The 53,272-nt window shown below is 73.0% G+C and carries 56 protein-coding genes and 1 other RNA gene (2 of these 57 cut by a window edge); 30 read left to right on the top strand and 27 right to left on the bottom strand.

Going from position 1 to position 53,272, the window contains the following annotated elements:
* The 3 genes from trpS to ABIC30_RS24070 form a co-directional block, all read right to left on the bottom strand.
* On the bottom strand, positions 1-243 hold the beginning of the coding sequence (gene trpS / locus ABIC30_RS24060; protein ID WP_020090717.1) for a tryptophan--tRNA ligase. The gene continues 822 nt to the left of window position 1, outside the view; only the first 243 of its 1,065 coding nucleotides appear in the window; it begins with the start codon at positions 241-243; its stop codon lies beyond the left edge, outside the window.
* Between the two features lie 93 nt (positions 244-336).
* Complete coding sequence (locus ABIC30_RS24065; RefSeq protein ID WP_234082000.1) at positions 337-1,098, bottom strand: endonuclease III domain-containing protein; 762 nt, start codon at positions 1,096-1,098, stop codon at positions 337-339.
* A gap of 161 nt (positions 1,099-1,259) precedes the next feature.
* The gene (locus tag ABIC30_RS24070; protein WP_234082001.1) at positions 1,260-2,027 is read right to left on the bottom strand and encodes a GyrI-like domain-containing protein; all 768 of its coding nucleotides are present in this window, start codon (positions 2,025-2,027) and stop codon (positions 1,260-1,262) included.
* Between the two features lie 195 nt (positions 2,028-2,222).
* On the opposite strand from ABIC30_RS24070, the gene dapF reads away from it, so the two are divergent.
* Together dapF and mtaB are read left to right on the top strand one after the other, a co-directional pair.
* Positions 2,223-3,110, top strand: a complete 888-nt coding sequence (gene dapF / locus ABIC30_RS24075) for a diaminopimelate epimerase (protein ID WP_234082002.1) — start codon at positions 2,223-2,225, stop codon at positions 3,108-3,110.
* The gene (mtaB, locus tag ABIC30_RS24080) at positions 3,110-4,336 is read left to right on the top strand and encodes a tRNA (N(6)-L-threonylcarbamoyladenosine(37)-C(2))-methylthiotransferase MtaB (RefSeq protein WP_354456144.1); all 1,227 of its coding nucleotides are present in this window, start codon (positions 3,110-3,112) and stop codon (positions 4,334-4,336) included. Before dapF ends, mtaB begins: the two co-directional genes overlap by 1 nt.
* Positions 4,337-4,518: 182 nt before the next feature.
* On the opposite strand, the gene ABIC30_RS24085 is transcribed toward mtaB, so the two are convergent.
* A complete protein-coding gene (locus tag ABIC30_RS24085; RefSeq protein ID WP_234082006.1) occupies positions 4,519-5,193 on the bottom strand; it encodes an RluA family pseudouridine synthase in 675 nt (224 codons plus the stop codon).
* Positions 5,194-5,250: 57 nt separating this feature from the next.
* Here ABIC30_RS24085 and ftsY point away from each other — a divergent pair, with 57 nt between their 5' ends.
* Both ftsY and ABIC30_RS24095 read left to right on the top strand, forming a co-directional pair.
* Positions 5,251-6,651: a signal recognition particle-docking protein FtsY gene (gene ftsY / locus ABIC30_RS24090; protein WP_234082007.1), complete on the top strand. Its 1,401-nt coding sequence runs from the start codon at positions 5,251-5,253 to the stop codon at positions 6,649-6,651.
* Positions 6,652-6,782: 131 nt separating this feature from the next.
* Positions 6,783-7,397: a septation protein A gene (locus ABIC30_RS24095; RefSeq protein WP_091679240.1), complete on the top strand. Its 615-nt coding sequence runs from the start codon at positions 6,783-6,785 to the stop codon at positions 7,395-7,397.
* Positions 7,398-7,400: 3 nt separating this feature from the next.
* Here the strand turns inward: ABIC30_RS24095 and ABIC30_RS24100 are convergent, their stop codons facing one another.
* From ABIC30_RS24100 to ABIC30_RS24110, 3 genes are read right to left on the bottom strand one after another with little or no spacing between them, the layout of a single operon-like run.
* Positions 7,401-8,015 carry a DsbE family thiol:disulfide interchange protein gene (locus ABIC30_RS24100; RefSeq protein WP_020090709.1) on the bottom strand — a complete coding sequence of 205 codons (615 nt, stop codon included), beginning with the start codon at positions 8,013-8,015 and terminating at the stop codon, positions 7,401-7,403.
* Positions 8,012-8,155: a heme exporter protein CcmD gene (gene ccmD, locus ABIC30_RS24105; protein ID WP_020090708.1), complete on the bottom strand. Its 144-nt coding sequence runs from the start codon at positions 8,153-8,155 to the stop codon at positions 8,012-8,014. The genes ABIC30_RS24100 and ccmD overlap by 4 nt, the downstream gene beginning before the upstream one ends.
* Before the next feature lie 10 nt (positions 8,156-8,165).
* The gene (locus ABIC30_RS24110; RefSeq protein ID WP_100250638.1) at positions 8,166-8,963 is read right to left on the bottom strand and encodes a heme ABC transporter permease; all 798 of its coding nucleotides are present in this window, start codon (positions 8,961-8,963) and stop codon (positions 8,166-8,168) included.
* A 405-nt stretch (positions 8,964-9,368) separates the two neighbouring features.
* On the opposite strand from ABIC30_RS24110, the gene ABIC30_RS24115 reads away from it, so the two are divergent.
* On the top strand, positions 9,369-10,043 hold the full coding sequence (locus tag ABIC30_RS24115) for a hypothetical protein (protein ID WP_056531636.1): 675 nt from the start codon (positions 9,369-9,371) through the stop codon (positions 10,041-10,043).
* A 32-nt stretch (positions 10,044-10,075) separates the two neighbouring features.
* Complete coding sequence (locus tag ABIC30_RS24120) at positions 10,076-10,387, top strand: hypothetical protein (protein WP_056531638.1); 312 nt, start codon at positions 10,076-10,078, stop codon at positions 10,385-10,387.
* 9 nt (positions 10,388-10,396) lie between these two features.
* Here ABIC30_RS24120 and ABIC30_RS24125 read toward each other — a convergent pair whose 3' ends face one another.
* Together ABIC30_RS24125 and ABIC30_RS24130 are read right to left on the bottom strand one after the other, a co-directional pair.
* The gene (locus ABIC30_RS24125) at positions 10,397-11,155 is read right to left on the bottom strand and encodes a tRNA1(Val) (adenine(37)-N6)-methyltransferase (RefSeq protein ID WP_091679235.1); all 759 of its coding nucleotides are present in this window, start codon (positions 11,153-11,155) and stop codon (positions 10,397-10,399) included.
* Positions 11,152-11,376 (bottom strand): putative signal transducing protein, encoded by a 225-nt coding sequence (locus ABIC30_RS24130; RefSeq protein WP_026604550.1) that lies wholly within the window; start codon positions 11,374-11,376, stop codon positions 11,152-11,154. The genes ABIC30_RS24125 and ABIC30_RS24130 overlap by 4 nt, the downstream gene beginning before the upstream one ends.
* 168 nt (positions 11,377-11,544) lie before the next feature.
* Here ABIC30_RS24130 and ABIC30_RS24135 point away from each other — a divergent pair, with 168 nt between their 5' ends.
* Positions 11,545-12,564, top strand: a complete 1,020-nt coding sequence (locus ABIC30_RS24135) for a polyprenyl synthetase family protein (protein ID WP_354456145.1) — start codon at positions 11,545-11,547, stop codon at positions 12,562-12,564.
* A gap of 68 nt (positions 12,565-12,632) precedes the next feature.
* Here ABIC30_RS24135 and ABIC30_RS24140 read toward each other — a convergent pair whose 3' ends face one another.
* On the bottom strand, positions 12,633-13,061 hold the full coding sequence (locus ABIC30_RS24140; RefSeq protein ID WP_020090701.1) for a MarR family winged helix-turn-helix transcriptional regulator: 429 nt from the start codon (positions 13,059-13,061) through the stop codon (positions 12,633-12,635).
* A gap of 136 nt (positions 13,062-13,197) precedes the next feature.
* Here ABIC30_RS24140 and ABIC30_RS24145 point away from each other — a divergent pair, with 136 nt between their 5' ends.
* Positions 13,198-15,015, top strand: coding sequence for a chloride channel protein (locus ABIC30_RS24145; RefSeq protein WP_354456146.1), 1,818 nt, complete (start codon positions 13,198-13,200; stop codon positions 15,013-15,015).
* Positions 15,012-15,491, top strand: coding sequence for a hypothetical protein (locus ABIC30_RS24150; protein WP_103986123.1), 480 nt, complete (start codon positions 15,012-15,014; stop codon positions 15,489-15,491). The genes ABIC30_RS24145 and ABIC30_RS24150 overlap by 4 nt, the downstream gene beginning before the upstream one ends.
* Before the next feature lie 19 nt (positions 15,492-15,510).
* On the opposite strand, the gene ABIC30_RS24155 is transcribed toward ABIC30_RS24150, so the two are convergent.
* Together ABIC30_RS24155 and ABIC30_RS24160 are read right to left on the bottom strand one after the other, a co-directional pair.
* Entirely contained in the window at positions 15,511-16,383 is an 873-nt protein-coding gene (locus ABIC30_RS24155; RefSeq protein ID WP_103986122.1) for a 4-(cytidine 5'-diphospho)-2-C-methyl-D-erythritol kinase, read from the bottom strand.
* Between the two features lie 66 nt (positions 16,384-16,449).
* Positions 16,450-16,731 carry a hypothetical protein gene (locus ABIC30_RS24160; RefSeq protein WP_354456147.1) on the bottom strand — a complete coding sequence of 94 codons (282 nt, stop codon included), beginning with the start codon at positions 16,729-16,731 and terminating at the stop codon, positions 16,450-16,452.
* On the opposite strand from ABIC30_RS24160, the gene ABIC30_RS24165 reads away from it, so the two are divergent.
* Together ABIC30_RS24165 and ABIC30_RS24170 are read left to right on the top strand one after the other, a co-directional pair.
* Complete coding sequence (locus ABIC30_RS24165) at positions 16,730-17,872, top strand: aminotransferase class V-fold PLP-dependent enzyme (protein ID WP_103986120.1); 1,143 nt, start codon at positions 16,730-16,732, stop codon at positions 17,870-17,872. The two genes, ABIC30_RS24160 and ABIC30_RS24165, sit on opposite strands and share 2 nt — an antisense overlap.
* 207 nt (positions 17,873-18,079) lie before the next feature.
* Positions 18,080-19,342, top strand: coding sequence for an MATE family efflux transporter (locus ABIC30_RS24170; protein WP_354456148.1), 1,263 nt, complete (start codon positions 18,080-18,082; stop codon positions 19,340-19,342).
* A gap of 12 nt (positions 19,343-19,354) precedes the next feature.
* On the opposite strand, the gene ABIC30_RS24175 is transcribed toward ABIC30_RS24170, so the two are convergent.
* Both ABIC30_RS24175 and ABIC30_RS24180 read right to left on the bottom strand, forming a co-directional pair.
* Positions 19,355-20,353, bottom strand: a complete 999-nt coding sequence (locus ABIC30_RS24175; RefSeq protein WP_354456149.1) for a lipid II:glycine glycyltransferase FemX — start codon at positions 20,351-20,353, stop codon at positions 19,355-19,357.
* A 359-nt stretch (positions 20,354-20,712) separates the two neighbouring features.
* The gene (locus ABIC30_RS24180; protein WP_234082014.1) at positions 20,713-21,972 is read right to left on the bottom strand and encodes a glycosyltransferase family 4 protein; all 1,260 of its coding nucleotides are present in this window, start codon (positions 21,970-21,972) and stop codon (positions 20,713-20,715) included.
* Between the two features lie 106 nt (positions 21,973-22,078).
* Here ABIC30_RS24180 and ABIC30_RS24185 point away from each other — a divergent pair, with 106 nt between their 5' ends.
* Both ABIC30_RS24185 and ABIC30_RS24190 read left to right on the top strand, forming a co-directional pair.
* Complete coding sequence (locus tag ABIC30_RS24185; RefSeq protein WP_026604548.1) at positions 22,079-23,263, top strand: DUF1972 domain-containing protein; 1,185 nt, start codon at positions 22,079-22,081, stop codon at positions 23,261-23,263.
* Positions 23,257-24,501 (top strand): glycoside hydrolase family 5 protein, encoded by a 1,245-nt coding sequence (locus ABIC30_RS24190; protein ID WP_234082017.1) that lies wholly within the window; start codon positions 23,257-23,259, stop codon positions 24,499-24,501. The genes ABIC30_RS24185 and ABIC30_RS24190 overlap by 7 nt, the downstream gene beginning before the upstream one ends.
* Before the next feature lie 35 nt (positions 24,502-24,536).
* Here ABIC30_RS24190 and ABIC30_RS24195 read toward each other — a convergent pair whose 3' ends face one another.
* Positions 24,537-25,835, bottom strand: coding sequence for a VpsF family polysaccharide biosynthesis protein (locus tag ABIC30_RS24195; protein ID WP_056531666.1), 1,299 nt, complete (start codon positions 25,833-25,835; stop codon positions 24,537-24,539).
* Positions 25,832-27,937: a GumC family protein gene (locus tag ABIC30_RS24200; RefSeq protein WP_354456150.1), complete on the bottom strand. Its 2,106-nt coding sequence runs from the start codon at positions 27,935-27,937 to the stop codon at positions 25,832-25,834. The genes ABIC30_RS24195 and ABIC30_RS24200 overlap by 4 nt, the downstream gene beginning before the upstream one ends.
* Positions 27,938-28,371: 434 nt before the next feature.
* On the opposite strand from ABIC30_RS24200, the gene ABIC30_RS24205 reads away from it, so the two are divergent.
* The 7 genes from ABIC30_RS24205 (at position 28,372) to ABIC30_RS24235 (ending at position 33,214) form a co-directional block, all read left to right on the top strand.
* Complete coding sequence (locus tag ABIC30_RS24205) at positions 28,372-28,626, top strand: hypothetical protein (RefSeq protein ID WP_354456151.1); 255 nt, start codon at positions 28,372-28,374, stop codon at positions 28,624-28,626.
* A gap of 69 nt (positions 28,627-28,695) precedes the next feature.
* Positions 28,696-28,852: non-coding RNA, 6S RNA (ssrS, locus tag ABIC30_RS24210), on the top strand.
* Positions 28,842-29,459: a 5-formyltetrahydrofolate cyclo-ligase gene (locus tag ABIC30_RS24215; protein ID WP_354456152.1), complete on the top strand. Its 618-nt coding sequence runs from the start codon at positions 28,842-28,844 to the stop codon at positions 29,457-29,459. Before ssrS ends, ABIC30_RS24215 begins: the two co-directional genes overlap by 11 nt.
* 3 nt (positions 29,460-29,462) lie before the next feature.
* The gene (locus tag ABIC30_RS24220) at positions 29,463-30,281 is read left to right on the top strand and encodes a TIGR00282 family metallophosphoesterase (RefSeq protein ID WP_103986113.1); all 819 of its coding nucleotides are present in this window, start codon (positions 29,463-29,465) and stop codon (positions 30,279-30,281) included.
* Between the two features lie 207 nt (positions 30,282-30,488).
* Entirely contained in the window at positions 30,489-31,475 is a 987-nt protein-coding gene (locus ABIC30_RS24225; RefSeq protein ID WP_354456153.1) for a flagellar motor protein MotA, read from the top strand.
* Positions 31,475-32,488, top strand: coding sequence for a peptidoglycan -binding protein (locus ABIC30_RS24230; protein ID WP_020090686.1), 1,014 nt, complete (start codon positions 31,475-31,477; stop codon positions 32,486-32,488). Before ABIC30_RS24225 ends, ABIC30_RS24230 begins: the two co-directional genes overlap by 1 nt.
* Positions 32,489-32,767: 279 nt before the next feature.
* Positions 32,768-33,214: a methyl-accepting chemotaxis protein gene (locus ABIC30_RS24235; RefSeq protein ID WP_354456154.1), complete on the top strand. Its 447-nt coding sequence runs from the start codon at positions 32,768-32,770 to the stop codon at positions 33,212-33,214.
* Between the two features lie 72 nt (positions 33,215-33,286).
* Here the strand turns inward: ABIC30_RS24235 and ABIC30_RS24240 are convergent, their stop codons facing one another.
* Entirely contained in the window at positions 33,287-35,131 is a 1,845-nt protein-coding gene (locus ABIC30_RS24240) for an ABC transporter transmembrane domain-containing protein (RefSeq protein ID WP_012322258.1), read from the bottom strand.
* Between the two features lie 240 nt (positions 35,132-35,371).
* Here ABIC30_RS24240 and rpmE point away from each other — a divergent pair, with 240 nt between their 5' ends.
* Positions 35,372-35,620 carry a 50S ribosomal protein L31 gene (gene rpmE / locus ABIC30_RS24245; protein WP_012322259.1) on the top strand — a complete coding sequence of 83 codons (249 nt, stop codon included), beginning with the start codon at positions 35,372-35,374 and terminating at the stop codon, positions 35,618-35,620.
* 367 nt (positions 35,621-35,987) lie between these two features.
* Complete coding sequence (locus ABIC30_RS24250; RefSeq protein WP_354456155.1) at positions 35,988-36,770, top strand: MetQ/NlpA family ABC transporter substrate-binding protein; 783 nt, start codon at positions 35,988-35,990, stop codon at positions 36,768-36,770.
* A gap of 66 nt (positions 36,771-36,836) precedes the next feature.
* On the opposite strand, the gene rcdA is transcribed toward ABIC30_RS24250, so the two are convergent.
* The 5 genes from rcdA to ABIC30_RS24275 all read right to left on the bottom strand — a co-directional run bounded on the left by rcdA (position 36,837) and on the right by ABIC30_RS24275 (position 41,599).
* Complete coding sequence (gene rcdA, locus ABIC30_RS24255) at positions 36,837-37,367, bottom strand: protease adaptor protein RcdA (protein ID WP_020090682.1); 531 nt, start codon at positions 37,365-37,367, stop codon at positions 36,837-36,839.
* Between the two features lie 179 nt (positions 37,368-37,546).
* Positions 37,547-39,682, bottom strand: coding sequence for a TonB-dependent receptor family protein (locus ABIC30_RS24260; RefSeq protein ID WP_234082031.1), 2,136 nt, complete (start codon positions 39,680-39,682; stop codon positions 37,547-37,549).
* 44 nt (positions 39,683-39,726) lie between these two features.
* Positions 39,727-40,059: a hypothetical protein gene (locus tag ABIC30_RS24265; protein WP_354456156.1), complete on the bottom strand. Its 333-nt coding sequence runs from the start codon at positions 40,057-40,059 to the stop codon at positions 39,727-39,729.
* Positions 40,060-40,204: 145 nt separating this feature from the next.
* Positions 40,205-41,179 (bottom strand): copper chaperone PCu(A)C domain-containing protein, encoded by a 975-nt coding sequence (locus ABIC30_RS24270; RefSeq protein WP_020090679.1) that lies wholly within the window; start codon positions 41,177-41,179, stop codon positions 40,205-40,207.
* 42 nt (positions 41,180-41,221) lie between these two features.
* The gene (locus ABIC30_RS24275; RefSeq protein WP_020090678.1) at positions 41,222-41,599 is read right to left on the bottom strand and encodes a hypothetical protein; all 378 of its coding nucleotides are present in this window, start codon (positions 41,597-41,599) and stop codon (positions 41,222-41,224) included.
* Between the two features lie 229 nt (positions 41,600-41,828).
* On the opposite strand from ABIC30_RS24275, the gene ABIC30_RS24280 reads away from it, so the two are divergent.
* Both ABIC30_RS24280 and ABIC30_RS24285 read left to right on the top strand, forming a co-directional pair.
* Positions 41,829-43,127, top strand: a complete 1,299-nt coding sequence (locus ABIC30_RS24280) for a L,D-transpeptidase family protein (RefSeq protein WP_020090677.1) — start codon at positions 41,829-41,831, stop codon at positions 43,125-43,127.
* 215 nt (positions 43,128-43,342) lie between these two features.
* Positions 43,343-45,007, top strand: coding sequence for a calcineurin-like phosphoesterase C-terminal domain-containing protein (locus ABIC30_RS24285; RefSeq protein ID WP_354456157.1), 1,665 nt, complete (start codon positions 43,343-43,345; stop codon positions 45,005-45,007).
* 33 nt (positions 45,008-45,040) lie between these two features.
* On the opposite strand, the gene ABIC30_RS24290 is transcribed toward ABIC30_RS24285, so the two are convergent.
* A complete protein-coding gene (locus tag ABIC30_RS24290; RefSeq protein ID WP_234082044.1) occupies positions 45,041-45,619 on the bottom strand; it encodes a type 1 glutamine amidotransferase domain-containing protein in 579 nt (192 codons plus the stop codon).
* A 166-nt stretch (positions 45,620-45,785) separates the two neighbouring features.
* Between ABIC30_RS24290 and ABIC30_RS24295 the strand changes: the two genes are divergently transcribed.
* A complete protein-coding gene (locus ABIC30_RS24295) occupies positions 45,786-45,989 on the top strand; it encodes a hypothetical protein (protein ID WP_012322267.1) in 204 nt (67 codons plus the stop codon).
* Positions 45,990-46,019: 30 nt separating this feature from the next.
* Here ABIC30_RS24295 and ABIC30_RS24300 read toward each other — a convergent pair whose 3' ends face one another.
* Positions 46,020-46,409, bottom strand: a complete 390-nt coding sequence (locus ABIC30_RS24300; protein WP_020090673.1) for a hypothetical protein — start codon at positions 46,407-46,409, stop codon at positions 46,020-46,022.
* Positions 46,410-46,726: 317 nt separating this feature from the next.
* On the opposite strand from ABIC30_RS24300, the gene ABIC30_RS24305 reads away from it, so the two are divergent.
* The gene (locus ABIC30_RS24305; RefSeq protein ID WP_012322269.1) at positions 46,727-46,936 is read left to right on the top strand and encodes a cold-shock protein; all 210 of its coding nucleotides are present in this window, start codon (positions 46,727-46,729) and stop codon (positions 46,934-46,936) included.
* Between the two features lie 216 nt (positions 46,937-47,152).
* On the top strand, positions 47,153-47,389 hold the full coding sequence (locus ABIC30_RS24310) for an AsnC family transcriptional regulator (protein WP_091679178.1): 237 nt from the start codon (positions 47,153-47,155) through the stop codon (positions 47,387-47,389).
* A 33-nt stretch (positions 47,390-47,422) separates the two neighbouring features.
* Here ABIC30_RS24310 and ABIC30_RS24315 read toward each other — a convergent pair whose 3' ends face one another.
* A complete protein-coding gene (locus tag ABIC30_RS24315) occupies positions 47,423-48,238 on the bottom strand; it encodes an inositol monophosphatase family protein (RefSeq protein ID WP_056531692.1) in 816 nt (271 codons plus the stop codon).
* 420 nt (positions 48,239-48,658) lie between these two features.
* Between ABIC30_RS24315 and ABIC30_RS24320 the strand changes: the two genes are divergently transcribed.
* The gene (locus ABIC30_RS24320; RefSeq protein WP_020090670.1) at positions 48,659-49,114 is read left to right on the top strand and encodes a DUF6101 family protein; all 456 of its coding nucleotides are present in this window, start codon (positions 48,659-48,661) and stop codon (positions 49,112-49,114) included.
* Positions 49,115-49,129: 15 nt separating this feature from the next.
* Here ABIC30_RS24320 and ubiA read toward each other — a convergent pair whose 3' ends face one another.
* On the bottom strand, positions 49,130-50,077 hold the full coding sequence (ubiA, locus tag ABIC30_RS24325; RefSeq protein ID WP_354456158.1) for a 4-hydroxybenzoate octaprenyltransferase: 948 nt from the start codon (positions 50,075-50,077) through the stop codon (positions 49,130-49,132).
* A gap of 88 nt (positions 50,078-50,165) precedes the next feature.
* Positions 50,166-50,645: a hypothetical protein gene (locus ABIC30_RS24330; protein WP_020090668.1), complete on the bottom strand. Its 480-nt coding sequence runs from the start codon at positions 50,643-50,645 to the stop codon at positions 50,166-50,168.
* A gap of 220 nt (positions 50,646-50,865) precedes the next feature.
* On the opposite strand from ABIC30_RS24330, the gene ABIC30_RS24335 reads away from it, so the two are divergent.
* On the top strand, positions 50,866-51,618 hold the full coding sequence (locus tag ABIC30_RS24335; protein WP_042674928.1) for a 16S rRNA (uracil(1498)-N(3))-methyltransferase: 753 nt from the start codon (positions 50,866-50,868) through the stop codon (positions 51,616-51,618).
* A 303-nt stretch (positions 51,619-51,921) separates the two neighbouring features.
* Positions 51,922-53,272, top strand: partial view of a glutamate--cysteine ligase gene (locus tag ABIC30_RS24340; protein WP_354456159.1) — the 5' portion only. 17 nt of this gene lie beyond the right edge of the window; the window shows 1,351 of its 1,368 coding nt (coding positions 1-1,351); the start codon lies at positions 51,922-51,924; its stop codon lies beyond the right edge, outside the window.

Consider the following 53,272-nt stretch of genomic DNA (forward strand, 5'->3'; position numbering starts at 1 on the left):
GATCGAGCGCTTCGGATCGATGCCGGCGGCGAGGAAGGCGGCCGTGACCTCGCGGATCTGGCCGCGCAGGGCCTCGGGATCCTGCCAGACGGTGATCGCGTGCAGGTCGACCACGCAGTACAGGCACTGCGCGTCGCGCTCCTGCATCTCCACGAAGCGCTTCACCGCCCCGAGATAGTTGCCGAGGTGCAGGTTGCCGGTGGGCTGGACGCCCGAGAAGACCAATTCGGTGAACGCGGCCATCGGCGCCGATCCTGAGCGAGGGAAGACCGGGGCTCCGCGCCGTCCGGGCGCGCGGTTACTCGCACCCGTAGGCCGGAATGGTCAAGGACGCGCTCACGGCTCCCGCGTGGGCAGCTTCGCGCTGGGGCAGAGGTCGACCAGGACGCAGCGCCCGCAGGCCGGGCGATGATGATGGCAGACCTTCTGCCCGTGCAGCATCAGGATCTCGTGATTGTCGTAGAGATCCTGCGCGCTCCAGTCCGCGGGGAGCTGCGCCCGCAGGATCGGGTGCGACGGGCCGACATCGACCCGCCTGCCGATCAGCCCGAGGCGCTGGGCGACCCGATGATGGTGGCTGTCGACCGGCAGCGCCGGCATCCGCAGAGTGGAGAAGGACAGGACCGCCGCGCTGGTCTTCGGCCCGACGCCCGGGATCGCCTGCAGCCATTCCCGCGCCGCCTCGACCTCCATATCGGCCAGGAAGGCGAGGTCGAGGCTGCCGTGCCGGTCGCGCAGGGCGCGGAGCACGTCGCGGATACGCGGCGCCTTCAGCTCCGGCCAAGTCACGCCCGCGATGGCGGCCTCGATCGCCGGCACGTCCGCGTCGAGCATCGCGTCCCAGTCGGGGAAGCGCGCCCGCAGCGCCTTGAAGGCCCGGCCGGATTCGGCATTGCGGGTCCGGTGCGACAGGAGCGACGAGACGAGCTCGCTGACCGGATCGAGGCTGTGGAAGTACGGGATCGGGCAGCCGTAGACCGGGCAGAGCCGCGCGTGGACGGCGAGCGCCTTCTCGGCCAGGGCTGGATCCGCGACGGCGGGGACCGCCTTGCGGCGTGAACGCGGGACGGTCGCGGATCTGAGGTCGGCGGCGGGCATGTCGGGCGAATCCGCCAGCCGCCGCCCCTGTTCCTGGCGGTACGAGGCAGCGGCGATCTGTCCGCATCGTCGGGTCCGCGCGCTTCCAGCGGAGAGCAGGGCGCGCTCGATTCCGAGGCGGTCGTCGCGACCGAAGGGCGCCGCCGCCGGCCCGCGCTCGCCTATTTCACCAGCGCGTAGATGTTCACGTCGAGACTGTCGTCGGTGCTGTCCTTGAGGTCAGTGGCGTACTCCTCCACGAACCGGTCCTGCACGACAATGTCCTTGGCATCGAGGTAGGCGGTCAGCGTCTCGTAGGTGCTGTCGATCGACTCGTAGGAGCCCTTATGGGCGAAGCGCAGCGCCTTGCCGGAGGGCGTCGTGCCGAAGCGCAGGCCGTCGGTCTCGGCTGGTGCCGGGCTCGGCGCGGCCGCCACCGGGACCATCGCCTCGAACTCGAAGCCGTCGTCGTCCGTGCGGGTGAAGACCGCGAGCGGCCGGCCGGCCGGCGCGACGCCGAGCTTGGCGAGGTCGGCCTCGATCCGCGCGAAGGCCTGCTTCAGGTTCGGCACGGCCTCCTCCCACTTGGTCTTGCCGGACAGGATCGCGGCTGGCTTGGCCGGGAGGGTTACCTCGTCGACGTCGCCGGGCTCGCCGGCCTTCTCGATGAGCGTGGGCCGGCCGGGGGTCCCCGTGCTCGTGGCCGGGGGCGTTGCCGCCGCAGACTGGCCCGCGGGCGGGGGCGCCACCGATTGCTGCGGGGCCGGGGCTGCGCTCTTGTCCGGGTCGGCGACCGGGTTCGGCGCGGTCGTGGTCGGCAGCGGGTTCGTCTGGGCCGGCGCGGGCGCCGTGGAGGGCGGCGGCGCGGGCTGCTGCTGGGCGGCGATCGGGCCGGCCGACGCGAGCACGAGGGCGGCCGAGAGGGCGACGAGCGGACGAAGGCGGATCACGTAGGGCGCTCCGGTCGAGGCCCACGGATGATCGCGCGGGCTCCCGCGGCGTAACCTAGTGGCGAACGGGACGGCCCGCGAGGGCGCCGCGGACGAGAGCCGCGGGTGCGGCGCATCTGCCACGCCGTGGCACCCCTCGCGCCGGGCAACGGCTTTTGCGATATAGCCCGCGCCTTCCTCCAACCGCGGGACCGCATGAGCGCACTCGCCCACAGACGCTTCCTGAAGATGCACGGCGCCGGCAACGCGATCGTGGTGCTGGACCTGCGCGGCTCCGCGGCGAAAGTCCGGCCCGAGGAGGCGCGGGCGATCGCCCAGGATCCCGGCTCGACCTTCGATCAGCTGATGGTCCTGCACGATCCCGTGAGCCCGGGCACCGACGCGTTCATGCGCATCTACAACACCGACGGTTCGGAATCGGGCGCCTGCGGCAACGGCACGCGCTGCGTCGCCTACGCGATGCTCGACGACCCGGCCATGGCGCGGCCGGCCGAGGGCGGCCGGCTCACCCTGGAGACCAGGGCCGGCCTGCTCGGAGTGCGCCGCGTCTCGGAGCGCGCCTTCACGGTCGATATGGGCCGGCCGCGGCTCGCCTGGGACGAGATCCCCCTGTCCGAGCCGTTCCCCGACACCCGCCGGATCGAGCTGCAGATCGGCCCGATCGACGACCCGATCCTGCACTCGCCGGGCGCCGTGAACATGGGCAACCCGCACGCGGTGTTCTTCGTGGAGCAGGATCCGGACAGCTTCGACCTCGCCCGGATCGGCCCGATGCTGGAGAACCACCCGCTGTTCCCGGAGCGCGCCAACATCTCGGTGGCGCAGGTGACGGGCCGCGAGGCGATCAAGCTCCGCGTCTGGGAGCGGGGGGCCGGGCTGACGCTCGCCTGCGGCACCGCCGCCTGCGCCACCGTGGTGGCCGCCTCGCGCCTGCGGATGATCGGCCGGCAGGCCAGCGTCGCGCTGCCGGGCGGCGAGCTGTTCGTCGAGTGGCGTGCCGACGACCACGTCCTGATGACCGGTCCGGTCGCGCTCGTCGCCGAGGGGACCCTGGCGCCGGAGCTGTTCGACAGCGCGGCCTGATGGCGGTCGAGACCCTCACCTTCGGCTGCCGCCTCAACACCGTCGAGTCCGAGGCCCTGCGGGCCCACGCGGCCGCGGACGGGCGCGACCGGGTGGTGGTGAACACCTGCGCGGTGACCGCCGAGGCCGGGCGGCAGGCCCGCAAGGCGATCCGGCGCATCGCCCGGGAGCGGCCCGCCGCCGAGATCGTCGTCACCGGCTGCGGCGCCGAGGTCGAGACGGAGGCCTACGCGGCCATGCCGGAGGTCGCGCGCCTCGTCGGCAACGCCGAGAAGCTGCGGCCGGAGGGCTGGTCGGCGGCCGCGACCGGCCCGGGCGCCGTCATGGCGGCGCGAACGGCCGAGCCGACGCGGGTCGAGGCGGTCGCCGGGCACACCCGTGCCTTCGTGCCCGTGCAGAACGGCTGCGACCACCGCTGCACCTTCTGCGTGATCCCGTTCGGGCGGGGCGTCTCCCGCTCGGTGCCGGAGGCGGACGTGATCGCGCAGGTCGAGACCCTCGTGGCCCGGGGCGGGCGCGAGGTGGTGCTGACCGGCGTCGACCTAACCGCCTACGGCCGCGACCTCGCCGGCCCGGCCCCGTCCCTCGGCGGCCTCGTGCGGGCGATCCTCCGGGCGGTGCCCGACCTCGCGCGCCTGCGCCTGTCCTCGATCGATTCCGTCGAGGCCGACGACGCCCTGCTGGCGGCGATCGCCGAGGAGGAGCGGCTCATGCCGCACCTGCACCTGTCGCTGCAGGCCGGCGACGACCTGATCCTCAAGCGCATGAAGCGCCGGCACCTGCGCGCCGACGCGGTCCGCTTCTGCGAGACGGTGCGGCGGCTGCGGCCCGACATCGTGCTCGGCGCCGACCTGATCGCGGGCTTCCCGACCGAGACGGAGGCGCAGTTCGCCCGCTCCCTCGACCTCGTGGTGGAATGCGGCCTGACGCACCTGCACGTCTTCCCCTATTCCCCACGTCCCGGCACGCCGGCCGCGCGCATGCCGCCGGTTGCGCCGGACGTGATCCGTGCGCGGGCGGCGCGGCTGCGCGAGGCGGGTGCGGGTGCCCTGCGGCGGCACCTCGACGCCCAGGTCGGCCGTCGCCTCACGGTGCTGGCGGAGCGCGGCGGCGTCGGGCGGAGTGTGGATTTCACGGCCGTGCGGCTGGCGGCCGATGAGGCGCCCGGGACGTTCCACAGCATCGCCATCGCGGGGCACGACGGGGCGCGGCTGATCGGCGCCTAGCGCCCGGTCTTCCTGGCCTGTCACGCTCCGTGCCGGCCCCGAAAGGACGGATGCGGTCCAGGCGCATGTTCAATCGTGCCCGCCGCCGTCTTTGCGAGCGGAGCGAAGCAATCCAGTGGCGCCAGGTCTCCCGATGTCGCGCTGCCCTGGGTCGCTTCGCTGCGCTCGCGATGATGCGAGGCTCACGCGCCCATCGTCGCCACGGCTTCGGCGACGTGCGGTGGGGGCGGCGCCGTCACCGTGATGGCCTCCCGTTTAGGATAAAGCGGGATCGACAGCGCCCGCGCGTGGAGGTGCAGCGCGCTCCCGCGGGGCGCGCCGCCGTAGACCGCGTCGCCCAGGATCGGCCAGCCGGAGGCGGCGCAGTGGACCCGGAGCTGGTGGGTCCGCCCGGTGACCGGCTTCAGCTCCAGCCACGTCCGCCCCCCGGCGCGGCCGAGCACCCGCCAGTGCGTCAATGACGGGTCGCCCGCGGGGTCGGCCTTCATCCACCACGAGCGCGGATCGTCCGAGCGGCGGGCCAGCGCCAGGTCGATGCTGCCTTCCTCCTCGGCGGGACCGCCGGCCACGATCGCCCAGTAGGTCTTGTCGACGGCGCTGCCGGAGAAGAGCTTTCCGAGCCGCGCCAGAGCCTTGGCGTGGCGGCCCAGCGCGAGGCAGCCGGAGGTGTCGCGGTCGAGCCGGTGCGCGGCCTCCGGCCGGCGGGGCAGACCGAACCGGAGCGCGTCGAGGTGGTCGGTGAGCGTCTCGCCGCCGCGGGGGCCCGGATGGACCGGCAAACCCGCCGGCTTGTCGATGACGAGCAGCAGGGCATCGCGGTAGAGGAGGCGCGCGCCTATGTCGAAGGCGTTGGACATCCGGATCGGCTAGAGGGTCGGTGTCGGCGGGGCAAGGTGGGGCGAGGACGCGATTTCATGGCGAGCGAGGAGAAGCCCGGCTGGTTCGGACGCCTGTTCGGGCGCAAAGGCCAGCCCGCGCCCGAGGACAGAGCCGAGGATCAGGCCGAGGACAAGCCCGAGGCCGAGCTTCCGGCCGGGGCGGCCTCGCCCTCCGAGGGGGAGCCGGACTTCACCACCGCCGCGGAAGATGTCACCCACGTCCCGCTGCCGCCCGAGGAGACCGGGGAGCCGGTCCCGGACGCGGTCGAGGGTGCGGACCTGCTGCCCGTGGAGGGCGAGCCGGAGCGCCCGCCGGCCGGCACCGCCGGTGACGATCCCGCGCACGGCGCCGACCCGGTCGATACGGGTGATATGAACCGCGAGCCGGTGGTGGAGCCGGCTGCCGACGTGCAGCCCGAGATTCAATCCGATTCCCAGCCCGACATCCAGCCGGTCGACAGCGCCGCGGCCCTCGCGCACGACGCCGGCGCCGGGCCGGACCGCGAGCCGGAGGCCAAGGGCTGGTGGAGCCGCCTCACCTCCGGGATGAAGCGGACCTCGTCGGCGCTGTCCGACCGGGTCACGGGCCTGTTCACCAAGCGCAAGCTCGACGCCACGACCCTGGAGGACCTGGAGGACGCCCTGATACAGGCCGATTTCGGCCTGGAGACCGCGATGCGGGTCTCGGAGGCCGTCGGCAAGGGCCGCTACGAGAAGGGCATCTCGCCCGACGAGGTCCGGGCGATCCTGGCCGCGGAGGTGGAGCGGGCGCTGGAGCCCGTGGCGGTGCCGCTGACGATCGACGACGCCCGGAAGCCCTTCGTGATCCTGACGGTCGGCGTGAACGGCGCCGGCAAGACCACGACGCTCGGAAAGCTCGCCTCGAAGCTGCGGGCGGAGGGGCGCACCGTGATGCTCGCGGCCGGCGACACCTTCCGCGCGGCGGCGATCGACCAGCTCAAGGTCTGGGGTGCGCGCACCGGCACGCCGGTGGTGAGCGGCGCGCAGGGGGCGGACGCGGCGGGCCTCGCCTTCGACGCCCTGAAGCAGGCGGGCACCGCCGGCACCGACGTGCTGCTGATCGACACGGCCGGCCGGCTCCAGAACAAGGCCGGCCTGATGGCCGAGCTGGAGAAGATCGTCCGCGTCCTGCGCAAGCAGGACCCGGAGGCGCCGCACGCCACGCTCCTCGTCCTCGACGCCACGGTCGGCCAGAACGCGCTCAGCCAGGTGGAGCTGTTCTCGCAGGCCGCGCCGGTCTCGGGCCTGGTGATGACCAAGCTCGACGGCACCGCCCGGGGCGGCATCCTGGTGGCGCTGGCGGCGAAGTTCGACCTGCCGGTGCACTTCATCGGTGTCGGCGAGGGCGTGGAGGATCTGGAGCCCTTCGCGGCCCGCGACTTCGCCCGGGCGATCGCCGGGCTGGAGAAGGATTAGGCGGCGGCCGCTCGAAGGTCTCAGGTGCGCGATGTCATGGACATCGCGCGCTCCGCGTTCCACACACCCCGGCGAATCCCGTCCGACGCTCTCAGCCGACCGTGAGCGCCGCAGCCGAGCCAACCGAGCGTATGCAGATCGAATCCGTCCCCCCGCACCGCCACCTGCCGCCGCTCGTGAAGCTGGCGCTGGAACTCGGGCCGCTGGTGCTGTTCTTCCTCGGCAACGCCTATTCCGAGAAGTTCGGCGTCGCCCCGGACCAGAAGCTGTTCGTGGCCACGGGCGTGTTCATCGCGGCGACCGTGGTGGCTCTGGCGATCCACTACGTGATGGTGCGCCGCCTGCCGATCATGCCGCTCGTGTCCGGCGTGGTGGTGGTGGTGTTCGGCGGCCTGACCCTGGCGCTGCAGGACAAGACCTTCATCATGGTCAAGCCGACCATCGTGAACGCCCTGTTCGGCACCGTGCTGCTCGGCGGCCTCGTGTTCGGGCGCTCGCTGCTGTCGGTGGTGCTCGACTCGATGTTCAGCCTCACCGACGAGGGCTGGCGGAAGCTCACCTTCCGCTGGGGCGTGTTCTTCTTCGTGCTGGCGGCTCTCAACGAGCTGGTCTGGCGGACCCAGACGGAGGATTTCTGGGTCAACTTCAAGGTGTTCGGCATCATGCCGATCACCGTGCTGTTCGCCCTCGCGCAGACGCCGCTGCTCACCCGCTACGAGCGCAAGAAGGCGCAGCCGGAGGCGTGACGCCTACTGCGCCGCCGCGACCTTGCCGGCCGCGCGGATGCGGGCGAGCACGCTGGAAAAATTCTCCGGCGTGAGGATGCCGACCAGCTTGTCGCGGATCACGCCGTCGGGCCCGATGATGAAGGTCTCGGGCACGCCGTAGACGCCGAAATCGATCGCCGCGCGGCCGCCGGCATCGGCCCCCACCGCGCTGAACGGCACGCCGTGCCGGGTCAGGAAGCGCTGGCCGGCCTCGGGGTTCGGCTCCTTGTAGTCGATCCCCACGAGCCGGATGCCGGGCTCCTTCGCCAGCCGCATCAGCATCGGGTGCTCCACTTGGCAGGGCGCGCACCACGAGGCGAAGACGTTGAGCACGGTGATCTGGCCCTTGAGGTCCGCGCTCGACAGGCCGGGCACGGGCGCGCCGTTGGCGGTCAGCCCCGGCACCGCGGGCAGGTCGAAGCGCGGGACCGGCTTGCCGATCATCGCGGAGGGGAGGGCGGCCGGGTCGGCGCCGGAGCGCAGGCGCAGGAACAGCACGGCGGCGAGCGCCGCGAAGACGAGCGCCGGCAGGATCAGCAGCAGCGAGCGGCGGACCGGCGGTGTCCGGCCGGCGGTGTCGTCGAGGGGCGCGCTCATCGCCGGTCCTCGCCGAAGCCCCTGAGGGCGCGCCGCTGCGCCCGGCGGTCGCGCAGGGCGTTGCCCACGAGGGCGACCATCACCACCGCCGTGAACGCGTAGGCGGCCAGGATGAAGCCGCCGTGAGACCCGAGATCCATCGCGGTCCTCCTAGACCGGCTGCCCGACCGGCATCGCGGCCGGTGTCGGGGTGAGGCGCGGCTGGGCGCGGTCGAGGCGCTCGGCCTCGCGGATCGTCAGCGTCCGCACCCGGCGGCGCATGATCTCGGTGCGCATCGCGTAGAGGTGCAGGGTCATCCCGCCGAGGGTCGCGGCGGCGATCATGACCAGCAGCGGGTGGAGCATCGAGGGATCGATGGTGGAGCCGCCCATGCGCAGGATCGAGGCCGGCTGATGAAGCGTCGACCACCAGTTCACCGAGAACTTGATGATCGGCAGGTTCACGGCGCCGACCAGCGTCAGGATCGCCACCGCGCGCGCGGCGCGGTTCGGATCCTCCAGGGTCCGCCACAGGGCGATGATGCCGCAGTAGATCAGCAGCAGGATCAGCATGGAGGTCAGGCGCGCGTCCCAGACCCAGTAGGTGCCCCACATGGGCTTGCCCCACAGCGAGCCGGTCACGAGGCAGATCAGCGTGAAGGCGGCCCCGATCGGCGCGGCCGCCCGCTGGGCGACGTCGGCCAGCGGGTGGCGCCAGACCAGGGTTCCGATCGCCGACACGCTCATCGCGCCGTAGAAGAACACGCCGAGCCACGCCGCCGGGACGTGGATGTACATGATCCGCACCGTCTCGCCCTGCTGGTAGTCGGGCGGCACCACGAAGAAGGTCTGGTACAGGCCCAGGGCCAGCACGCCGAGGGACAGGGCCGTCAGCCAAGGCACGAGCGCCCCCGACCACCGCATGAAGTGGCTGGGGTTCGACAGGCGGGTCCAGAGGGAAGGCGTCATCGCGGCAGCTGTCTCGGACATCGTGGAAGCGGTCTAGCCTAGGGTGCGGTGCAGCAACAATGCGGGTCGGCGGCGCAGGCGGCGGGGGGGCCGCAATGGCATCGTGCGCCGGGCCGGACCCCGTCAGGCCTTCGGATCCGAGAAGCTGCTGTACGACTGCGCCGACAACGAGCCGACTTCCTGAGACGTCCGCGACGCACGCGCTCTCCCGCACGGGAGCGGGGACCCGCGCCACGCCCGCACGTGTCCGACGATGACGCACGTCCGCGGCCGCAGCTTTTCGCGTCCGAGCCTTGCGCATCGCGGGCGGATTGCGCATATAGATGTGAACAAAAAGAGAACGGAAGAGCGTCCCCGATAAAAGCTGTGGACGACGCGACCTCACCCTGACGGACCGAGCGCCCCATGCGAACCGCCGACAAGCAGATCGCCGACATCCTCGTCCGCTACGGCGAGCCCTTCGGGGGCAACGTCTGGCGCGTCCAGGGGACCGCCGTCATCTATCACAAGACCCTGGAGCGCATCGCCGCCCAGGCCGGCATCGTGTTCGAGCCGCCGACCGTCATCCGGGCCGAGCGCGACGAGGCCGTGATCCTGGTCACCGGCCGGCTGCCCGGCGCGAAGCCCGGGACCGAGCGGGTCGAGTGGTCCATGGGCGAGGCGCTGGTCAACGTGAACTACCGCGTCTCGGGCAAGCAGGCGGCCTACGTCTACGCCATGGCCGAGAAGCGCGGGAAGGACCGCGTCATCCTCAAGCTCATCGAGCTGCACGGCCTCGTCTACTCCGAGGAGGAGGCCGACGAGTTCCGGGCCCATCAGGTCCCGGTCCGGGCCGTCGACGAGGATTTCGAGGAGGCGCCCGCCTTCGACGAGGTGACCGAGGCCGAGGGCGACCTCAAGCGCCGCATCGACGAGGCCGAGACCATCAACGCGGTCACCGACCTGATGCTGGACGGCGCCACCCAGGCCGTTCTGGCGACGATGCCGCCCGGCACCCGCGACGAGGTGCGCGACTACGCCAAGGCCCGCCTCGTGGCGCTGGGCTGGCCGAAGCGCGCCGGACGCCGCAGCGCCGCCTGATCCCGCTTCCACCCCCACCGAAGGAGACCGCCATGCATCGCGCGACGAGCCGCCGCACCATGAAGGCCCGCCGGGATTCCCACCGCGGCTGGAGCATCGAGACCCTGTCGTACAGCCCGACGCGGATCGTCCGCCTCGGCGCCGAGAAGGTCGCGATCCTGTTCCCTCCGGTCGAGCCCGGCGCGGCCTGGCAGCTCTACCCGCATCCCGACACGTTCCCGGGGCTCAACTTCGAGGGGCTGCCCGAGCCGCTGCGCCCCGAATTCCTCGCCTTCCCGGACCTTCCGGAGGTCGAGCGGTTCCTCGGCATCCGCGACGCCGAGCCCGCCGCCCTCGCGGCGTGACGCGGGCGATCAGAGCGCCGGCCACGGCGCGCCGCGATGGAGCACCTCGGCCTCGTCGGTGAAGGTGCCGTCGGGGCTGTGCAGGACGAGGGGCGGCAGCAGGCTCGGCAAGGCGCGGCTGCCGCGGGTCGCCGCGATCAGCACGCGGATCGCGGGCACGTCGCCGCGGGGATGGACCGGGCGGATCGCCAGCCCGCCGTAGCGGCCCCGGAGGGCGTCGAGGCAGGCCGGGAGGGCGTCCGCCCGGTGGATGAGGCCGAGGCGCCCGCCGGGCCGCAGGATCGCCGTGCAGGCGCGGATCCAGGCGTCGAGATCGCCGCCCGCGAAGGTGTGGGCGGCGGCGCGGCCCGGATGCGGCGAGGCGCGGTGATCGCCGGCCGCGAAGAACGGCGGGTTGGTGAGCACGACGTCGAAACTGTCCGGCAGCAGACCGGCGGCGCGGCGTTCCGCCGCGGGTGCCAGCACGTCGGCGACCACGATCCGCGCGTCGATGCCGTTGAGGGCCGCGTTGGCGCGGGCCAGATCGGCGAGTGCCGGGTCGCGCTCGACCAGGGTCGGCCGGAGCCCCGGCGCCAGGGCCGCGCAGGCGAGGCCGACGGCGCCGGTCCCGGCGCCGACGTCGCAGAGCCGGTCCCCGGCGCGCGGCGCGAGCAGCCGGGCGAGCAGCACCGCGTCGGTCCCGGCGCGGTGCGCCCCCCGCGGCGGCTGGTGCAGGCGCAGGCGGCCGCCGAGGAAGGGATCGGCGCCGCTGTCGGCCTCGGCGGTCACGGCTGGCGCAGCTCGTGGGCGATGCCGGCATCGGTCAGCAGGCGGCGGGCCTGGGCCTCGTGGTCGCGCGGCACGAGGAGGCGCTGACCGAAGACGCCGATCGACCCCTCCATCAGGCTCATGTGACTGTCGGCCACGAGGACCGGGATCTCGGCCGCCTCGAGGACCGAGCGGGCGAACCCGATCAGCACGACGTCGTTGGCCCGGATCAGCTCGATCATCGCGGCGCGGCTCCGGAACAGGCGGGGATCGGCGGTTTCGTCGCGTGAGATCCGCGCTGGCGACACCCCATATCCGGCCGGCGACGATGTTGCGGCGCCGCGGGGCGCGTGCGAAGGGATCGCCCGCCCCCTGCGGGGCGACCGGTCTGGAGGTCACGGATCTTGGGTATGGCCCTCTCCATCGAGAATCCGAAGCCCGAGGCGGAGGCGGGGCTCAACGACCTCGTCGCGCTGGTGGCCGACGGCATGGCGCGGGTCAACACCACGATCCTGTCGCGGACGGGATCGGACGTGGCGATGATCCCCGAGGTCGCCAACCACCTGATCGCCTCCGGCGGCAAGCGCCTGCGCCCGATCCTGACGCTGGCCTGCGCCCGGCTCTGCGGCTACGCGGGCGCCACCGACGGCGACGTGAAGCTCGCCGCCAGCGTCGAGTTCATGCACACCGCCACGCTCCTCCACGACGACGTGGTCGACGAGAGCGACATGCGCCGCGGCCGCGTCGCGGCCCGGATCAAGTGGGGCAACGAGGCCTCCGTGCTGGTCGGCGACTTCCTGCTCGGCCAGGCCTTCCGGATGATGGTGGAGGTCGGCTCGCTCAAGGCGCTCGACATCCTCTCGGCCGCCGCCACGGTGATCGCCGAGGGCGAGGTGATGCAGCTCACCAACGCCAAGAACCTGGAGACCGACGAGGCCGCCTACCTCGCGGTGATCCGCGGCAAGACCGCCGAGCTGTTCGCCGCCGCCTGCGAGGTCGGGCCGGTGCTCGCCGGCCGGCCCGAGTCCGAGCAGGCGGCCGCCCGGTCCTACGGGATGAATCTCGGCATCGCCTTCCAGCTGATCGACGACGTGCTCGACTACGGCGGCACCTCCGCGGAGCTCGGCAAGAACGTCGGCGACGATTTCCGCGAGGGCAAGATCACCCTGCCGATCGTGCTGGCCTATCGCCGGGCCAGCGAGGGCGAGCGCGGCTTCTGGCGGCGCACCCTGCAGCAGGGCGAGATCGGCGAGACCGACCTGGAGACCGCCCTCGACCTCCTGCAGCGCCACGGCGCCCTGGAGGAGACCGTGGCCCGCGCCCACCATTACGGCGCCGAGGCCCGGGCCGCCCTCGACATCTTCCCGGACGGGCCCGTCAAGGCGGCGCTCCTCGGGGCCGTCGAGTTCTGCGTGGCGCGGGCGCGCTGAGGGCGGGCGCCCTCGGCTCCCGCGTCGACGGCCATCGACCTCCGCCAGCTTGACGGCGCGCGTCGGCCTCACCGCGTCACGGGCCCGAGGGCCTCGGTGAGGGCGGGGGCGAGGTCGCGCAGCTCCGCGAGATGCGCGTCCGTGAGGGTCCGCAGCAGGGCCTCGGCGCGCGGCGTCAGCGACAGCTCGCTGCGACGCCTGTCCTCGACGGCGCGGGTCTTGGTCAGCAGGCCGGCCTCGACCATGCGGGACACCAGCTCGGCCGCGCTGTGGGGGGCGATGAGCAGCTGCTCGGCCAGCAGGCCGACCGTGGCGGGCGCGCGCCCGACGTGGCCCGCGAGCGTCAGCAGCGCCTGATGCTGCTGCGGCGGCAGCCCCGCCCGGGCCGCGGCGGCCTCGCTGAACGCCAGGAAGCGGCGGAGACGGAATCGGAAATCCGCCAGCGCCGCGTACTGCTCCCGCGACAGTGCCGCCGTTCCGGGGGCATCGGCCTCCATGATCGCCTCCGTGGTGAATCGTCCGAGCCGCCGATGCTGCGTCGTATCGGCAGTCCTGTCCCGGCTGCAACGGTCGAGTCATTGTCGAATATATCGGATCACGACATAAGTGCCGCCGCGACGAAAGGAGGCCCTGATGATCGGCGGGACTGGGAGCGGGAGCGGGGACGGCAGGCCGTCGCGGCGGGCGCTGGGAGATTTCAGCGCGGACCGGCGGGTCCTGACGCTGGCCGGCATGGCGGTCGTCACCGGGACCGCCGCCAGCGGCACCGCCTGGATCCTGATCACGCTGATCGGCCTCGTGACCAACCTCGCTTGGTACGGCCGGCTCGACGCCGACCTGACCTCCCTGGCAGGCGCGGCGCCAGGGCCCTGGATGGTGGCGATCCCGGTGATCGGGGCGCTGATCGTCGGCGCCATGGCGCGCTACGGCTCGGAGAAGATCCGCGGCCACGGGATCCCGGAGGCGATGGAGGCGATCCTGATCGGCAGCAGCCGGATGTCGCCCAAGGTCGCCGTGCTCAAGCCGCTCTCCTCGGCGGTGGCGATCGGCACCGGCGGCCCGTTCGGCGCCGAGGGGCCGATCATCGTGACGGGCGGCGCGGTCGGCTCGCTCTTCGCCCAGTTTTTCCATCTCAGCGCCGCCGAGCGGAAGACCCTGCTGGTGGCGGGCGCGGCGGCCGGCATGACCGCCATCTTCGGGACGCCCGTGGCGGCCGTGCTGCTCGCCGTGGAGGTCCTGCTGTTCGAGTGGCGGCCGCGCAGCCTCGTCCCGGTGACCGTCGGGGCGGTCACCGCGGCCTGCTGGCGGCCGGCCCTGTTCGGCGCCGGCCCGCTCTTCCCCTTCGCCGACAATCCGGCCCTGCCCTGGTGGGGGCTGCCCGCCTGCGCGCTGCTCGGGGTCGCCTGCGGCCTGCTGTCGGGGGCGCTGACCCGGGCGCTCTACGCGCTGGAGGACGGTTTCGGGCGGCTTCCCCTCCACTGGATGTGGTGGCCCGCCCTCGGCGCCGTCGTGGTCGGGCTGGGCGGCCTCGTGGAGCCCCGGGCGCTCGGCGTCGGCTACGACGTCATCCACGACCTGCTATCCGGCCACATGCTGGCGAGCGCCGTCGTGCTGATCCTCGTGGTGAAGGCGGTGATCTGGCTCGCCGCCCTGTCGTCGGGCACGTCCGGAGGCGTGCTCGCGCCGCTGCTGATCCTCGGCGGCGCCGTCGGCTGGCTGATCGGCCTCCTCTTGCCGGGCGCCCACGGCTTCTGGGCGCTCATCGGCATGGCGGCGATGCTTGGCGGCACCTTGCCGGCGCCGCTGACCGGCGTCGTCTTCGCCGTCGAGGTGACCGGCGACGTCGCCGCCCTGGCGCCGCTGCTCGCCGCCACCATGGCGGCCTACGCGGTGACCGTGCTCCTCCTCAAGCGCTCGATCCTGACCGAGAAGATCGCCCGGCGCGGGCAGCACGTGACCCGGGAATACGGGATCGATCCCTACGAACTCGCCCGGGTCGAGGCGGTGATGACCCGCACGGTCGAGACCCTCGACGCGGACCTGCCCCTGGCCGACGCCCTCGCGGCGATCGAGACCGGTGCCCACCACGCCTATCCGGTGGTCGACGGCGCGGGCCGGCCCGTGGGCCTCGTCTCGCGCAGCGACGCCCTGCGCTGGACCCTGGAGGAGCGCGACGGCGGGGACGAGGCGGGCACCCTCGGCGAGCGCGTCTCGGACGCCGATCTCGCCGTCGTCCATCCGGGCGACGTGGTCTCGCACGCCCTCGACGTGATGCTGTCGGCCGGGCAGGGGCGCCTGCCGGTCACCGATCCGCGCACCGGCGGCCTCGTCGGGCTCCTGACCCGAAAGGACCTGCTCCAGGTGCGCGCCACCGTAGTTCGGGCCGAAGCCGAGCGTCGCGCGTTCTACCGGAAGGGGCGGGGTGAGCGGCGCGCGCGGATGGAAGCATGACCCTGGACCTGCACCGTCCCGGCCGGACCACCCGCCTCGATCGGCTCGCGCCGGGCAGCGTCTACCTGATCGCCGGCCGGGACGGGCCGGATCTCGCCCTCGTCGTGCAGCGTGAGGGACGTCGGGAGGCCCTGCTGCTGAACCGCCGTCACGCGGTCGATGGCCACCTGCGGGTCGCGTCCGAGATCGCTCCCGAGGCCGACGTGCTGGCGCTGCCGGGGGCCGTCCTGGCGCCGAGCGGCGCCCTCGCGGACGTCGCCTACGGCGTCACCGCCGCTCCGGCCGCGCTCCACCTCGGCGACGGCCGGGCGTATCTGCGCGGACGCATCTCGGACGGCCGACTCGCGACCTTCGATGTCGGGACCGGTCGGGCCAGCGCGATCGATCCCGGCGACCTGCCGCGGGCACGCGGCTGGCGCGTGATGGTGCCCGAGGGCCGCGGCGTCGTGACGGTGTACGAGGCGGAGCCCGGCTGAACGCCGCCCGCGGGCCGGGTCAGCGCAGGAAGGTCGGCGCCACCCACCATCCCGGATGGGCGGCGCGCAGGGCGGCGGCGGCCCGGACGGCCGCGCGCCGGTCGGCGAACAGCGCGAAAACGGTCGCGCCGGAGCCCGACATCCGCGCGAGGCGGCAGCCCTGGGCGCGGAGGGCCGCCAGCGCGTCGCCGATCACCGGCGCCACGGTCAGGGCCGGCGCCTCCAGATCGTTGCGGGCCCCGGCCAGGGCCCGGAGCAGCGGGTCGCTCGCCATGGCCCGCGGGATCGTCGGGTGCGGCGCGCCCGCGAGATCCTGGCCGACGCTCAGGTCCAGCGCCTTGAAGACCGGGGCGGTGGGCACCGGAACGCCGGGATTGATCAGCACCGCGGGCAGCGGTGCGAGGCCGAGGACCGGCCCGATCGCCTCGCCCGCGCCGCGCATCATCCGGGCCCGCGGGTCGAGGCAGACCGGCACGTCGGCGCCGGTCTCCCGCGCCACCGCGCCGACGGCCTCGTGGTCGAGGGGCAGCCCGTTGAGGCGCGCCAGCAGGCGCAGGGCCGCGGCGGCGTCGGAGGAGCCGCCGCCGATCCCCGCCGCGACCGGCAGGCGCTTCACCAAGTGGAAGGCGCCCACGCGCAGGTTCGGCACCCGCGCGGCGAGCCCCCGGGCGGCCCGGAGGACGAGGTTGTCGTCCGTCGGGCCGGCGGGGTCGGCGGTGGGGCCGCTGACGGTCAGGCTGAGCGGTGCCGCGGGATCCAGCGTCAGGCGGTCGGCCGTGCCCGCGAAGGCGACGAGGCTCTCGAGCACGTGGTAGCCGTCACCGACGCGGCGGCCGAGGACGTGGAGCGTCAGGTTGACCTTGGCGGGGGCGCGATCGGCGAGCAGGGTCACGGAGTCTCGGTCGGGTCGTGGCGATGTGTCCCGAGGCTCTACAGGCTCGCGGCCCGGAACAACAGCTCAGCTGCCGCCCCCGCCGAACACCCGGTGCGGCCGGTCGGGCCGGGCGTCGTTCGGGCGGATCACGGTCAGATCCTCGGCGAGGTCGACCAGCCCGTCGCGTCCCGCGAGGCTCGACAGGGCGCCGGAGCGTGGGAGCCCCAGGATGCGGTGGTCCGCCAGGGGGCACGCCGCCGCCGATCCGCGCGGACCGCGACGCGCCGGCCTGCGGCCTGGGCGCCGCGCGATGGAGTCCGGGCCGTGGTGCCGGCGGATCCGATCCTCTAGGCTGTCGCGCATCATGGCGTTCACCGAATCCGTCGCCGCGGCGCTCCCGTGCCAGCGCCATCTCTTCGAGATGCCCGCCGACGTCAGCTACCTCGACGCCGCCGCCTGGTCGCCGCTGCCGCGGGCCGTGCGCGCGGCGGGCGAGGCGGGGATCCTGGTCAAGAGCCGTCCCTGGGACCATCCCCGCACGGCGGTCCCGCCCTGGGCCGAGCGGGCGCGCGCTGCGGCCGCCCGGCTGATCGGCGCCGGCGCGGACGAGATCGCGATCGTCGGCGCGGTCAGCCACGCCATGGCGGTGGCCGCCCGCAACCTGACCCTGAGGCCGGGCGGGCGCCTGCTCCGCGTGGCCGACGAGTTTCCGTCCCTGCGCTTCGCCTTCGATCGGCTGGCCGACCGGCAAGGTCTGGTGGTGGAGGAGGTGCCGCGCCCCCCGGACGGCGGCTGGACCGCGGCGGTCGCGGCCGCGATCGACCGGCCGGGCGCCCCGCCGCTCGCCCTCGCCACCCTGACCCCGCTGCACTGGACCGACGGCAGCCTGATCGACCTCGACCGGCTCGCTCCCGCGGTCCACGCCGCCGGCGCGGCCCTGGTGATCGACGCCACGCAGGCCGTGGGCGCCGTGCCGGTCGACGTCGCCCGGTGGCGCCCGGACTTCCTGGCCTTCCCGACCTACAAGTGGGCTCTCGGACCGTACGGTCTCGCCTTCCTGTACGCAGCGCCGCACCGGCAGGACGGGGCGGCCATCGAGGAGCATATCGGGAACCGCCCGCCGGCCGCCGGTGCCCGCCGCTACGACCGGGGCGAGCTCAACGATCCGGTCGCGCTGTTCATGGCCGTGACCGGGCTGGAGCAGATCGCCGAATGGGGCGTGCCCGCCGTCGCTGCCCGGCTGCGCGGGCTGACGGACCGCTTGGCGGACGGGGCCGCCGGGCTCGGCCTGGCGCCGTTGCCGGCTTCCCTGCGGGCGCCGCACATCCTCGGTCTGCGGCCGCCCGCGGGTCTGCCGACGGGCCTCGTCGATCGCCTGCAGCGGGACCGGGTCTACGTGAGCGAGCGCTCCGGCGCGCTGCGCATCAGCCCGCACGTCTGGGCGGACGAGGACGATCTCGCGCGCTGCCTTGCCGCACTGTCCGGGGCCTTCCGGGGGATCACCTGAGACGGTCCGGAAACGGACGCTCCGGCATGAGCGCCGGGCCGGGAGAGAGTCGCGAGACGATTGCGTGCCGCCGACCGCTTCCCGGCGCCGGCGCCCGGCCCGCGCGCCCACACGGAGACCGTCCACCCCCACATGACCGATTCGATGCCGCGTCCCGGTGATCGGCTCCGGCTCCCGGGCGCCGGCCGCCTCCGCCTGCCCGGACCGATGCGTGCCGTCCTCTCGGGGCGGTTCGCCGTGATCCTGTCGGGCGAGCTGACCCAGAGCCTGTTCCACTTCCTCCTCAACATCCTGCTGGTGCGCGCGCTCGGCGCGCACGATTACGGCCTGTTCGCCATCGTCTTCGCGGTCGGAGCGGTCGGCATCACCTACATCCGGGCCCTGGTGGCGGTCCCGGCGACGATCCACGTCGCCCGGAGCCTGGGGCGTCCGGCGGCGCTCGGCTACGACGTGATGTTCGGCTCGGGCGCGGTGCTGGTCTCCGGCCTCATGGCGGCCGCCGTCGGCCTCGTGCTGATCCCGGTGATCGGCCTCGGCGCACTCGCGGCCGGGGCCTTCGTGGGCCTCTACGCCTTCCGCAGCTACCTGCGGATCGTGCTCCTCGCCCGCGGCCGGCCCCGGATCGCCGGCCTGAGCGACCTGGTCTACGCACTCTGCGGCGGTCTCCTCGTCGCGCGCTGGCTGAACGGGGAGGGCACGGCCCTTCTCGATCGGGCCTTCGCGGCGATCGCGCTCGCGCACGCGGTCGCGATCGCGGTGGCCTACGCGGCGCTGCGCGAGCGGATCCGCTTCTCGCTGCACGCGCGGGCGCGCGCCCGCTACCGGGCCATCTGGCGGACCCTCGCGTGGTCGCTCGCCGGCGTCACCAGCCTGACGGTCCAGGGTCAGGGGCTGACCCTGCTGCTGGCGCTCCTGGCCGGGCCCGCCGCCTACGCGCCGATCGCCGCCACGATCGTGCTCTACGCGCCGCTGCGCATCCCCGCGAGCGCGCTGCTGAACATGATCCTGCCCGAGATCAGCCGGTTGCTCGCGGCCGGGCAGGTCGACGCCGCCCGCCGGCTCGTCGTCCGCAACGGCATCCTCCTCGGCAGCGGCTGCCTCGCCTACGGGGCGGTGATGGCGGCCGCCCTGCCGCTGGTCGAGGACATCCTGTTCAAGGGTCGGTTCGCCGCGCAGCCGATGGGCTGGATCGGGCTCGGTGTCTGGGCGGTGGTGACCGTGTCGCTGCTCTACGCGATCCCGCGGGCCTATCTCGAGGCCTCGGCGGCGTTCCGGACCATCACGGCGGGCGCGGTGGCGAGCGCCGCCCTCGGGATGGCCGTGATGGTGCCGGCGCTGCTGCTGCTGCCGCCCGCCATCGCGCTCGCCGGCCTGCTCGCCTCCGAGGTGGCGACGCTGGTCTGGTCGGTCTCGGCCTTCCGGACCCTGGCGCGGCGCCCGGGGTCGGCGCGACCCCTCGGCGCCGCGTGACCGGCCCGTCGCTCAGCGCAGCGCGAGCAGGGCCGGCGCCAGTCTCCGCAGCGCCGACGTCCGGCTGTAGACCCAGAGCGGGTTGTGCTGGACCACGTCGGTGCACAGGCCGCGCTTGAACTCGAAGACGGGCCGGTTCGCCGCCGGATCGATGCCGCCGAAATCGAAGACCCGGCAGCCCTCCGCCTTCGCCCGCTCCACGAAGCGCCAGACCGCGAGGGTCGCGGCGCCCGTCGCGCGGGCCCGCTCGTTCGAGGCCGTGTAGAAATCCGTGCAGCGGCTGTCCGACAGGTGCGCGATTCGCACGAGGACGCGCCGTCCGTTCTCGCGGACGTCGAGGAACAGCAGGCGCTCGTCCTCGGCCGCGATGTCGCGGTAGGCCTGCGGCTGCAGCGTCGTGGCGAAGCCCTTGCGCTCGCGCAGGGCCGCGAACATCGCGGTGAAGTCGTCGAAGGCTTCGAGGCGCTCGGCCCTGTCCTCGAGGAAGTGCGTCGTCACCTCGGGGTTGCGCTCGGCCTTGCGCAGGGCCTTGCGCCAGCGCGGCTCCATGCCGGCCTGGATGGCGTCGAGGTCCTGGGTCAGGTCGAGTTCGAGGGTGTGGTCGGGCGCGCCGATCACCGGGGCGAAGCCGTGCATCAGCAGCGCCAGCGTCGCGTCGCGGGTCTCGAACTGCTCGTAGTCGACGGCGAGGACGTCGAGCCGGCCGAGCGCGAGGTGGTCGATGAACGCGGCGAACACCGCCTCCGCGCGGTGCGCGCCCGCGGCGGTCAGCAGCGGGCCGCCCTGGACGTGGATGAACCGCGCCGGCCCCTTCCGGCGCGTCTGCCACTGGACGAAGGCGAGGTCCGCGCCGTCGCCGGACACGACCGCCCGCCGCACCTCCAGGCCGCGCCGCGCCTTGTAGGTGCCCCAGGGGCTGCCGCAATAGATGTTGGCGCCCGGGCAGGCCCAGACCCGCCGGTCCCAGTCCAGGGCATCCGCGGTCTCCTGAACCGCGAGCTTGGCCGCCATGTCGCTCCTCGTCCTCGCGCCCCGTCCCGGCCGGGCAGGGTTTCCCGCGCCGCACGCCTCATCGGTCAGGCGCCACCGCAATGCATCCTCGCGCGGCCGATCGTCCACAGGGTGACGGTGGCCGCGCGGGTCGGTTTCCGCTGCGTCGCGAGCGGGGCTCCGGTACCCGGGCGGCCGGGGCCGGTGAGGGGACGAGCCCGGGCCGGTCGTTGCGCGGCGCCGGCAGCAGGGCCGGCCGCGGCGCTTGGCCACGGACCGCGGGCGAGCAGGAGGTCGTCCCGGTAACCCCGAGGGCGCCCGCGCTCAGGGCGGACGCCTGTTCCGGACCGACGCCGGTCCTGCGGGGACGCGCGGGGATCCTAGGCGGCCGGTCGCGCCGGCGCGTCCGCGGCGCGGGACGGATCCGTCGCCGTCGGGCGGCGCAGCGTCGTCCGGACCATGGCCTCGATGCCCTCCGCCGCCGAGGCCTCCGAGAACAGGCTCAGGTAGCGCGCCCGGGCCGCCCGGCCGAAGTCGCGCCAGCGCGCCGGGTCGGCGACCAGATCCGCCAGCACGGCGGCGATCGGCTCCGGGCCGCCCGGCGGGACGATCCAGCCGGTCTTCCCGTCCTCCACCACCTCGGGCAGGCCGCCGATCGCCGTGACGAGCGGCGGCACGCCGTAGGACATCGCCTCGATCGCCACGCGGCCGAGGGATTCGGGCCGCTGCGACGGCATCGTGACCACGTCGGCCCAGCGGTAGAGGGCGGTGGGATCGGCCACGAACGGCTCGAGCGTGACCTGCGCGGCGAGCCCCGCCTCGGCGATCCGCCCGACCAGGGCCCGCTCGCGGGCCTCGTCCTCGAAGGCGCTGCCGACGATGCGCAGCGCGATCCGCCGACGCACGGGCTCCGGCAGGGAGGCCAGCGCCTCCACGAGGACGTCCTGGCCCTTGATCCGGCTGATCCGGCCGAGCATCAGCACGCGGAGCGGGCGGGCGCCGACGTAGGCGCTCCGATTCGGCTCGGCGGGACCCGCGATCCCGTTGTAGACGACCCGGGCGGTCGCCCCGCGGGGCAGGGCGTAGGCCCGCTCGGTGGCGCGCGAGTTGAACACCACGTTGGCGCCGCTCCAGCGGATCAGCCCGCGCAGGACCTTCAGCACGGCGCCTTCGGGGATCTCGTGGACGTGGACGATGCTCCGGCCGGGGACCAGCCGGGCGGCCAGCAGGTAGTCGGCCACCACGGTGGTGTTGATGTAGACGAGGTCGCTCGCGCGGATGCGGCGCCACGCACGGATCATCGCGATGGGCAGAGCCATCAGACCCAGGGTTACGAGGCGCGCCAGGTTCTTGCGCCGCAGGATCCAGAGCGGGGCGATCACGATCTCGCTGGCGAAGGGCTCCAGCGCGGCCACGATCGGCCCGCGTCGCGGCAGCACCACGTCGATCCGCGCACCCGGATGGGCGGCCCGGATCGTGCGGACGGTCTCGATGAAGCAGCGATCCGAGCCGTACAGCTCGAATCCCTGGTGGACGCACGTGATCCGAAGCTCCGCAGCGGCGTTGCCGACGGCCCGCAGCGCGGGGGCGGCAGCACGATCGCTGTCGCGCGCCGCTCTCAGTCCGAAGTTATCTACCATAAGATGATTTCTGTATTGAATAAACAACTAGCAGTTGTAGAGACCGGTCGTCGGGATTGTATCCTTCGGATCTACAATAGGGCCGACACATTGGAAAGGAAGTTTCATGCCTGACCGCGCACCGAAACTACTTATTCTCGGAACGCGCGGTATCCCGGCCGCCCACGGTGGTTTCGAGACTTTCGCGGAACGTCTCGCGCTCTACTTGGTCGAACGCGGCTGGCAGGTCGGCGTGTACTGCCAGAGGGATGTCGAGGCGGTGCGGGACCGCATCGTGCGGAGCACCTGGAACGGCGTCGAACTGATCACCGTGGAGATCGGCCTGCGCGGTCCCGTCGCGACGCTCGCCTTCGACGCGATCTGCGCCCACGACGCCGCGACCCGCGGCGGCGTCTGCCTCGTGCTCGGCTACAACGGCGCCGCATTCCTGCCCTACCTGCGGGCGCGGGGCGGGCGTATCCTGACCAACATGGACGGGATCGAGTGGCGCCGTCCGAAATGGTCGCTGCCCGTGCGCGCCTTCTTCTACGTCAGCGAGTGGATCGCCGCGTGGTCCTCGCAGCGGCTGGTGGCGGACCATCCCGTCATCGCCGACCACCTCGCCCGTCGCAGGCCGCGCGGCGCCATCGCGACCATCCCGTACGGCGGCGATCCCCCGGCGGCCGATGTCGGACCGCCGCCCCTCGGCCTCGAGCCCGACCGCTACCTCGTCTCGATCGCCCGCATCGAGCCAGACAACAACATCCTGACGCTCGTCGAGGCCTTCTCGCGCCGTGCCCGCGGCGTGCGGCTGGTGGTGCTCGGCACGCTGCGGGTCGGCAACCCGTACCATCGCGCCGTGGAGGCAGCCGCCTCGCCGGAGGTGCTGTTCCCCGGGGCCATCTACGAGCCCGGGCAGGTCCAGGCCCTGCGGGTCCACGCGCGGGCCTACCTCCACGGCCACACCGTCGGCGGCACCAACCCGTCGCTGGTCGAGGCGCTCTGGGCGGGCAACGCCGTGGTCGCCCACGACAATCCGTTCAACCGGGGCACGGCTGGCGACGGTCAGTTCTACTTCTCGGATCCGGACAGCTGTGCCGCGGCGATCGAGCGTGTGCTCTCCGACGGGGCCGCGGTCGCGGCGGCCCGCGCGGCGGCGCGGGCGCGCGCCGAGCAGTTCCGCTGGGATACCGTGCTGGCCTCGTACGAAGATGCGCTGCGCCGTGTCGGCGGCTACCCGCCGGCCCCGGACAACGCGGCGCGCGCCGCCGCGGCAGCGCCCGTCAGCGCCACGGCCGGTCCGGGATGGTAGGCCCCAGCCGCCGGTCGGTGCTGGCCGGCGTCCTCGCGGCGGGTGCGGGTGTCCGGCCTGTCCAGGGTAGTCCCGCGCCGGTCACCCTGCGCCGCGGCATCGCCCTCTGGCCCTGGTTCTCGCTGACCACCGAGTACCCGCCCCCGCGGACCGACTACGCGTGGCCGCCCTTCCAGGCCGGCCGGCCGGTGCCGACCCGCGACGACCTCGCCCGGATCGCCGGGTTCGGCTTCGACTTCGTGCGCCTGCCCCTCGATCCCGGGCCGTTCGTGGCCTTCACGGGGCCGCGGCGCGCCGAACTCCTCGGCACCTTGTCGGAGGCCGTCGACGCGGCGCTGGCGGCCGGGCTGCGCGTCCTGGTCAATGTCCAGGCGAACGCCGCGACCCACCACTACACGCCCGACGCGTTCTACGGCTCGGACCGGGCGCCGCTCTTCGCGGCCTATCGCGACCTCGTCGGAGACCTCGCGCGCCTGTGCGCGCGGAAGGGCACGGACCGCGTGGTCCTGGAGCCGGTGAACGAGCCGCCGCAGGCCTGCGGCGGCGGCGCCTGGAACCGGGTACAGGACGGGCTCCTGGCCGCGGCCCGCGCGGCCGCGCCGGCGCTCACCCTGGTGGCGACCGGCTCCTGCGGCAGCCTCGTCGCCGGCCTGACGGCTCTCGATCCGGCCGCGCTCGCGCGGTTCGCGCCGCTCCTCTACACATTCCACTTCTACGAGCCGTACCTGTTCTCCCACCAGGGGGCGACCTGGCTCACCGAGGAGCCGTTCTACCGCTGGCTCACCGCCGTGCCCTGGCCCGGGAGCCGCGGCACGCTGCGCGAGACCCTCGCGGCGGTGCGGGCGCGCATGGAGACGGACCGCACGGTGCCGCAGGCCGAGAAGGCGCGCGACCGCGCGGTGATCGAGGCGAAACTGCACGCGTATTTCGAGGCCGCGCCCGGCCCGGCCTACATCGCCGACGCGATGGCGCCGGTCGCGACCTGGGCGGACCTCTACGGGATCCCGCGCGGGCAGGTGCTGATGGGCGAGTTCGGCGCCCTGCGCACCGACGCCCGTTTCACGGCGTCCCGGGCGCCGGACCGGGCCGCCTACATCCGGGACGTGCGGCTGGCGGCGGAGGCGAACGGGTTCGCGTGGTCGTTCTGGAACCTGTTCGACGGCCTCGGCCTCATGGACGACGCGCACGTCGCCGATCCCGCCCTGATCGCGGCGCTCGGGCTGCGGGCCCGGCCCTGAGGCGGCCCTCGACCGATCCGCGGCACTGCGCCCACTCAGCCGCGGCGCGGAAGGGGCGGGAACAGGACGATGAGCATCAGGGCGAACTTGGCGAGCAGGGTCGTCTTGCCGGCGAGTCCCTCAAACGTGTTCACGAGGATCACGAAGGCCAGGATCGGGAGCCAGACGCCGCGCCGGCAATCCCGCGCGATCTCCGCGAGGTAGAGCCCCACCGCGATCACCAGCACCCCCGTGACCAGGATGCCGTGGTAGAGCACGGCCGAGATGATCGAGTTCTCGATGCCCCATTCCAGGCCGTAGATCCGGCGCAGCGTGTTCACCTGCAGGAAGTCGGGGGCGAGCAGGAGCTGCCGGAACGGGATCGCGTCGAACACCGTGAGCATGTCGACCCGGGCCTGCGCGCTGCCGCCGTCCGAGACGAACCGGTCCAGCAGGGTGTCGAAGAACCCGGCCGAGGCGAGGACCGCGACCAGCACGGGCAGCAGCGTCAGGGCGAAGCACGCGCAGGCCGCCGCCGCCAGCGGGACGCGGCCGGTGCGCAGTGTGCGGTTCAGGGACACGAGCCCGACAGCGCCGCCGAGGATCAGCGTCGTGACGGTGGCCGAGCGGCCCCCGAACGTGACCAGGGCGACGAGCTGGAGGACGATCATGGCGGCGCGCGGCATCGGCGCCAGGCGGCCGCCGCCCTTGGCCAGCGCCAGGATGTAGCACGCCGTCATGGTCGCGTTGGCCAGCGGGTGGCCCTGGAGGGCCGCCGAGCGGGTGTCGGACTCGAACGCCACGCCGTCGAACCGGTAGGGGAAGAAGCGCTGGCCGCTCGCGAGCTCGAACAGGCCGAGCAGGGCGTTAGCGAGCATCACGAGGTGGAAGATCGTCTCCAGCCGCCCGAGCGTTTCGGCGTCCCGATCCATCAGGAGGATCGGGACGAGGCCGGCGAGCACGAAGGTGTCGATGGAGCCGGCGAGGCCCGCGCCGCCCCGGGCCGCGATCAGCGCGAGCAGCAGCACGCCGCAGGCGGCCAGGAGCACGCTGGCCGGCCGCCGGTTCAGCGCCCCGGCCACCGGGATCACCGGATTGCCCGCGCGCATCAGGGTCCAGCCGATCAGGACGACCGCCAGGTAGGTGGCGGGGTGGATCTTCGAGGCGGCCGAGCCGGTGATCCCCTCGTAATTGAGGCCGAGCACCCACAGGAGGCCGCCCGAGACCCCGACGAGGAGCAGGGCCCAGACCGACAGCGCCACCGATTCCGCCCGCAGCAGGGCGCGCAGCACCGGACCCGTGCGCGCCGCCGGATCGTGGCGGCGCGCGAAGCCGGTCTGCCGGAGGGTCCTCACGCCTTGCGCCGGGTCAGGAGCAGGGAGCCCGAGATCGGCCGGCCCAGCGCCTCCGACGTGTCGACGAGGTCGATCAGGTCGCGCTGGCGCGTCGCGCCGTTGCAGGCGACGAGCAGCAGCCGGTCGGCGGCGGCCGCCAGGGGACCGAGCCGCAGGTTCTCGGTCAGCACGCCGCCGTCGACGAGCACGAGGTCGAAGCGTCCCTTCACGCCCGCGATGAAGCGCTCGACATTGGCGGGGGTCAGGGCATCGCGCAGGGGCTTCTCGGTGTCGCCGAGCCCGACCCGGCGGGCGCCGGAGGCCGGGTCCGTCCGGGTCACGGCGTTGAGGCTCTGCTCGCCGCGGAGCACGTCGAGGAGGCCGCCGGTGCCGGAGCCGTCCGCCCGCAGGTCGGCGTCGACGCGCAGGACGCGGTCGCCGCGCGCGACGGCGACCGCGGCGAGCAGCCCGATCACCGCCTGGCGCTCGGCCTCGTCGGATTCGCCCGAGGTGACGAGCAGCGCCAGGGCGTGGCCGCTCTTGCCGGAGGTCGCGGCCAGGTGGTCGAGGGTGAGGCTCGCGGCGCTCGCGCTCGCGCCCCGCGGCCGCAGGCCGGGCAGCACGGCCACCACCGGGGCGTTCGACAGCCGCTCCAGCTGCCGCGGCGAGAGCACGGTCGGCGCCAGATATTCCCGCGTCAGCGCGAGGCCCGCGCCGAGGCCGAGGCCGCCCGCGAGGGCGGCGGCGACCAGGATCAGCCGCGGAGGCCAGCTCGGATCCTGCGGCGGCCGCGCCGCGGTGATGATCCGGGCGTTCGAGCTGTCGATGCTGGTCTGCTCCTTGATCTCCCGGGCGCGCACCAGGAAGGCGTTGTAGACCGAGCGCGCCGCGTCGACCTCGCGCTCGAGCTCGCGCTGCTGCACCGACGACTGGGCGTTCACCGCCGACTGCCGCTGCAGGCGCTCCAGCTCCGCCGCGAGGGTCCGCTCGTTGGCCTGGGCGCGCTGGGCCTCGGTCTCCGCCGCGCCCGCGATGCGGTTCAGCTCGGCGTCGATCAGCCGGCGGACGTCCTGCATCTGGGCGCGCACCGCGGCGATGAACGGGTGGCGCTCGCCGAGATTGGTGCGCAGGTCCGCCTCCTTGGCGGCGAGCTCCGCGTACTGCCCGCGCAGGCGCTCGATCACCGAGGACTGGACCGCCTCCGGCATCGCTCCGGACCCGATCGCCTGCCCGCGCGCCTCTCGGATCCCCTGGAGCCGCGCCCTGGCGTCGGCGGTCCGCGCGCGCGCGGCGACCAGCCGCGCGTTCAGGTCGGTGAGCTGCTGCTCGTTCACGAGCCGGCCGCTCGACGCGATCAGGCCGTTGCGCGCCTTGTAATCCTCGAGCTTCTTGTCGGCGGCGTTGACGGCGCTGCGCAGCTCGTCGAGGCGGCCGCGCAGCTCGCCCGCGGCGCGCTTGGCGGCGTCCGAGCGGGCGTCGGTCTGGTCCGTCAGGTAGGCGCTCGCGATGGCGTTGACGATCCGCGCCGAGAGGTCGGGATCCGTCGTGGTGACCACGAGATCGATGACGAAGACCTTGTCGGCGCGCTTGACCGCGAGCCGCCGCCGCAGCTGGTCCAGCGCCCGGCCGCGGGCGTCGACCGGCCGCTCCGCCCTCGGCCCGGCCATCAGCGCGCGGAGCTCGCCGAGGACCCGCGTGACGACGCCGTCCTGCGGCGCGCCGAAGCCCGGCGCGGTCGCGAGCCCGACCTGATCGACCGCCCGGCCCAGCACGGCGTCCGACTCGATCACCTTCACCTGGCTCTCGACCTGCGCGATGCCGCCGTCCGGCGACAGCCCGGCGGGGTTGACGTCGTTCGAGACGACCTGGCGGTCGCGGGGATCGATCAGGATCTGCGCGGTGGCGGTGTAGAGGGAGGGCGTGATCAGCGCGTAGGCGAGGGCGAGCAGGCCGAGGAGCAGCGCCGTCCCGAGGACCAGCCGCTTGCGCCGCCACAGGATCCGCCACAGGTCGCCAAGCTCGGCCGTCGTGTCGGGACGGTTGGGGCCCGGACGCTCGGGATGGGCCGGCTGCACGGGGGTGAGCCACGTCGCGACAGCGATGTTATGGTCGATCTGTGCCACGATCGGTCACCGTCGTCTCAAACCTGGTCGGTCCCTCGCGGGTGCCTTCCCCACTGCAAGAGTCGCGCAGCCTCCTGACAATGGATCGGGACTGCGATCCGCGCCTGAGCGGCCCGGATGACTGGGAGCGTGGTAAATGAAATCCGCGCGGCGCGCTCCCGCACCCGCCTCGTTCATCGCGGCCCCGGTGTTGCTGCAGCGTGTCGGCGACGCGGACGCGGCGTCGCATCGCGGCGGGCCGCCGAGGGACCGTCCGGATGTCCCGCACGCCGCGCTGCCGCGGCGCCCTCCGGCCCCGACCCACGCGTTCGGACATCGGCGTGGATAACGCCTTCGGGCTGCTCTATTCCCCGATCGGATAAATTGTATTGGCTCTTGCGAGAGGCAACAATCGCTTCAAGCTGCGGTCTGTACTCTAATTCAGGTGCTCTGCCATGGAAGCGATCGGCGTCGAGGACCGGGGTGGCGGCCGGCGCGACGCCAGCGCCCGCCTGCGTCGGATCGCGGCCGCGACCGGCGTCCCGCTCGCGGCCTTCTTCGGGGCGCCGGCGCCGCGCCCGCTGGCCGAGCTCAGCGAGCTGATCGGCCTGTGGCAGTCGATCGCCGACCAGGAGGGCCGCAACGCGATCCTGGCGGTGGCCCGGGCGCGGGCCGCCGGGACGAAGGACGGGGCGGGCGGGCCGGCCTGACGGCGCGGCCCGCGGATTTTGGTGCGCGCGGCCCTGGCGGGATCGCGCCCGGACCGCTACATGATGGGGGCGGGGCTGCAGAGTTCGTCAGGAGCACTATCCCCGGGGCCTTATCGACTCCCTCGGGAGCTGTCCCTGGCCTCGTCCCTGGACTTGGCCAACACGGCGCCCACCTACGCTGTAGGTTTCCCGGGATCGATCCTCCAACGGCTCACGTGGCTCCGCACCCGACTTCTCCCAGAACCGGCACCGAGGCTCCGGACGCCGCCCGCAAGGCGGAACTCCGCGCCGCGGCCCTCGCCGCCCGCGACGCCCTCGATCCCGCGGACCGGCAGGCGGCCTCGACGGCGATCGGGGACGCGCTCCTCGCGCTGCCCGAGCTCGCGAGGGCCCGCCTGGTCGGCGCCTTCTGGCCGATCCGCAGCGAGGTCGATCCCCGGCCCGCCGCCGAGGGCCTGCGCGCCCGCGGGCAGGCCGTGGCCCTGCCGCACGTCACGCCGGACGGCCTCGTGTTCCGGGAATGGCGCGCCGGCGACGCCCTCGTCGCCGGCCGGTTCGGCCTCAGCGAGCCCGACCCGTCGCTGCCGCCGGTCGAGCCCGACGCGCTGATCGTGCCGCTCGCCGCCTTCGACCGGTCGGGGCAGCGCATCGGCTACGGCCGCGGCTACTACGACGGCGCGATCGCGCGCCTGTCCCGGACACGCCCGGTCCTGACCGTCGGCATCGGCTTCGCCGCCCAGGAGGTTGAGCGCGTGCCGGCCGAGCCGCACGACCGCCCCCTCCAGTTCGTGATCACCGAAGACGGCGTGATCCGCTGCGACAGGACCGCCTGACCCATGCGCCTGCTCTTCCTCGGCGACGTCGTCGGGCGTTCGGGCCGCACCGTGGTGTGCGAGCACCTGCCGCGGCTCCGGGAGCGCTGGCGCCTCGACTGCGTGGTGGTCAACGGCGAGAACGCGGCCGGCGGCTTCGGCATCTCCGAGACGATCTGCGACGAGCTGATCCAGGCCGGCGCCGACGCGGTCACCCTCGGCAACCACAGTTTCGACCAGCGCGAGGCGATGGTGTTCATCGCCCGCCAGCCGCGCCTGGTGCGGCCGGCGAACTATCCGCCCGGCACGCCGGGCCGCGGCGCCACGGTCGTGGAGACCCAGGGCGGCGCCCGCGTCCTCGTGGTCAACGTGATGGGCCGGGTCTTCCTCGACGCGATGGACGATCCCTTCGCTGCGGTGGAGCGCGAGCTCACCGCCTGCCCCCTCGGCGCGGCGGCGGACGCGGTGATCGTCGACGTCCACGCCGAGGCGACGAGCGAGAAGCAGGCCTTCGGCCACTACCTCGACGGCCGGGCGAGCCTCGTCGTCGGGACGCACACGCACACGCCCACGGCGGATCACCGGATCCTGCCCGGCGGCACGGCCTACATGTCGGATGCCGGTATGTGCGGCGATTACGATTCGGTGATCGGCATGCAGAAGGACGAGCCGATCCGCCGCATGATCCAGAAGACGCCCGGCTCCCGCTGGGAGGTCGCCGTCGGCGAGGGCACCCTGTGCGGCATCGCGGTGGAGACGGACGCGCGCGGCCTCGCCACGCGGGTCGCGGCCCTCCGCCTGGGGCCGAATCTCGAGGAGACCGCGCCGCAGTTCTGGGATTAGCGCCCTGTCCGGCCCGGTGGATGCCGGTTTGGCGTAAGGCGGTCGCAGGCCGCTAAGCCTTTTGTGCGGGACTGGTCTCGATCGGCCTGGGCATAGCTCCGCGGTGACCTTCCCGAGACTTGATCGCGTGCGGGCCTACCCCCACAGTGCCCCCCGAGGGGCGCCGATGGCCGGCTGCCGCGTGGTGAGATCAGGCTAGAACGATCGATGGCCGCCCGAGAAACCGGCGACGACAAGAATGGGCCGCTGGCACAGCCCGGGATCTATCTCGGGCGGATGGTCATCTTCCTGATCCTTGTAGGCTTCCTGGCCTTCATACTGTTCCGGCAGATCACACCGGCCTTCCTGGCCAATCCCGGGCTCAACGGGCTCATCCTCGGTGTGCTGCTGATCGCCGTCCTGATCGCCTTCGGGCAGGTCGTCCGGCTGTTCCGCGAGACCGCCTACGTCAACGCCGTCGCGGGCGGCGCGCAGGTGAAGAAGCCGCCCGCCCTGCTGGCGCCGATGGCGCCGATGATCGCCGCGCGGGCCGGCGGAGCCACCCTCCCGGGCACGACCGGCTACCTCGACACGATCGCGGTGCGCCTCGACGAGGGCCGCGAGATCCTGCGCTACATCTCCGGGATCCTGATCCTGCTCGGCCTGCTCGGGACCTTCTGGGGCCTCATCGACACGCTGTCGGCGGTCGGCGGCGTCATCAAGGGCATGCGCGGCGGCGGCGATGCCGGCGTGATGTTCGACGAGCTGAAATCGGGCCTCGCGGTGCCGCTCTCGGGCATCGGTCTGGCCTTCTCGGCCTCGCTGTTCGGCCTCGCCTCGTCGCTGATCACCGGCTTCCTGGAACTGCAGGCGGGCCAGGCCCATGCCCGGTTCCACAACGAGTTGCAGGACTGGTTGATGTCCGGCGCGGCTTCCCAGGAGGCGGTGCCGGTCGCGGCGGCGGCCGTGGCGCGGCCGGCCGCCGGCACGCAGGAGCTGAAGGAGGCGGTCGACCGCCTGAGCGCCCTGGTGGCCGAGGGCGGCGGCAGCCGCGCGGCGACCCAGGCGATGACCAACCTCGCCGAGGGCATCCAGGGCCTCGTCCAGCACATGCGCGCGGAGCAGCAGATGATCCGCGACTGGGTCGAGGCGCAGGCGAGCCGCGAGCGCGAGCTGAAGCAGGTGCTCGACCGGCTGGGCCGGGAGCGCGTCTAGTGGCCTCCACGGCGACCCGGACCCGGCGGACGCTCAACGTCTGGCCCGGCTACGTCGACGCGCTGGCCACGCTGCTGCTGTCGGTGGTCTTCCTGCTCACGGTCTTCGTGGTCGGGCAGTTCTTCCTGTCGCAGGAGCTGACCGGACGGGACGAGACCCTGGCGAGGCTCAACCGCCAGATCGCCGACCTCACCGACCTTCTTGCCCTGGAGCGGACGAACCGCCGCAACCAGGAGGAGGAAGCCCGCAATCTCCGCACGACGCTGGCCGGCGTCGAGGCTGAGCGCGACCGGGCCAAGGTACAGGCCGAGGCCGCGACGGTCAGCCAGGGCGCGGCGGGCACCCTCGACAAGCAGCTGGAGACCGAGCGCGGCGCGACCCGGCGGGCGCAGTCCCAGATCGACCTGCTCAACGAGCAGATCAGCGCCATGCGCCGCCAGCTCGCCGCCCTGGAGGACGCCCTCGCGGCCTCCGAGAGCCGCGACAAGGAATCCCAGGCCCGGATCGCCGAGCTGGGCAGCCGGCTGAACGTCGCCCTCGCGCAGAAGGTCCAGGAGTTGGCCCGCTACCGGTCCGACTTCTTCGGCCGCCTGCGGCAGATCCTCGGCAACCGGCCCGACATCCGCGTGGTCGGCGACCGCTTCGTGCTGCAATCCGAGGTGCTGTTCCCGGCCGGCTCCGCGACCCTCAAGCCCGAGGCCGGGCCGGAGCTCGACCGCATCGCCGGCGCGGTCTCGGAGCTCGCCAAGCAGATCCCGGCGGATCTGCCCTGGGTGCTGCGCGTCGACGGACACACCGACGCGCGCCCGATCAGCACGTCGCAGTTCCCGTCGAACTGGTCGCTCTCGGCGGCGCGCGCCATCGCGGTGGTGCAGTTCCTCGCCGGCAAGGGGATCCCGCCCCAGCACCTCCTGGCGGGCGCCTTCGGCGAGTTCCAGCCCCTGGAAGCCGGGGCGACCGAGGAAGCCTACGCCCGCAACCGCCGGATCGAGATGAAGCTCACCGAGCGCTAGCGCTGTCGGGCCGTCGCGGCGCCACAGGGTGTGTCGGCGCGCGGCCCGCGTCCGGTGACCAGTTTCGCGGCGATCTCGCTCCGCGTTCGCAGGTGCATGTGCCGATCAGGCCAGCATCCGATTGTCTTACGAAAGGTTCGAACACCAGAAGCCGGAAAAGATAGGCGGTAATTCCCCCGGCGGGCGCCGATTTATCCTGTGCGCGCCGCAGCTCTGCTGGATTAACGCATCGTTATCCTTGACGTCTCATGGTGCGGCCGATCCAGGGAGACCGTATCGATGTCGAAGCTCAGCCTGTCCCTGAACGCGGTTCGGCCCGGAGCCGACGATCACCCCCGGCCGCACGTCGCCCTGCGGGACGAGGCCAGCGCGATCGCCGCGGCCGTGCGGGTCTTCGAGGACGGGCTGACGGACCTGCGCGCGGGTGTGCCGGCCGCGGACGACGCCGCTTCCGCCGCAGCGGCGGCCGACGCGGCGACCGGCCTCCTGGCCGGCATCGCCGGTCAGACCAGCCTGATGGCGCTCCGGGCCGCGATCGAGGCGGCCCGCGACGGCGGAGAGGGCCGGGGCTTCGCGGCCGCGGCCGCGGAGGTCAGGGACCTGGCCGGGCAGATGGTGCGGGCGACCGACACGATCGTGGCCCAGGTCGGCCAGATCCAGGCCGCAGCGGAGCGGGCGCAGGATACCGCGACCCGGGGGCAGCGCCAGGCCGCGTCCGCGCACTGAGGCCGCGCATCCCGCGCCGGCGATCCGTCGCGCGGACGAGCGCCGCCCCGGGCGGCCCCGGGCGCGGCCCGGCTACTCGGCGACCGGCAGGCGCTCGCCCCGGCTGCGGGGCTCCTTGCCCCGCGCCGTCTCGTCCAGCGCGTCGGTAAACTGCAGGTTCGCGAGCTGGGCGTAGAGCGCGCCCTGAGCCAACAGGCTCTCGTGGGTTCCGGTCTCGACGATGCGGCCGTCGTCGAGGACCAGGATGCGGTCCGCGGCGCGGATCGTGGCGAGCCGGTGGGCGATCACCAGCGTGGTGCGGCCCTGCATCAGCGTGGCGAGGGCGGCCTGGACGGCGCGCTCGGACTCGGCGTCCAGGGCCGAGGTGGCCTCGTCGAGGAGCAGGATCGGCGCGTCCTTGAGGATCGCCCGGGCGATGGCGATGCGCTGCCGCTGGCCGCCCGAGAGGGTCACGCCGCGCTCGCCCACCTGGGTCGCGTAGCCCTGCGGCAGGGCCGAGACGAAGCCGTGCGCGTTGGCGAGCTCGGCGGCGCGCCGGACCTCCGCCTCGCCGGCCTCCGGACGGCCGTAGCGGATGTTCTCGGTGACGGTGCCGGAGAACACCACGGGGTCCTGCGGCACCAGGGCGATGCGGGCGCGTAGGCGCTCGGGATCGACCTGGGCGATGTCGGCGCCGTCGACCAGGATCCGGCCGCCCTGCGGATCGTAGAAGCGCAGCAGCAGCTGGAACACCGTCGATTTGCCCGCCCCGGAGGGACCCACGATGGCGATGCGCTCGCCGGGCGCGGCCGCGAAGCTCAGCCCGCCGAGGGCGGCGTGTTCCGGGCGGGTGGGGTAGGCGAAGCGCACGTCCTCGAAGGCCACCGCGCCCCGCGCCGGCTCGGGCAGCGGCAGGGCCGGGGACGGCGCGCGGATCGCGGGCTCCGCGGCGAGGATCTCGGTGAGCCGCTCGGCCGCGCCGGCCGACATGGCGAGATCGCCGTAGACCTCGGAGAGCTGGCCGAGGGCGCCGGCGCCGAACACGGCGTAGAGCACGAACTGCGAGAGTTCGCCGCCCGTCATCGTGTGGTTCAGGACGCCCTGCGCGCCGTACCACATCACCCCGACCACCGAGGCCGAGATCAGGAAGATCGCGACGCCGGTGAGCAGCGCGCGGGCCCGGACCGAGGCCCGGGCGGCGCCGTAGGCCTCCTCGGAGGCCGCGGCGAACCGGGCCGCCGTCGAGTCGGAGCGGCCGAAGGCCTGCATCGTCCGCACCGCCCCGACCGCCTCGGCGGCGTAGGCCGAGGCCTCGGCGAGCCGGTCCTGGGCCGCTCGGGAGCGCCGGCGCACGCCGCGGCCCGACACGATCAGCGGGAAGACGATGATCGGGATCGCGGCCAGCACCATCACCGACAGGCGCGGGCTCGTCACCACCATCATGGCGGTGGCGCCCACGAACAGGAACAGGTTGCGCAGCAGGATCGAGACCGAGACGCCGAAGGCCGACTTGATCTGCGTCGCGTCCGCGGTGAGCCGCGAGACGATCTCGCCGGACTGCGCCCGGTCGAAGAACGCCGGATCGAGCTGGGTCAGCCGGGCGAAGACGGCGCTGCGGAGGTCGGCGACGACCCGCTCGCCCAGCGTCACCACCGTGTAGACGCGGGCCGCGCTCGACAGTGCGAAGGCCGCGACGACGCCGAGCAGGGCGAGGAAATAGGCGTCGATCACGTTCGAGCCGTCGGCGGTGAAACCGTGGTCGATGACCCGGCGCATGGCGATCGGGACGACCAGCGTCGACGCCGAGGCGCAGATGAGGGCGACGAGCCCCGCGGCGATCCGCGCGCGGTAGCGCAGCGCGAAGGGGAGGAGCGGCCGCAGGGCGCTCAGCGGGGCTCTGGGTCGGCCGGCCGCGGCCGCCTTGGTCTTACGGGCCATCACGCCTCACGTGTTGTCGTTCTCCCGGTCCGCGGCGCTTGTGACCGGGGAGCGGCTGCGGTATAGGCCGCCGCTCATCCGATTGCGTGTGTTCAATGGCCGCGGGCCGCCACCACGGTCGGCTTGGACGTGCCGTTGCCACGAACCCATGGTTCGGTGCAACCGGTGACATCTTCCGCATTCCGGGCCGGGCGGCGCCTCCTGCGCTTCCCGCCGGCGTGCCAGACAGGGACCAAGGTCATGGCGAAGGACGCGGCCGCGAAGGCCAAGGGGACCGAGCACCCCGATTACCACTTCATCAAGGTCGTGATGACGGACGGTACCGAGTACCAGACCCGTTCGACCTACGGGAAGGAGGGCGACACCCTCAATCTCGACATCGATCCGCTGACCCATCCGGCCTGGACGGGCGGTGAGCAGAAGATGCTCGACCGCGGCGGCCGCGTGTCGCGCTTCAACTCGCGGTTCGGCAACCTCGGCAAGCGCTGAGCGCCGCAGCCGTCACGGCGACGCCGCGCACGAAAACGGGCGGTCCCTGGCGGGGCCGCCCGTTTTCGTGCGCGGCGTCGCGCGGTCGCGGGCGTTATCCACAGGACGGGTTTGCGAAGATCGGCGGGACCGCGACGCGAACCGCGCGTCCGGGCGCGCGAGCGGAGATGCGTCTTCCCCGACGGGCCGCGCCCGCGGTTCCCGTGGCCCGGATCGGCCGCTGCCCGCTCATTCAAAGCGCGGCCGGGCCGTCGTATCCTGCTCCGGTCACCCGCGCTTCGCCCGGACCCCGCGCCGGAGCCGAGGCGGGCGCCGCTGCCTGTCCGGGGCCAAGGCTCTCCGGACGCACTGCTAGGATCGAGATACGATGAGACGTCTTCTGCTGCTGGTCCTCGCCCTGGTCGGTCTGGCCGCCGCGCCGGCCCTGGCCGCCGACAAGATCAAGGTCGGCATCATGGGCGGGGATGCCGAAGTCCTCTGGGCGAAGGCCAAGGAGATCGCGGCCCGCGACGGGCTCGACATCAGCCTGGTGGTGTTCTCCGACTACCTGCTGCCGAACGAGGCGCTCCAGTCCGGCGACCTCGACGCCAACGCCTTCCAGCACAAGCCGTTTCTCGCCAACCAGGTCAAGGCGCGCGGCTACAGGATCGTCCCCGTCGGCGAGACGATCGTGACGCCGATCGGCCTGTACTCCAAGCGGGTCAAGGCCGTCACGGACCTGAAGGACGGCGCGCTGGTCGGCATCCCGAACGACCCGTCGAACGGCGGCCGGGCGCTCCTGCTGCTGCAGGCCGAGAAGCTGATCCGCCTGAAGGACGGGGTCGGCCTGCTGCCGACGGTCTTCGACGTCGTCGACAATCCCAAGCGCCTGAAGTTCCAGGAGGTCGACGCCGCGCAGCTGCCCCGCAGCCTCGAGGATCTCGACGCCGCGGTGATCAACACCAACTACGCCGTCGATGCCGGCCTGATCCCCGGCAAGGACTCCATCGCGATCGAGTCCAAGGTCGACAACCCCTACAACAACGTCATCGTCGTCCGCGAGGCGGACACGGGCAAGCCCTGGGTGCCGAAGCTGGTCCACGCGTTCCAGAACGACGCGATCCGCCAGATCCTGAAGGAGCAGTTCCCGGGCCAGTTCCCGGCGTTCTGAGCGTCGGGGCCGGGACGCCGGCCACGCGCGGCGGCGGCGCTCCCCGGAGCGTCGCCCGGCCCTCGCTCAGCCCTCGCTCATGCGGAAGGCCATCCGCAGCAGGCCCTGCTGCGCGGCTACGGGGCTCTCCACCGGCTGCGGCGTCGGCCGGTCCTCGGCGATCAGCGCGTCGAGGTGCAGGATGCGGCTGTGCAGGCGCCGGGCCCGGAGGATCAGCTGCTGCAGGCGCATCGGCAGCAGGTTGAAATCCTGCTGCTTCGGCGGCTCGGCGGTGCCGAGCTTGACCCGGTGCTTCTCCAGGAGGGCCTCGGCCGGGGTCATCTCGCCCTCGGCGACGGCGCGCTGCACCAGCAGCCACGAGGCGATCTGCATCAGCAGCGTGGTCAGGCGCATGCTCTCGGCCGCGTAGCTGAGCGTCGCGTCCCGGGACACGAGGCGCGACTCGTCGCGGCCCTCGCCGTCGAGATAGGCGGCCGTCTCCTCGACCAGGGTCATCCCGTCGCGGAACAGCGCCTTGAAGGCTTCCGAGTTGACGTAGGACCTGCCGAAATCGACCCAGTCCTGATCGTCCCGGAACGTGACATCGAAGCCGTTCATCTGCCTCTCCTGTGCCGTCCGACGGCCCGGCTCGTTCCGATCCGGGACGCTCCGTCCGTGGCTTTCGGACGACGCCGCAATCCTAGCGCCGATTGGCCCGGACAGCAGGGTTCATGTTTTTTTAACCTTAACCCGCCGCCCGGGATCTGGAGAAGTGCCGCGGATGGCGGCACCCGCGCTCAGAACGAGGCGCGGATACCGCCGAAGACGCTGCGGCCGCTCCCGGGATAGAAGGCGGCCAGCGCGGCCGGGCCGCCCGCCGTCGCGGCGGCGTTGGCCACCACGGCGATGTCGGAGACGTAGCGGGCGTTCGTGAGGTTGCGGGCATCCACGAACAGGGCGACGCCGTCGGCGAGATCGAGGCCGGCCTCGACGCCGAGCAGGGCGTAGCCGGGCACCCGCAGGGTGTTGGCGTGATCGGCGAAGGCGCCCTGCGGCACCCAGTCGAGCGACGGCGCGACGTGGAAGCCGCGCGGGTGCCGGTAGCTCATCACGGTGCGCAGCACGTCGGCCGGGATCCCGGCGATGCGGTTGTTGCCGAAGACCGGGTCGCCGACGAACCGGAAGTCGTTGTGGGTCCAGATCTGGGTCACGCTGAGCCCGTCGCCCGCCGCCGCGAGGTCGCGGGCGAGGTCCAGGGTGAGCGCCGCCTCGACGCCCTGGTGGACGGAGCGGGGGGTGTTGAAGGTGGCGGCCGGGATGTTGAGGCCGGGATTGGTCGCGAAGTTGATCAGCTCGTCGCGCAGGTCCGACCGGTAGAGCGTCACGTCGAAGGCGAGGCGGTCGACGCGGCCGCGGGCGCCGGCCTCGTAGGTCCAGGCGCGCTGCGCCCGCAGGGGCACGAAGGTCGTGCTCAAGAGGTTCTGCTGCACGAGGTCGGAGAAGTCCGGCACGTCCCGGGACCGGACGACGTCGCCGAAGATCTGGATGTCGGGCCGCGGCTGCCACAGCAGGCCGACTTTGGGGTTGACGCCCGCATAGGTCACGTCGGCGAAGCGCGGGTTCGGGTTGCCCGGCAGCCCGCCCTTGTCGCTGAAGGTCCGGTTCGACGAGAACGCCTTCGCGCCGGTCATCAGCGCCACGTCCGGGAGGAACCAGAATCGATTCTCGCCGTAGGCCTCGAGGCTCGAGGCGCTCTGGAGGGCGTTGAGCGTCTGCGCCCCCCGCTGCCCGCGGACGTTGACGAATTGCAGCGCGGAGTTCTGGCCCGCGAAGGCGCGCAGGCCCAGCACCACGTCGTCGCGGAAGCCGCCGAGATCGAAGGTCCCGGCCCAGTGCGGGCTGATCCCGTAGGTCCAGCCGTCCTGGTCGATCGCCTGGAAGATCGGGTGGTACAGGCTCTTGTGGATCGCCCAGGTGTCGACGTCGAGCTTGCCCACGTCGAGCAGGAACGAGGTGCGGTTCGCGATCCGCTCCGTCTCGACCTTGCGGGACTGGTTGCCGGTGATCGCCGTCGGGTTGGCCAGCGTCGGGGTCGAGAGGCTCTGGCCGAGGGTCAGGGTGCCCGGCAGCTTCTGATCGGTGAGGTAGGTGCCGAGATAGAAGCGGGTCTCGATGTCGGGGGCGATCCGGTAGCCGATATTGGCGTTGAAGTTCTTCGTGGCCTGGGCCTCGTGGGCGCGGAACCCGTCGGAATTGGTCAGCGTCGCGTTGACCAGCCCGTCGAGCGGCCCGTCGATGCGGGACATCTGGGCCTGCTCGCGGATCGTGCCGAAGCTGCCGCCGTCGACCCGCAGGATGTTGGGCGCCAGCGCGGTGTAGGCCGTGGGCGTGACGGCGTTGACGGCGCCGCCGAGCGTCGTTGCCCCGAAGGTGAGGGCGTTGCCGCCCTTGTAGACCTCCACCGAGCGCAGGGCGAGCGGGTCCACCTGATAGAAGTCGCCGCTCCCGTCCGCGAGGTTGAGCGGGATCCCGTCCTGCAGTAGCTCCAGCCCGCGCAGGTGGAAGGCGCGGGCGATGCCCGAGCCGCGGACCGACAGGCGCAGCTCCTGCCCGTAGCGCTCCTGCACGTAGACGCCGGGCACGTCCTTGAGCACGTCGCGGAGCGTGTTGGTGTAGCGGTCCTGGAGCGCCGCGGTGTCGACGAAGGCCACGGAGCCGACGGTCCCCGCGAGGGCGGCCCTCTGGCGGTCGACGCTCGGCACCGAGAGCGAGCCGCGGGTCTCGTGCGACGGCGCGTCCGTCGCGGCGGCGCCGACGACGCTGAGTTCGGACAGGGTGACCGAGGCGGCGGACGGTGCCTGGGCCGCGGCCGGCGTCGCGCAGGTGAACAGCAGGAGCGCGGCGCGTCGGCCGGCCCGGAACTGGCGGGGCATGGTGTGGGATCCGTGTCTGGCGATCGGGAAGGCGGGGCGATCGGTCAGACGACGGGCGGGGCGCGGGCTCCGAGGCCGGGACGCGGGGGCGCCCGCGGGAGGGCGACGCGCCGCGGCCGGGCGGCGGCGGCCGCGGCGGGTCGGGCCACCGGGACGGCGGCGACGGCCGACGGCCCGGGCAGGGTGGCGGGGCCGGCCGCGTGGCAGGCGACGCAGCAATCCCCGCGGTGAGGGGCCGGCAGCTGTTTGCCGGCCGGTGCCGGATCGGTCGGGCCGCCGTCGGCGAGGCAGAGGACGTGGTCCGGCCCCGCGGCGGCGGAGGCCAGGCCGCCGAGGACGCCCTGGAGCGCCAGGGCGTAGAGGGCGAGGAGCGCCACGATCCGGGCGAGCGCGCGCGCCGGCCGCGCGGGGGCGACCCGAGGGTCCGCGCGGCCGCGACGGCCGGGCGCCGCGGCGGCCCGGCCTCGTGGATCTGCTCGCGTCACGGCTGTCGCCCGGCGGCCGAAGCTCGGTCCCGGGCGGCTAGTGCTGGTGCTGGTGCTGGCCGCCCGGCGCGCCCGCGCCGATCGGCGCCACCGTGAAGGTCACCGGCACGGCGCCGGCCCGCTGGAAGGTGAGCGTCCCCGCGACGGTCTCGCCCGCCTTCGGCGCGCCGGTCAGGTCCTCGAACATGAGGTGATAGCCGCCGGGCTTCAGCTCCACGGTCTCGCCGGGCTTGATGGTCAGGCCGTTCGTGACCGGCGCCATCTTCATGACGCCGCCCTCCATCGACATGGAGTGGATGTCGCTGCTCTTGGCGAACGGCACCGTGGCACCCGTGAGCGTGTCCGGGGCGCTCCCCGTGTTGGTGATGCGCACGTACCCGCCGGCGACCTTGGCGCCGTTCGGCGTGGCGCGCAGCCACGGCGTCTCGATCGTCAGGTCAGCGGCCTTCACGGTCGTCGCGGCCGCGGCCGTCCCCGCGGCCGGCGCGCCGCCCGCCTGAGCGACCTGGACGATCCGGAAGGACGGCGCGGCCGTCTTCAGGTCGTGGGCGTCCTGACCGGCCTTGGGGATCTCCGACCAGGAATAGCTGCCCTCCGCGCAATCCTGCTGGACCGGGACGTAGACGGTCGCGCCGGGCTCGAACGTGCCGGCGACCTGCGCCAGGAAGGTGAACTCGTCGACCTGATCGTCCGGAAGGGAGCCGCCGCTCCACGTGATCGACGTCACGCCCTCCGCGGCCGTGCCGTGATGGGTCGCGTAGGTCTTGGCGTAGGGTCCGCGCGTCGTCGCGAGGGTCCAGCCGGGTTTCGGCATCGGCTTGGCGCCGATCAGGCCCTCCGGGATGGTGACGCTCACGCGCGTCGTCGGCTTGCCGTTGCAGCCGTGCATGATCTGGACGACGCCGCGATACGAGGCGCCGGGGGCTGCCTGCTTGCGTTCCAGCACCGCGTGGGCCTGCGCCGCGGAGGCGAGCAGCCCGAGGCCGAGGGCGGCCGAGACAAGGGTCTTCATGGGAGTACATCCGTCCTGAGGGATCCGAGAGGTGGTGATCGCTCAGGCGGTCGGCGGCCCCCTCGGGGACGCGATGGTGCCGGGCGGCGCGCGGGCGCCGACGCTCCGGTTGAGGGGCCAGGCCGGCCGCAGGTCCGCGGTCGCGACCCATCGGAAGCCGACGGACGGGGGGCGCGGCGGGAGCGCCGGGCCGGTGGCCTGGGCCGCCGTGCAGCAATCGCCGTGGTCGTGGGGGACGGGCGCGCCCGGAGAAGCGGACGCGTCGGCATGCTGCGCGCAGAGGCCGTCGGTCGCCGCCGGCACCGGCATCAGGCCGCCGAGAAAGGCCTGGAGCAGCAGGGCGTAGAGCGCCAGCAGGGCGACGACGGCCCGCAGGGCCGGCCCGACACGTCGATCCGAAAGGGCCTCGCCCGAATCCATGCTGCTCCCGCGCGCCGTCCGAACCGGACCGCTATGGCATCCCTGCCACACCGGCGCGACGATGGCTGTTGCCAGGGTGCCGCAGACGGACGCCGCGTGCGCTGGCGCACGGCGATGCCACATTCCGGCCCCTTCGATAGGGAGTCTTAACGCCATCCCGACACCGTGGCGCCCGAGACAATCCGCTCCCGTCACGACCTGACGAACCCCGGACCAGAGCCAGCGACCGATGCGCAAGAAGGCACAAAACCGGTTCCCCGCGATCCTCGGCGTCGCCGCCCTCGGCGCGCTCGGCATCGGCGGCGCCCAAGCCCGCGATCAGGGCAACTATGCCCAGGCCGAGTGGGCGCAGGACTACGCCTCACCCGCCGGCATGCAGGTGCAGCGCGAGACGGTGCCGATCCTCTCGCCCCAGACCGTGACGTCCACCGAGCAGATGGTGGAGCGCTACAAGGACATCGTCGCCCGCGGTGGCTGGCGGCAGGTTTCCGGCGCCGACCACCTGCGGATCGGCTCGCGCGGCCCGGCCGTGGCGGCCATCCGCCAGCGCCTGATCGTCACCGGCGACCTCGATCCGGCCGCGGGCGGCTCGGGCGTGTACGATTCGTATGTCGCCGCGGGCGTGAAGCGGTTCCAGGCCCGGCACGGCCTCAGCCAGACCGGCGCGATGACGATGGCCACTCAGCAGGCCATGAACGTGCCCGCCGACGTGCGCCTGCGCCAGCTCGAGATCAACGTCGTGCGCCTGCGCTCCTACTCGGGCGATCTCGGCCGGCGCTTCGTGATCACCAACATCCCGGCCGCGCTCGTCGAGACGGTCGAGAACGGTCAGGTCGTCACGCTCCACGCCGCCGGCGTGGGCAAGATCGACCGCCAGTCGCCGATCATGAACACCAAGGCGACGCAGATCAATTTCAACCCGACTTGGACGGTCCCGGCTTCCATCGTGAAGAAGGACCTGATCCCGAAGATGCAGAAGGATCCGAACTACCTCACGGACAACAAGATCCGGATCCTGTCGAACGGCTCCGAGGTCTCGCCGAAGTCGGTGAACTGGTTCTCGGACGAGGGCACCCGCTACACCTACCGGCAGGATTCGGGCGCCGACTTCAACTCGATGGGCATCGTCCGCATCAACATCCCGAATCCCTACGGCGTGTTCATGCACGACACGAACACCAAGGGCGTGTTCGGCGACGATTTCCGCTTCATCTCCTCGGGCTGCGTGCGCGTGCAGAACGTGCGCGAGTACATCACGTGGCTGCTGAAGGACACGCCCGGCTGGGACCGTCAGAAGGTCGAGGAGGCGATCGAGAGCGGCAAGCGCATCGACGCCAACATCTCCCAGCCGGTGCCGGTCTACTGGACCTACATCACCGCCTGGTCGACCCCGGACGGCATCGTCCAGTTCCGCGACGACATCTACAAGCGTGACGGCGTGAACGTGCCCTCGACCATCGGCGCGCCGACCCCGGTCGCCAGCGCCGAGCCGATGCCGCAGACCTTCGAGCCCGGCGACGAGGAGTAGTCGGACCCGCGGGCGCCGGCCGCTCCCAGCGACGCCCGCCCGTCGAACCCGATCCGAGGCCCGCACCTCTGCCGAGGCGCGGGCCTCGCGCGTTCGGGGCCGCGCCTGTCATCCGGAAGTCAAACGCGTCTGGTTGGCCGCGCAGGCAGCGTCCCGGATGCCGGTTGCCGGCCTCCCGCGGGACGCCGCGCCGCGAAGCCGTGCAGGAGCCATCGATGTCGCGCGACACCCAGCCCGGAGGCCTGACCCGCCGGAGCACCATGGCGGGCGCCGCCGCCCTCGGCCTCGTCGCGGGCCGGGCCGGTGCGCAGGAGCCCGCCGAGGCCGCCGAGGCCACCGGGATCGTCTCCGCGCGCGACGCGGCCGGCGGGGACCCGGTCCCGCTGCCGGGCGTGCTGGTGTCCAACGGTCGCGAGATCGCGCGGACCGACGAGCGGGGCCGATACCGCCTGCCGATGTCGGGCGACGGCGCGGTCTTCGTCATCAAGCCGCCGGGCTACGCCCTGCCGCGCGACGCCGACAACGTGCCGCGCCACTCCTACATCCACCAGCCCGGGGGCACGCCCGCCGAGCTGGGCCTGCGCTACCGCGGCCTCGCGCCCACCGGGCCGCTCCCGGCCTCGATCGACTTCACCCTGACCCGGGCGGACGAGCCGGACGACTTCGACGTCGTGCTGTTCACCGATCCCCAGCCCGAGAGCCGGTTCGAACTCGACCACGTGCGCGACACCGCGGTCACCCGCGCCATGGCGATCCCGGCCGCCTTCGGCCTGACCACAGGCGACGTGCTGTTCGACGATCTCTCGCTCTACGGCCGGTCCAACCGGATCGTCGGGCGGATCGGCCTGCCCTGGTACAGCCTGCCGGGCAACCACGACCTCAACATGCAGGCGCCGGACGCGCGCTACATCCGCGAGACCTGGAAGCGGGTGTTCGGCGCGCCGACCTACGCGTTCCGGCACGGCCGGGCGTGGTTCGTGATGCTCGACAACGTCGAGTGGCTCGGGCCGCCGGTGCCGGTGGGCGCCAACACCTACCGGGGCCGGATCGGCGACCGCGGCCTGGCCTTCCTGCGCAACCTCCTGGCCGAGATCCCGCGGGACGACCTGATCGTGCTGGCCATGCACATCCCCTTGCACACCGAGACCGGCCCCGAAGAGCCCCGCACCCACACCACGGACCGCGCCGCGCTCCTCGACCTGCTCGCCGGCCGCAAGGTGCTGAGCCTCGCCGGCCACACCCACACGACCGAGCACCACTACCTCGCCGACGGCCATCACCATCACGTGCTCACCGCCGTCTCGGGCTCGTGGTGGAGCGGTCCCGACACCCGCACGGGCATCCCCTCGGCCGACAGCCGCGACGGCACGCCGAACGGGTTCCACGTCCTGTCGATCCGCGGCACCGACTACACGACGCGCTACGTCGCCGCGCAGGGGCAGCCGGACGAGACCATGCGGATCCTGTTCGAGAGCGAGCTGCGGGCCGGCGCGCCCGAGGTGGTGCGCTGGACCCGGCCGGTGCAGGGGCTCCGGCCGCCGGTGCCGCAGGACGCGCTCGCCGACACGACCCTGGTGGTGAACGTGTTCGACGGCGGCCCGCGCACGCGCCTCGCGTTCCGGGTCGGGGACGCGACGCCCCGGCCGATGGCGCGCGCCCGCCGCCCCGACCCGTTCGTCACCGAGCTCTACGAGCGCTACCCGGAGACGAAGAAGAGCTGGGTGAAGGCGGTGCCCTCGACCCATATCTGGACGGCGCGGCTCCCGGACGACCTCGCGCCGGGCGCCCACCGGGTCACCGTGGAGGGCGCGGACGAGTACGGCCGCCCGATCCGCGGCTGCACGGTGCTGGAAGTCACCGGCGAGCGCGGCCGCGGCTGAGCACGGGCGCCGGTCGTCCGGCGCCCGCGCGGGTCACGCCGCCAGCTGGCGGGCGCCGTGGCCGCCCTCCTGGATCTCCTCGACGATCTTCGCGCAGAACGCGTCGAGGTCGCCCGGATTGCGGCTCGTGACGATGCCGTGGTCGGTCACGACGTCCTTGTCGTGCCAGCGGCCGCCGGCATTGATCACGTCGGTCCGGATCGAGCTGAACGAGGTCAGGTCGCGGCCCTTGGCCGCGCCGGTCTCGATCAGCAGCCACGGGGCGTGGCAGATCGCGGCCACGACCTTGCCGGAGGTCAGGAAGCTCCTGATCAGGGCGAGGGCCCGGGGCTCGAGCCGGAGCTTGTCCGGGTTGATCTGGCCGCCCGGGAGGACGAGGGCGTCGTAGGATGCCGAGTCGACCTGCTCTAGGTCGGTGTCGACCGTGACCTCCCGGCCCCAGTCGGTCTTGTCCCAGCCGCGGATCGTGCCCTTGCTCTGGCGCGATTGCGGGGCGGCGACGGTCACCGCGGCGCCGGCCTCGGCCAGCTTGGCCTGCGGGACGGTCAACTCGCTCTCCTCGAAACCGTCGGTGGCGAGGATCAGGATCTTGGCTTGGCGGATGTCGGGCATGGTGGTCTCCGGTCGGGGGATCTGCCCGGCTAACGGAGGCTCGTGCCGCCCGTTCCCGCGGCCCTCCGCCGCCCGGCCGCGTCCGGGAGCGGACCCCGGACCGGTGATCGGAACCCCCGGGGAAGGCGGCCCGTTGGTCCCCATCCCAACCATCAGGAGTCGCGTCATGGCCAATCCCGGCCTTCCCGAGCCCACGCCCGGCGACCTGCCGCCGCCCCCGCCGACGCCCGAAGAGGAGCCCGATATCGGCCCGACCGGCCCGCGCACGCCCTATCCGGTGAACGATCCGGGGATCGGCGAACCCGGCGGTCCGGGCTCCGAGCCGGACATCTTCCCCGGCACGCCGACGGATCCCGGGACGCGCATGTGACGGCGCCCGCGACGGCCGAGCGCCCGGCCGTCAGTGACCGCCGTGCGAGGTCCGCACGTCGCGCGGGGCATTGAGGATCTCGGAGAGGCTCGTCACGACGTGGCGGGCCTCTTCGTCCGTCAGGCGGAGCTGGAACGGCGGCAGAGCGCCGGCCTGCAGGGCGACCACCGCCTGGCCCTCGTCGTCGGTACCGACCTCGATGGCCGACGACGTCACGTCGAGCATGGCGACCTCCTCGTCGCCCATCTCGTCGGCCATGTCGGGCTCGTCCGTATCGTCGATCGCCGTGAGGAGTTGCCCGACGGCGCGCACTAGCGCCCGGGCGGCGCGGGCATCCATCACCACCGCCGTCGCCTGATCGTCCTTCTGGAAGGAGAGCTGGATGTTCGCACCGTCCAGCGAGACCGAGATGCCTGCCATGTATCGTCCAGAGCCACGCGCCTTAACTGCTTGAGCGCATTCCGTATATGCATCGTGAATGCCCGGAATCACAGGGGGCGGTGCCGCTCGGCCCCCTCCCGATCCCGGCCTGCGACGCAGATGATACGCCGCCCATGCCTTGTTGCGGCCGCAGCCTGCGCCTAAATACGTCCTCGGGGGGCTTATCCACCGAGGCTGACGCTGTTCAAGGTTCAGCGACTCGCGCCCCGCCGCACTGGCCAAATCCAGAAAGACCGTGGTGCATCACGCGGCCCTCGTGCCGCGCGGATGGCCTATGGACGAACGAGGTACACTACGTGAATACCGGCACTGTGAAGTGGTTCAATGAGACCAAGGGCTACGGTTTCATCCAGCCCGACGATGGCGGCAAGGACGTGTTCGTCCACATCTCGGCCGTCGAGCGCGCCGGGATGCGCAACCTGATCGAAGGCCAGCGGATCGCTTACGAGATCCTGACGGACAAGCGCAGCGGCAAGGACGCCGCCGGCAACCTGCAGGCGGCCTGACCGTCGCGGGTTCCGAGGCGCCTCCCGCGCCCTCAGTGCGCCGAAGTGTGCAACTGAGGATTGCGGGTGGCGCATGAAGCGGCCGCCAGACGCGGTTCCCCCTTCCGACGCTGCCTGCCCGGGCGAGACTGCCAGGGTTCCGGTCGCGTCGGAGGCAATATCCCAGAAACGACGCCGGGCGCAGCCAACGTCCGGTCCAGAAAAGAAAAGACAGTGATGTTATTCGAGTACACACGGCGCCGCGGCGTCCGTTCCCCCGTCACCGATGCCCCGACCTTCCGGGTCGGCAAGCTGGCGCGGGCCAAGACCGCGGACCAGACCGGGGCCGATCTCAGCGACCTGATCGACCGGTCCTACAACTACCACTCCCCGCGTGAACTGCACTGGCATCTCGCCGAGCGTCTCGGGCTCGCGCCCGCCGCGGTGAAGATCCGCGAGACCGCGACGGCCTGAGGCCGCTCGCCGCGGACACGCGGGGCCTCGGCCTCAGCGGTCCCAGGCGGCGAGCACCGGGTCGCGCAGACCCACCGGCGCGGCAAGCAACTCGCCGTGCACCGGGTCAGCGCGATTGTACGGCGTCGCAGCCCCGGAGAAATCGCAGACCACGCCGCCCGCCTCGCGCAGAACGAGGTCGGCGGCGGCCAAGTCCCAGTCGCGGGCATTCCCGGAAATCATCCCGATATCGACCGTCCCGTCCGCCACGCGGGCGAGCCTCAGGGCGAGGGATGGGATCCGCGCGATCACTTCGAAATCCGGGTCCGCTCCGGCGCCCCGGGCCAGGCGGTCGAGCATCGGCTTCGGGCCGGTGACGCGGGCGCCGGGCAGGCTCTGCCTGGTATCGACGCGGATCGGTTCGCCGTTCCGCGTCGCGCCGCGCCCGCGCACGGCCTCGTAATCCGCGTCGCCCACCGGCGCGTGGACGAAGCCGATCAGCGGCTCGCCGCCCGACAGGAGCGCCACCGCGATCGACCAGTCCGGATGGCCCGACAGGAACGCCCGCGTCCCGTCGATCGGATCGACGATCCACACGAGGTCGTGGCCGAGGCGCGCCGGGTCGTCGGCGGTCTCCTCCGACAGCCATGCCGCCCGCGGCACGAGGGCGCTCAGACGCACCTTCAGGAAGGCATCGACCGCGACGTCCGCCTCGGTCACCGGCGAGCCGCCGGCCTTCGACCAGATGCGGGCCGAAGTCTGCCCGCCGAGCCTGAAGAACGGCCGCGCGATGTCGGCGGCCTCGCGCATCACGGCGCGCAGCTCCGGCATCAGGGCGGATACGGCATCGTCGGTGAGAGGCTCTGGCATCGCGCTCCGCGTGGAATCCGTGCGGCCCGCGAGGGCCCCGCCGGCCCGCCCGTCCGGCGGGCGGACGTCCGGGCCCGCTTGGGCTCACCCGGTCGGGCTGAGAAGACCCGGCGCGGAGGATCGCGCGCCCGGTCGCCCCGTTGTACGGCGGCGCCCGCAGCGCCACAAGGATGCTGGTTGATCGATCGATAACGACCGATCTGCGCAAGGAAACGTTGAGCATTCAAGGAAGCATTGAGCATTCCGCAAATGACAGCGCTGTCCAGATTCGCTTAACGACGGCTCTTAAGCGGTGCGGAGGAGTTCGGGTGCGATTTTGCTTGGCATAACGGACGGCCCGACAGGGGTCGCCACTTGCTCCAGGGACTCGGACCGATGAACACTTCCCCGGCCACGGACAAAAGCCACGCAGGACACCCGATGCACGGTGCCGACACCGCGCCCCGCTTCGTCGCTTCGCCGCTGCCGGTGATCGGCCGCACCCCCGGCGCGCGCCGGGCCGTCGGGATCGCGCTCGCCTACGCCACCGAGGACGCCGAGATCGTGGGCGCCGACCGGTTCAGCCTGATCCTCGTCGACGAAGAAGGCGACGTGCTGCAGCGCCTCGGCAGCTTCGAGGAGGACGACGTGGTCGCGTTGTGGCGCGACATCGCGGCTCGGGCGGGCCTCGTGCGGATGATCGTCCGGGAGGACGGCCTCCTCGTCCCGGTCTCCCAGCAGATCGGCCGGCTGATTCTCGGTCAGGTCCGCATCCGTCGCCGCCACGCCGGTCTCGGCCGCCGTCGCCCGCGCTTCCTGGCCCGCCGCAAGACCGGCCGGCTCCCCGCGCGCCCGCAGATCTTCCGCGGCGAGAACGAGATCATCGCCCGCACCTGAGGGCGCCGACGGCCCTTAGAACAAGTTGCGCAGCAGCGCGTCGGCGGTGAGGCCGACGAACAGGATCAGGCCCGCATCCCGGTTCGACCGGAACAGCGTGAGAGCCCCGCGCCCGTCGCGCTCGCGCAGCGACAGGACCTGCCAGGCGAGGTGCCCGGCGAAGGCGGCGACCCCCAGATACCCGACGAGCCCCGCTCCGGCCCCGCGCGCGGCCAGCACCACGAACAGGGCGGCCAGCGCGTAGCAGAGCCCGACGGCGAGCCGCACGTGCCGGCCGAACATGCGGGCCGAGGAGCGGATCCCCGCGATCTCGTCGTCCTCGATATCCTGCACCGCGTAGATCGTGTCGTAGCCGATCACCCAGCACAGGGCGCCCGCGTAGAGCAGGAGCGCCGGCGGATCGAGGCGGGCGAACACCGCGGCCCAGCCCATCAGAGCCCCCCAGGCGAAGGCCAGTCCCAGGATCGCCTGCGGCAGCGGCATGACCCGTTTCATGAACGGGTAGATCGCCACCGGCAGCAGCGAGCAGAGACCGATGATCACCGCCTCCGCGTTGAACTGCAGCAGGACGGCCAGCCCGATCAGGGCCTGGATCACCAGGAACAGGGCGGCGTGGCGCGGCCGCACCTGGCCCGAGGGCAGGGGGCGCAGGCGCGTGCGCTCGACCTGCGCGTCGAGGTCGCGGTCGGCGATGTCGTTGTAGGTCGAGCCCGCCCCGCGCATCGCCACGGCGCCGATCAGGAAGAGCAGGCAGTGCCAGGGGTCGGGAAAGGCCTGGTCCGCGGCGATCGCCGCCAGGGCGGCCGACCACCAGCAGGGCAGGAGGAGGAGCCACCAGCCGATCGGCCGGTCGATCCGGGCCAGGCGCAGGTACGGGCGCCAGGGCCGGGGCGCCCGCCGGTCGACCCAGTGCCCGGAGACCGCGTCGGCCGGCCGCCCGTCGTCAAACACCGTGCCGTTCATCGGTCGGATCTCCGGTCGTCCCGCACGTGAGTCCCCCGCCGCTGCCGAGGGGGGACCCGCGCCGGATCCGCGATCCTCTCAGACGATCTCAGAGAGCGCCCTGCGGCAGCTTGAAGCTTCCGGTCAAGCCCGGGCCGCCGAGCAGCCCGCCGCCGCCGCCGCCCGCCTGGGCCTGCGCCTGGGCGCGGGCCTGCGCCTCCATCTTGGTCGCCTGGGCGGCGACGCTGCAGATCTTGGTGCGGATGCCGCTGACCTTCACGTGGTCGGCCTTGAAGCCCTCGGCGAAGGAATCGGGGATCGAGCACCATTCCTTGTTGGCGGCGATCCACTTGATGCCCTCCGCGCCGTTGGACTGGAGCTTCCCGAACAGGGCGCAGGCCTCCTGCGGGGTCATCTTCTTCTTGGACTGCGACGCCGCATTGGCGCGGCCGACCAGAGCCTTGCGCTCGGCCAGGGTCTTCTGGATGGCACCGCATTCCGGTGCCGCGCTCTGCGCGAACGCCGCCGTCCCGAACAGGACGGTGCCGACCAGCACCGCCGCCCCCAGCTTCAGACTCCCCTTCGCCATTCCGCGACTCCCTCGACGCCCCTGCCGGATCCGCGAGCGGCCGGCTCTCTTCCGTTCCGTTGGGTTCGCCATAGGATTGTGGCGTCATTCGAGCGGCAAACCGGCTGCGCCATGCACCGGTGGACTGACTGCCGAAAACCGGGGCTCGTAACCATTCGGCAACACTTTCGGTCGCGGTCCCCGCGTTGACAGGCCCGCCGGCCCGCGCGACCACGCCGCCATGCCGGCCTATGACTTCACCGCTCCGCGCCTCCACGTCGCGGCCGATCTCGCGGCGGGGGTGATTCTGCCCCTCGACCGGGCTCAGGCGAACTACCTGCTCAACGTGCTGCGCCGGGGGCCGGACGATCCGGTCCTGGTCTTCAACGGCCGCCACGGCGAGTGGCGCGCCCATCTGGTCCAGACCGGGCGCAAGGGCGCCGACCTGCACGTCGCCGCGCAGACGCGTCCGCAGCCCGCGGGCGCCGACCTTCATTACCTGTTCGCCCCGCTGAAGAGCGCGCGCCTCGACTATCTCGCGCAGAAGGCGGTGGAGATGGGGGCCGGGACGATCCGACCGGTCATCACCCGGTTCACGCAGGGCGATCGCGTGAACATGGACCGGCTGCGGGCCAACGCGGTCGAGGCCGCCGAGCAGTGCGGGATCCTGGCGATTCCCGATTGTCCGGAGCCCGAGCGCCTGCCGGCCGCACTCGCGGGCCTCGCGCCCGGGCGGCTTCTCGTGTTCTGCGACGAGGACGCGCCCGTGCGCGACCCGATGGCGGCCCTGCGGGCGGCCGGCGACCCGCTGGCGCCCCCTCCGCTCGCCGTGCTGGTCGGTCCCGAAGGCGGCTTCTCCGAGGAGGAGCGGGCGCTGATCCGGGCGCGGCCGAACACCGTGGCGCTCTCCCTGGGGCCGCGCATCCTGCGGGCCGACACCGCCGCCGTCGCCGTGCTGACGCTGGTGCAGGCGGTGCTCGGCGACGCGCGCTGACGCGCGCTGACGCGCGCCGCCCCGATCCATGTGTGCCCGCGCACATGGAATGACCGCGCCGGTCGATTGTTTCCCCGGATCAGACGTGAAGCGGCGCGCCGGTCGAGACCGCCGCGTTGTGGGTTCACGGCGGCTCGATTATGTCCCGGATCGGACGCCGCCTGCGCCGCGTGCTCATCGGGGTCGGGGGCGGGTGTCCGCCCGGATCCCGCTCGCGAGAGCGGGTTTGTACCGGGTGGATCCGCCGGAGCAGTCCGGCGCGCCCGTTCCCAGGCACACGTCAGACGCACGGGCAGGCAGCGCATGGCGCGCGACAGCAACGACACCACGCCGCTCACCACGCGCGCCGAACTGATCGAATGGTTCGCGGCGGGCGAGAAGCCGCGCGCGCGCTTCGCGATCGGCACCGAGCACGAGAAGATCCCGTTCTATCGGGAGACCCGGGCGCCGGTCCCCTACGAGGGGGACCGCGGCATCCGGGCGCTCCTGGACGGACTCGCCCGTGAGACCGGCTGGGAGCCGATCCTCGATCTCGGCAACATCATCGGCCTGTCGGCGGAGGCGGGCGGCGCGATCTCGATCGAGCCCGGCGGCCAGTTCGAGCTGTCGGGCGCGGCGCTCCCCGACGTGCACGCCACGGCGGCGGAACTCGCCACGCACCTCGCCGCGGCGAAGCGGGTGGCCGATCCCCTGGGCATCGGCTTCCTGACGCTGGGCATGAGCCCGAAATGGCGCCGGGACGAGACCCCGGTCATGCCCAAGAGCCGCTACCGGATCATGGCCGGCTACATGCCGAAGGTCGGGTCCCTCGGTCTCGACATGATGCTGCGCACCGCCACCGTGCAGGTGAACCTCGACTTCGCCTCCGAGGCCGACATGGTGCGCAAGATGCGCGCGTCCCTGGCGCTGCAGCCGGTCGCGACCGCGCTCTTCGCCAACTCGCCCTTCACCGATGGCCGGCCGAACGGCTTCCTGTCGCGCCGGTCCGAGATCTGGCGCGACACGGATGCCCACCGGACCGGGATGCTGCCCTTCGCCTTCGACGCGGGGTTCGGCTACGAGGCCTACGTCGACTGGCTGCTCGACATGCCGATGTACTTCGTCAAGCGGGGCGACACCTACCACGACGTGTCGGGCGCCTCGTTCCGCGACCTGATGGCCGGCAAGCTCCCGCAGCTGCCGGGCGAGTTCGCCACGGTCTCGGACTGGGCCAACCACGCTTCCACGGCCTTCCCCGAGGTGCGGCTCAAGCGCTTCCTGGAGATGCGCGGCGCCGATGTCGGCGGCCCCGGCATGATCGCCGCCCAGGCCGCCTTCTGGACCGGTCTCCTCTACGACGACTCGGCCCTCGACGCGGCCCTCGACCTCGTGAAGGGGTGGAGCCTCGCCAACCGCGAGGCCGCCCGCGCCACGGCGCCGCGGCTGGGGCTCGCGACGCCGGTGGCCAATACCACGCTCGGGGCCGTCGCCGCCGAGGCCCTGGCGATCGCCCGCGCGGGCCTCCGGGCGCGGGGCCGCCGCGACGCCGAGGGCCGGGACGAGGTGATCTACCTGCAGCCGCTCGAGGCCGTCGTCGCGGCCGGGCGGACGCGGGCCGAGGATCTCCTCGCCGACTACGAGGGGCGCTGGGGCGCCTGCGTGCGTCCGGCCTTCA

Origin of the sequence: Methylobacterium sp. 1030, from assembly GCF_040544715.1 — a bacterium.
GTDB lineage: Bacteria > Pseudomonadota > Alphaproteobacteria > Rhizobiales > Beijerinckiaceae > Methylobacterium.

Excerpts from the sequence above, each read along its gene's own strand:
- ccmD (WP_020090708.1), bottom strand. The coding sequence starts at position 8,155 with ATGGATCTCGGGTCTCACGGCGGCTTCATCCTGGCCGCCTACGCGTTC.
- ABIC30_RS24190 (WP_234082017.1), top strand. The coding sequence starts at position 23,257 with ATGGTAGGCCCCAGCCGCCGGTCGGTGCTGGCCGGCGTCCTCGCGGCG.
- ABIC30_RS24175 (WP_354456149.1), bottom strand. The coding sequence starts at position 20,353 with ATGGCGGCCAAGCTCGCGGTTCAGGAGACCGCGGATGCCCTGGACTGG.
- ABIC30_RS24095 (WP_091679240.1), top strand. The coding sequence starts at position 6,783 with ATGCAGATCGAATCCGTCCCCCCGCACCGCCACCTGCCGCCGCTCGTG.
- ABIC30_RS24310 (WP_091679178.1), top strand. The coding sequence starts at position 47,153 with ATGTTATTCGAGTACACACGGCGCCGCGGCGTCCGTTCCCCCGTCACC.
- ABIC30_RS24160 (WP_354456147.1), bottom strand. The coding sequence starts at position 16,731 with ATGATGCGCGACAGCCTAGAGGATCGGATCCGCCGGCACCACGGCCCG.
- ABIC30_RS24130 (WP_026604550.1), bottom strand. The coding sequence starts at position 11,376 with ATGATCGAGCTGATCCGGGCCAACGACGTCGTGCTGATCGGGTTCGCC.
- rpmE (WP_012322259.1), top strand. The coding sequence starts at position 35,372 with ATGGCGAAGGACGCGGCCGCGAAGGCCAAGGGGACCGAGCACCCCGAT.
- ABIC30_RS24250 (WP_354456155.1), top strand. The coding sequence starts at position 35,988 with ATGAGACGTCTTCTGCTGCTGGTCCTCGCCCTGGTCGGTCTGGCCGCC.
- ABIC30_RS24120 (WP_056531638.1), top strand. The coding sequence starts at position 10,076 with ATGCATCGCGCGACGAGCCGCCGCACCATGAAGGCCCGCCGGGATTCC.
- ABIC30_RS24330 (WP_020090668.1), bottom strand. The coding sequence starts at position 50,645 with ATGGCGAAGGGGAGTCTGAAGCTGGGGGCGGCGGTGCTGGTCGGCACC.
- dapF (WP_234082002.1), top strand. The coding sequence starts at position 2,223 with ATGAGCGCACTCGCCCACAGACGCTTCCTGAAGATGCACGGCGCCGGC.
- ABIC30_RS24240 (WP_012322258.1), bottom strand. The coding sequence starts at position 35,131 with ATGGCCCGTAAGACCAAGGCGGCCGCGGCCGGCCGACCCAGAGCCCCG.
- ABIC30_RS24180 (WP_234082014.1), bottom strand. The coding sequence starts at position 21,972 with ATGGTAGATAACTTCGGACTGAGAGCGGCGCGCGACAGCGATCGTGCT.
- ABIC30_RS24315 (WP_056531692.1), bottom strand. The coding sequence starts at position 48,238 with ATGCCAGAGCCTCTCACCGACGATGCCGTATCCGCCCTGATGCCGGAG.
- ABIC30_RS24280 (WP_020090677.1), top strand. The coding sequence starts at position 41,829 with ATGCGCAAGAAGGCACAAAACCGGTTCCCCGCGATCCTCGGCGTCGCC.
- ABIC30_RS24270 (WP_020090679.1), bottom strand. The coding sequence starts at position 41,179 with ATGAAGACCCTTGTCTCGGCCGCCCTCGGCCTCGGGCTGCTCGCCTCC.
- ABIC30_RS24100 (WP_020090709.1), bottom strand. The coding sequence starts at position 8,015 with ATGAGCGCGCCCCTCGACGACACCGCCGGCCGGACACCGCCGGTCCGC.
- ABIC30_RS24165 (WP_103986120.1), top strand. The coding sequence starts at position 16,730 with ATGGCGTTCACCGAATCCGTCGCCGCGGCGCTCCCGTGCCAGCGCCAT.
- ftsY (WP_234082007.1), top strand. The coding sequence starts at position 5,251 with ATGGCGAGCGAGGAGAAGCCCGGCTGGTTCGGACGCCTGTTCGGGCGC.
- ABIC30_RS24170 (WP_354456148.1), top strand. The coding sequence starts at position 18,080 with ATGCGTGCCGTCCTCTCGGGGCGGTTCGCCGTGATCCTGTCGGGCGAG.
- ABIC30_RS24185 (WP_026604548.1), top strand. The coding sequence starts at position 22,079 with ATGCCTGACCGCGCACCGAAACTACTTATTCTCGGAACGCGCGGTATC.
- ABIC30_RS24290 (WP_234082044.1), bottom strand. The coding sequence starts at position 45,619 with ATGCCCGACATCCGCCAAGCCAAGATCCTGATCCTCGCCACCGACGGT.
- ABIC30_RS24320 (WP_020090670.1), top strand. The coding sequence starts at position 48,659 with ATGCACGGTGCCGACACCGCGCCCCGCTTCGTCGCTTCGCCGCTGCCG.
- ABIC30_RS24235 (WP_354456154.1), top strand. The coding sequence starts at position 32,768 with ATGTCGAAGCTCAGCCTGTCCCTGAACGCGGTTCGGCCCGGAGCCGAC.
- ABIC30_RS24085 (WP_234082006.1), bottom strand. The coding sequence starts at position 5,193 with ATGTCCAACGCCTTCGACATAGGCGCGCGCCTCCTCTACCGCGATGCC.
- ubiA (WP_354456158.1), bottom strand. The coding sequence starts at position 50,077 with ATGAACGGCACGGTGTTTGACGACGGGCGGCCGGCCGACGCGGTCTCC.
- mtaB (WP_354456144.1), top strand. The coding sequence starts at position 3,110 with ATGGCGGTCGAGACCCTCACCTTCGGCTGCCGCCTCAACACCGTCGAG.
- ABIC30_RS24260 (WP_234082031.1), bottom strand. The coding sequence starts at position 39,682 with ATGCCCCGCCAGTTCCGGGCCGGCCGACGCGCCGCGCTCCTGCTGTTC.
- ABIC30_RS24275 (WP_020090678.1), bottom strand. The coding sequence starts at position 41,599 with ATGGATTCGGGCGAGGCCCTTTCGGATCGACGTGTCGGGCCGGCCCTG.
- ABIC30_RS24335 (WP_042674928.1), top strand. The coding sequence starts at position 50,866 with ATGCCGGCCTATGACTTCACCGCTCCGCGCCTCCACGTCGCGGCCGAT.
- ABIC30_RS24225 (WP_354456153.1), top strand. The coding sequence starts at position 30,489 with ATGGCCGCCCGAGAAACCGGCGACGACAAGAATGGGCCGCTGGCACAG.
- ABIC30_RS24135 (WP_354456145.1), top strand. The coding sequence starts at position 11,545 with ATGGCCCTCTCCATCGAGAATCCGAAGCCCGAGGCGGAGGCGGGGCTC.
- ABIC30_RS24145 (WP_354456146.1), top strand. The coding sequence starts at position 13,198 with ATGATCGGCGGGACTGGGAGCGGGAGCGGGGACGGCAGGCCGTCGCGG.
- ABIC30_RS24205 (WP_354456151.1), top strand. The coding sequence starts at position 28,372 with ATGGAAGCGATCGGCGTCGAGGACCGGGGTGGCGGCCGGCGCGACGCC.
- rcdA (WP_020090682.1), bottom strand. The coding sequence starts at position 37,367 with ATGAACGGCTTCGATGTCACGTTCCGGGACGATCAGGACTGGGTCGAT.
- ABIC30_RS24220 (WP_103986113.1), top strand. The coding sequence starts at position 29,463 with ATGCGCCTGCTCTTCCTCGGCGACGTCGTCGGGCGTTCGGGCCGCACC.
- ABIC30_RS24150 (WP_103986123.1), top strand. The coding sequence starts at position 15,012 with ATGACCCTGGACCTGCACCGTCCCGGCCGGACCACCCGCCTCGATCGG.
- ABIC30_RS24300 (WP_020090673.1), bottom strand. The coding sequence starts at position 46,409 with ATGGCAGGCATCTCGGTCTCGCTGGACGGTGCGAACATCCAGCTCTCC.
- ABIC30_RS24115 (WP_056531636.1), top strand. The coding sequence starts at position 9,369 with ATGCGAACCGCCGACAAGCAGATCGCCGACATCCTCGTCCGCTACGGC.
- ABIC30_RS24285 (WP_354456157.1), top strand. The coding sequence starts at position 43,343 with ATGTCGCGCGACACCCAGCCCGGAGGCCTGACCCGCCGGAGCACCATG.
- ABIC30_RS24295 (WP_012322267.1), top strand. The coding sequence starts at position 45,786 with ATGGCCAATCCCGGCCTTCCCGAGCCCACGCCCGGCGACCTGCCGCCG.
- ABIC30_RS24065 (WP_234082000.1), bottom strand. The coding sequence starts at position 1,098 with ATGCCCGCCGCCGACCTCAGATCCGCGACCGTCCCGCGTTCACGCCGC.
- ABIC30_RS24140 (WP_020090701.1), bottom strand. The coding sequence starts at position 13,061 with ATGGAGGCCGATGCCCCCGGAACGGCGGCACTGTCGCGGGAGCAGTAC.
- ABIC30_RS24110 (WP_100250638.1), bottom strand. The coding sequence starts at position 8,963 with ATGACGCCTTCCCTCTGGACCCGCCTGTCGAACCCCAGCCACTTCATG.